At 71.3% G+C, this 55,939-nt stretch carries 56 protein-coding genes, 3 tRNA genes and 1 riboswitch (2 of these 60 only partly in view); of the genes, 18 read left to right on the top strand and 41 right to left on the bottom strand.

The features are described 5' to 3' along the window. A protein-coding gene (locus HHX30_RS23610; RefSeq protein WP_169984163.1) for a hypothetical protein crosses the window boundary here: on the bottom strand, window positions 1-260 show its beginning. It extends 637 nt beyond the left edge of the window; 260 of the gene's 897 nt are visible here — the first part of the coding sequence; its start codon is at window positions 258-260; its stop codon lies off the left edge, out of view. A 243-nt stretch (window positions 261-503) separates the two neighbouring features. On the opposite strand from HHX30_RS23610, the gene HHX30_RS23615 reads away from it, so the two are divergent. After that, complete coding sequence (locus HHX30_RS23615) at window positions 504-1,940, top strand: aldehyde dehydrogenase (protein ID WP_169984164.1); 1,437 nt, start codon at window positions 504-506, stop codon at window positions 1,938-1,940. Window positions 1,941-2,137: 197 nt separating this feature from the next. On the opposite strand, the gene HHX30_RS23620 is transcribed toward HHX30_RS23615, so the two are convergent. The 4 genes from HHX30_RS23620 to HHX30_RS23635 are packed head-to-tail and all read right to left on the bottom strand — an operon-like array spanning window position 2,138 to window position 5,441. After that, window positions 2,138-2,893, bottom strand: coding sequence for an alpha/beta hydrolase (locus HHX30_RS23620; protein WP_249350367.1), 756 nt, complete (start codon window positions 2,891-2,893; stop codon window positions 2,138-2,140). Between the two features lie 49 nt (window positions 2,894-2,942). Further along, on the bottom strand, window positions 2,943-3,749 hold the full coding sequence (locus HHX30_RS40840; RefSeq protein ID WP_211592426.1) for a hypothetical protein: 807 nt from the start codon (window positions 3,747-3,749) through the stop codon (window positions 2,943-2,945). A gap of 28 nt (window positions 3,750-3,777) precedes the next feature. Further along, entirely contained in the window at window positions 3,778-5,001 is a 1,224-nt protein-coding gene (locus HHX30_RS23630) for an NRAMP family divalent metal transporter (RefSeq protein WP_169984165.1), read from the bottom strand. Then, the gene (locus tag HHX30_RS23635) at window positions 4,998-5,441 is read right to left on the bottom strand and encodes a hypothetical protein (protein ID WP_169984166.1); all 444 of its coding nucleotides are present in this window, start codon (window positions 5,439-5,441) and stop codon (window positions 4,998-5,000) included. Before HHX30_RS23635 ends, HHX30_RS23630 begins: the two co-directional genes overlap by 4 nt. Window positions 5,442-5,757: 316 nt before the next feature. On the opposite strand from HHX30_RS23635, the gene typA reads away from it, so the two are divergent. Both typA and HHX30_RS23645 read left to right on the top strand, forming a co-directional pair. Then, entirely contained in the window at window positions 5,758-7,608 is a 1,851-nt protein-coding gene (gene typA, locus HHX30_RS23640) for a translational GTPase TypA (protein ID WP_169984167.1), read from the top strand. 211 nt (window positions 7,609-7,819) lie between these two features. Continuing rightward, on the top strand, window positions 7,820-8,467 hold the full coding sequence (locus HHX30_RS23645) for a superoxide dismutase family protein (RefSeq protein ID WP_169984168.1): 648 nt from the start codon (window positions 7,820-7,822) through the stop codon (window positions 8,465-8,467). 14 nt (window positions 8,468-8,481) lie between these two features. On the opposite strand, the gene HHX30_RS23650 is transcribed toward HHX30_RS23645, so the two are convergent. The 4 genes from HHX30_RS23650 to HHX30_RS23665 form a co-directional block, all read right to left on the bottom strand. Further along, complete coding sequence (locus HHX30_RS23650; RefSeq protein ID WP_169984169.1) at window positions 8,482-9,108, bottom strand: DUF2461 domain-containing protein; 627 nt, start codon at window positions 9,106-9,108, stop codon at window positions 8,482-8,484. 64 nt (window positions 9,109-9,172) lie between these two features. Further along, a complete protein-coding gene (locus HHX30_RS23655) occupies window positions 9,173-9,991 on the bottom strand; it encodes a polysaccharide deacetylase family protein (RefSeq protein WP_169984170.1) in 819 nt (272 codons plus the stop codon). 34 nt (window positions 9,992-10,025) lie between these two features. Next, on the bottom strand, window positions 10,026-10,310 hold the full coding sequence (locus HHX30_RS23660) for a hypothetical protein (RefSeq protein WP_311922820.1): 285 nt from the start codon (window positions 10,308-10,310) through the stop codon (window positions 10,026-10,028). 142 nt (window positions 10,311-10,452) lie between these two features. Then, entirely contained in the window at window positions 10,453-11,103 is a 651-nt protein-coding gene (locus HHX30_RS23665) for a helix-turn-helix domain-containing protein (protein ID WP_169984172.1), read from the bottom strand. Between the two features lie 44 nt (window positions 11,104-11,147). On the opposite strand from HHX30_RS23665, the gene HHX30_RS23670 reads away from it, so the two are divergent. Continuing rightward, window positions 11,148-12,005 carry a DMT family transporter gene (locus HHX30_RS23670; protein WP_211592427.1) on the top strand — a complete coding sequence of 286 codons (858 nt, stop codon included), beginning with the start codon at window positions 11,148-11,150 and terminating at the stop codon, window positions 12,003-12,005. Between the two features lie 96 nt (window positions 12,006-12,101). On the opposite strand, the gene HHX30_RS23675 is transcribed toward HHX30_RS23670, so the two are convergent. Then, on the bottom strand, window positions 12,102-12,695 hold the full coding sequence (locus HHX30_RS23675; RefSeq protein ID WP_169984173.1) for a sigma-70 family RNA polymerase sigma factor: 594 nt from the start codon (window positions 12,693-12,695) through the stop codon (window positions 12,102-12,104). Between the two features lie 307 nt (window positions 12,696-13,002). Here HHX30_RS23675 and HHX30_RS23680 point away from each other — a divergent pair, with 307 nt between their 5' ends. Next, window positions 13,003-14,073, top strand: a complete 1,071-nt coding sequence (locus HHX30_RS23680) for a PLP-dependent cysteine synthase family protein (protein ID WP_169984174.1) — start codon at window positions 13,003-13,005, stop codon at window positions 14,071-14,073. 46 nt (window positions 14,074-14,119) lie between these two features. Here HHX30_RS23680 and ftsY read toward each other — a convergent pair whose 3' ends face one another. From ftsY to HHX30_RS23740, 12 genes are all read right to left on the bottom strand, one after another. After that, a complete protein-coding gene (gene ftsY, locus HHX30_RS23685; RefSeq protein WP_169984175.1) occupies window positions 14,120-15,301 on the bottom strand; it encodes a signal recognition particle-docking protein FtsY in 1,182 nt (393 codons plus the stop codon). 254 nt (window positions 15,302-15,555) lie between these two features. Then, window positions 15,556-19,269, bottom strand: a complete 3,714-nt coding sequence (locus HHX30_RS23690; RefSeq protein WP_169984176.1) for an AAA family ATPase — start codon at window positions 19,267-19,269, stop codon at window positions 15,556-15,558. A 243-nt stretch (window positions 19,270-19,512) separates the two neighbouring features. Further along, on the bottom strand, window positions 19,513-19,707 hold the full coding sequence (locus HHX30_RS23695) for a hypothetical protein (RefSeq protein WP_142571989.1): 195 nt from the start codon (window positions 19,705-19,707) through the stop codon (window positions 19,513-19,515). 188 nt (window positions 19,708-19,895) lie between these two features. After that, a complete protein-coding gene (locus HHX30_RS23700; protein WP_169984177.1) occupies window positions 19,896-20,165 on the bottom strand; it encodes an acylphosphatase in 270 nt (89 codons plus the stop codon). Between the two features lie 46 nt (window positions 20,166-20,211). After that, window positions 20,212-21,087 (bottom strand): bifunctional DNA-formamidopyrimidine glycosylase/DNA-(apurinic or apyrimidinic site) lyase, encoded by an 876-nt coding sequence (mutM, locus tag HHX30_RS23705; protein WP_169984178.1) that lies wholly within the window; start codon window positions 21,085-21,087, stop codon window positions 20,212-20,214. A 16-nt stretch (window positions 21,088-21,103) separates the two neighbouring features. Beyond that, entirely contained in the window at window positions 21,104-21,853 is a 750-nt protein-coding gene (rnc, locus tag HHX30_RS23710; RefSeq protein WP_169984179.1) for a ribonuclease III, read from the bottom strand. Between the two features lie 247 nt (window positions 21,854-22,100). After that, window positions 22,101-22,280: a 50S ribosomal protein L32 gene (rpmF, locus tag HHX30_RS23715; RefSeq protein WP_030506036.1), complete on the bottom strand. Its 180-nt coding sequence runs from the start codon at window positions 22,278-22,280 to the stop codon at window positions 22,101-22,103. A 1-nt stretch (window position 22,281) separates the two neighbouring features. Then, a complete protein-coding gene (locus HHX30_RS23720) occupies window positions 22,282-22,836 on the bottom strand; it encodes a DUF177 domain-containing protein (protein WP_169984180.1) in 555 nt (184 codons plus the stop codon). A 70-nt stretch (window positions 22,837-22,906) separates the two neighbouring features. Beyond that, a complete protein-coding gene (gene coaD, locus HHX30_RS23725) occupies window positions 22,907-23,383 on the bottom strand; it encodes a pantetheine-phosphate adenylyltransferase (protein ID WP_169984181.1) in 477 nt (158 codons plus the stop codon). Window positions 23,384-23,399: 16 nt separating this feature from the next. Then, complete coding sequence (rsmD, locus tag HHX30_RS23730; RefSeq protein ID WP_169984182.1) at window positions 23,400-23,969, bottom strand: 16S rRNA (guanine(966)-N(2))-methyltransferase RsmD; 570 nt, start codon at window positions 23,967-23,969, stop codon at window positions 23,400-23,402. Window positions 23,970-24,376: 407 nt separating this feature from the next. Further along, window positions 24,377-26,539, bottom strand: a complete 2,163-nt coding sequence (gene recG, locus HHX30_RS23735; RefSeq protein WP_169984183.1) for an ATP-dependent DNA helicase RecG — start codon at window positions 26,537-26,539, stop codon at window positions 24,377-24,379. A gap of 36 nt (window positions 26,540-26,575) precedes the next feature. After that, window positions 26,576-28,144, bottom strand: a complete 1,569-nt coding sequence (locus HHX30_RS23740) for a DAK2 domain-containing protein (RefSeq protein ID WP_169984184.1) — start codon at window positions 28,142-28,144, stop codon at window positions 26,576-26,578. Window positions 28,145-28,348: 204 nt separating this feature from the next. On the opposite strand from HHX30_RS23740, the gene rpmB reads away from it, so the two are divergent. Beyond that, window positions 28,349-28,534, top strand: coding sequence for a 50S ribosomal protein L28 (rpmB, locus tag HHX30_RS23745; RefSeq protein ID WP_030506042.1), 186 nt, complete (start codon window positions 28,349-28,351; stop codon window positions 28,532-28,534). Window positions 28,535-28,778: 244 nt separating this feature from the next. Beyond that, the gene (gene tsaA, locus HHX30_RS41915) at window positions 28,779-29,183 is read left to right on the top strand and encodes a tRNA (N6-threonylcarbamoyladenosine(37)-N6)-methyltransferase TrmO (protein WP_249350368.1); all 405 of its coding nucleotides are present in this window, start codon (window positions 28,779-28,781) and stop codon (window positions 29,181-29,183) included. Window positions 29,184-29,386: 203 nt separating this feature from the next. Here tsaA and thiD read toward each other — a convergent pair whose 3' ends face one another. From thiD to HHX30_RS23765, 3 genes are all read right to left on the bottom strand, one after another. After that, the gene (thiD, locus tag HHX30_RS23755; protein WP_169984186.1) at window positions 29,387-30,184 is read right to left on the bottom strand and encodes a bifunctional hydroxymethylpyrimidine kinase/phosphomethylpyrimidine kinase; all 798 of its coding nucleotides are present in this window, start codon (window positions 30,182-30,184) and stop codon (window positions 29,387-29,389) included. Between the two features lie 229 nt (window positions 30,185-30,413). After that, window positions 30,414-31,805, bottom strand: a complete 1,392-nt coding sequence (locus tag HHX30_RS23760) for a hypothetical protein (protein WP_169984187.1) — start codon at window positions 31,803-31,805, stop codon at window positions 30,414-30,416. Between the two features lie 70 nt (window positions 31,806-31,875). Then, window positions 31,876-32,826, bottom strand: coding sequence for a thiamine-phosphate kinase (locus tag HHX30_RS23765; protein WP_169984325.1), 951 nt, complete (start codon window positions 32,824-32,826; stop codon window positions 31,876-31,878). A 65-nt stretch (window positions 32,827-32,891) separates the two neighbouring features. Here HHX30_RS23765 and HHX30_RS23770 point away from each other — a divergent pair, with 65 nt between their 5' ends. Then, on the top strand, window positions 32,892-33,125 hold the full coding sequence (locus tag HHX30_RS23770) for an Lrp/AsnC family transcriptional regulator (protein WP_169984188.1): 234 nt from the start codon (window positions 32,892-32,894) through the stop codon (window positions 33,123-33,125). 23 nt (window positions 33,126-33,148) lie between these two features. Further along, window positions 33,149-33,604 carry a DUF3515 domain-containing protein gene (locus HHX30_RS23775; protein WP_169984189.1) on the top strand — a complete coding sequence of 152 codons (456 nt, stop codon included), beginning with the start codon at window positions 33,149-33,151 and terminating at the stop codon, window positions 33,602-33,604. On the opposite strand, the gene HHX30_RS23780 is transcribed toward HHX30_RS23775, so the two are convergent. The 3 genes from HHX30_RS23780 to HHX30_RS23790 all read right to left on the bottom strand — a co-directional run bounded on the left by HHX30_RS23780 (window position 33,605) and on the right by HHX30_RS23790 (window position 36,652). Further along, on the bottom strand, window positions 33,605-34,720 hold the full coding sequence (locus HHX30_RS23780) for a D-alanine--D-alanine ligase family protein (RefSeq protein ID WP_169984190.1): 1,116 nt from the start codon (window positions 34,718-34,720) through the stop codon (window positions 33,605-33,607). It abuts the gene before it with no gap. 85 nt (window positions 34,721-34,805) lie between these two features. Next, entirely contained in the window at window positions 34,806-35,813 is a 1,008-nt protein-coding gene (locus HHX30_RS23785; protein WP_169984191.1) for an NAD(P)H-dependent glycerol-3-phosphate dehydrogenase, read from the bottom strand. 53 nt (window positions 35,814-35,866) lie between these two features. Further along, the gene (locus tag HHX30_RS23790) at window positions 35,867-36,652 is read right to left on the bottom strand and encodes a lysophospholipid acyltransferase family protein (protein WP_311922838.1); all 786 of its coding nucleotides are present in this window, start codon (window positions 36,650-36,652) and stop codon (window positions 35,867-35,869) included. A gap of 78 nt (window positions 36,653-36,730) precedes the next feature. Here HHX30_RS23790 and cofC point away from each other — a divergent pair, with 78 nt between their 5' ends. Further along, on the top strand, window positions 36,731-37,372 hold the full coding sequence (gene cofC / locus HHX30_RS23795) for a 2-phospho-L-lactate guanylyltransferase (RefSeq protein ID WP_169984192.1): 642 nt from the start codon (window positions 36,731-36,733) through the stop codon (window positions 37,370-37,372). 62 nt (window positions 37,373-37,434) lie between these two features. Here the strand turns inward: cofC and HHX30_RS23800 are convergent, their stop codons facing one another. After that, window positions 37,435-38,898: an MFS transporter gene (locus tag HHX30_RS23800; protein WP_169984193.1), complete on the bottom strand. Its 1,464-nt coding sequence runs from the start codon at window positions 38,896-38,898 to the stop codon at window positions 37,435-37,437. Window positions 38,899-39,097: 199 nt separating this feature from the next. On the opposite strand from HHX30_RS23800, the gene HHX30_RS23805 reads away from it, so the two are divergent. The 3 genes from HHX30_RS23805 to HHX30_RS23815 all read left to right on the top strand — a co-directional run bounded on the left by HHX30_RS23805 (window position 39,098) and on the right by HHX30_RS23815 (window position 40,897). After that, window positions 39,098-39,835, top strand: a complete 738-nt coding sequence (locus HHX30_RS23805) for a TetR/AcrR family transcriptional regulator (RefSeq protein ID WP_169984194.1) — start codon at window positions 39,098-39,100, stop codon at window positions 39,833-39,835. Between the two features lie 230 nt (window positions 39,836-40,065). Then, the gene (locus HHX30_RS23810; protein ID WP_169984195.1) at window positions 40,066-40,281 is read left to right on the top strand and encodes a hypothetical protein; all 216 of its coding nucleotides are present in this window, start codon (window positions 40,066-40,068) and stop codon (window positions 40,279-40,281) included. Window positions 40,282-40,314: 33 nt separating this feature from the next. Next, window positions 40,315-40,484: riboswitch (M-box (ykoK) riboswitch) on the top strand. 230 nt (window positions 40,485-40,714) lie between these two features. After that, entirely contained in the window at window positions 40,715-40,897 is a 183-nt protein-coding gene (locus tag HHX30_RS23815; protein WP_169984196.1) for a hypothetical protein, read from the top strand. 75 nt (window positions 40,898-40,972) lie between these two features. On the opposite strand, the gene HHX30_RS23820 is transcribed toward HHX30_RS23815, so the two are convergent. The 5 genes from HHX30_RS23820 to leuC all read right to left on the bottom strand — a co-directional run bounded on the left by HHX30_RS23820 (window position 40,973) and on the right by leuC (window position 45,832). Then, complete coding sequence (locus HHX30_RS23820) at window positions 40,973-42,988, bottom strand: SpoIIE family protein phosphatase (protein WP_169984197.1); 2,016 nt, start codon at window positions 42,986-42,988, stop codon at window positions 40,973-40,975. A gap of 248 nt (window positions 42,989-43,236) precedes the next feature. After that, complete coding sequence (locus HHX30_RS23825; RefSeq protein ID WP_142562214.1) at window positions 43,237-43,533, bottom strand: HU family DNA-binding protein; 297 nt, start codon at window positions 43,531-43,533, stop codon at window positions 43,237-43,239. Window positions 43,534-43,586: 53 nt separating this feature from the next. After that, on the bottom strand, window positions 43,587-43,847 hold the full coding sequence (locus HHX30_RS23830; RefSeq protein ID WP_169984198.1) for a hypothetical protein: 261 nt from the start codon (window positions 43,845-43,847) through the stop codon (window positions 43,587-43,589). Next, window positions 43,826-44,413: a 3-isopropylmalate dehydratase small subunit gene (gene leuD, locus HHX30_RS23835; RefSeq protein ID WP_169984199.1), complete on the bottom strand. Its 588-nt coding sequence runs from the start codon at window positions 44,411-44,413 to the stop codon at window positions 43,826-43,828. Before leuD ends, HHX30_RS23830 begins: the two co-directional genes overlap by 22 nt. 33 nt (window positions 44,414-44,446) lie before the next feature. Continuing rightward, entirely contained in the window at window positions 44,447-45,832 is a 1,386-nt protein-coding gene (leuC, locus tag HHX30_RS23840; protein ID WP_169984200.1) for a 3-isopropylmalate dehydratase large subunit, read from the bottom strand. A 136-nt stretch (window positions 45,833-45,968) separates the two neighbouring features. Here leuC and HHX30_RS23845 point away from each other — a divergent pair, with 136 nt between their 5' ends. The 3 genes from HHX30_RS23845 to HHX30_RS23855 all read left to right on the top strand — a co-directional run bounded on the left by HHX30_RS23845 (window position 45,969) and on the right by HHX30_RS23855 (window position 49,251). Next, window positions 45,969-46,685, top strand: coding sequence for an IclR family transcriptional regulator (locus tag HHX30_RS23845; RefSeq protein WP_030506070.1), 717 nt, complete (start codon window positions 45,969-45,971; stop codon window positions 46,683-46,685). A 37-nt stretch (window positions 46,686-46,722) separates the two neighbouring features. After that, window positions 46,723-48,426 (top strand): hypothetical protein, encoded by a 1,704-nt coding sequence (locus tag HHX30_RS23850; protein ID WP_169984201.1) that lies wholly within the window; start codon window positions 46,723-46,725, stop codon window positions 48,424-48,426. A gap of 102 nt (window positions 48,427-48,528) precedes the next feature. Beyond that, the gene (locus HHX30_RS23855) at window positions 48,529-49,251 is read left to right on the top strand and encodes an MgtC/SapB family protein (RefSeq protein ID WP_396705040.1); all 723 of its coding nucleotides are present in this window, start codon (window positions 48,529-48,531) and stop codon (window positions 49,249-49,251) included. Between the two features lie 24 nt (window positions 49,252-49,275). On the opposite strand, the gene HHX30_RS23860 is transcribed toward HHX30_RS23855, so the two are convergent. The 5 genes from HHX30_RS23860 to HHX30_RS23880 form a co-directional block, all read right to left on the bottom strand. Next, window positions 49,276-49,920 (bottom strand): TetR/AcrR family transcriptional regulator C-terminal domain-containing protein, encoded by a 645-nt coding sequence (locus HHX30_RS23860; protein ID WP_169984202.1) that lies wholly within the window; start codon window positions 49,918-49,920, stop codon window positions 49,276-49,278. Next, entirely contained in the window at window positions 49,917-50,801 is an 885-nt protein-coding gene (locus HHX30_RS23865; RefSeq protein ID WP_169984203.1) for an alpha/beta fold hydrolase, read from the bottom strand. The genes HHX30_RS23860 and HHX30_RS23865 overlap by 4 nt, the downstream gene beginning before the upstream one ends. A 273-nt stretch (window positions 50,802-51,074) precedes the next feature. Next, window positions 51,075-51,147, bottom strand: a tRNA-Glu gene (locus tag HHX30_RS23870). A gap of 13 nt (window positions 51,148-51,160) precedes the next feature. Continuing rightward, window positions 51,161-51,233 (bottom strand) — tRNA-Glu (locus HHX30_RS23875). A gap of 50 nt (window positions 51,234-51,283) precedes the next feature. Then, window positions 51,284-51,355 (bottom strand) — tRNA-Gln (locus HHX30_RS23880). Window positions 51,356-51,584: 229 nt separating this feature from the next. Here HHX30_RS23880 and HHX30_RS23885 point away from each other — a divergent pair. After that, a complete protein-coding gene (locus HHX30_RS23885; RefSeq protein WP_169984204.1) occupies window positions 51,585-53,567 on the top strand; it encodes a M3 family metallopeptidase in 1,983 nt (660 codons plus the stop codon). A gap of 94 nt (window positions 53,568-53,661) precedes the next feature. Here HHX30_RS23885 and gltX read toward each other — a convergent pair whose 3' ends face one another. Both gltX and HHX30_RS23895 read right to left on the bottom strand, forming a co-directional pair. After that, entirely contained in the window at window positions 53,662-55,035 is a 1,374-nt protein-coding gene (gene gltX / locus HHX30_RS23890) for a glutamate--tRNA ligase (RefSeq protein ID WP_169984205.1), read from the bottom strand. Next, complete coding sequence (locus HHX30_RS23895; RefSeq protein WP_169984206.1) at window positions 55,028-55,798, bottom strand: fumarylacetoacetate hydrolase family protein; 771 nt, start codon at window positions 55,796-55,798, stop codon at window positions 55,028-55,030. The genes gltX and HHX30_RS23895 overlap by 8 nt, the downstream gene beginning before the upstream one ends. Window positions 55,799-55,880: 82 nt before the next feature. Here HHX30_RS23895 and HHX30_RS23900 point away from each other — a divergent pair, with 82 nt between their 5' ends. Next, window positions 55,881-55,939: the 5' portion of an antibiotic biosynthesis monooxygenase gene (locus HHX30_RS23900; protein ID WP_311922840.1), read on the top strand. It continues 328 nt past the right edge of the window; 59 of the gene's 387 nt are visible here — the first part of the coding sequence; the start codon lies at window positions 55,881-55,883; the stop codon falls past the right edge of the window.

The raw sequence follows: 55,939 nt of genomic DNA on the forward strand, positions 1-55,939 counted from the left end.
ACCTGCCGCTGGGCCAGACGCAGGTCGGCCTGCAGTTTCTTGCTCCTGCTGGAAGCCTTCTGCGCGGCTCTCTTCGCGTCCTCCAGGCTGAGGATCTCGCCGCGGTACTCCTTCTGGAGCGCGGCGGCCTCCTGGGTGAGCTTGCGGAGCTTGGCCTGCTGGTCCGGTTCCGCCTCGGCGGTGAGGGCGCCCGAGACAGATGGTGCGACAAGCAGCGCGGTGGTGACCACCGCCAGCCTGGCCCAGCGTCCCGACCGCACGCGACCTCCACTCGGATTCGGTCCGAAACTATAGAAGACGATCTTTACGGTCTGCTACCGGAACAGGAGAAACTCTTGGGTTCAAAGCGGACAGCGGCCGGATTTCCGCCCGCGTGCCCCGTTCGCCGTCGGCGCGTCTACCTGGGTCGATCCCGTTTCGCGGGTCCACTCTTGCCAAGGCCGAGCAGAACATGATTCGGTCTCTCTGTATGCGCGATGGCGCGCCCGATCAGGAGGCAGGCAATGCTGCAGCACGACACGCTGTTCATCGGGGGCGACTGGGTGGCCCCCGCGGGCACGGGCACGATCGAGGTGATCTCCCCCCACAGTGAGGAGGTCGTCGGCCGGGTGCCGGACGGCACCGCCGCCGACATGGACCGGGCCGTCGCGGCCGCCAGGGACGCCTTCGACAACGGGCCCTGGCCGCGGATGACGATGGCCGAGCGCGCGGCGGTCGTGGGACGGCTGGCGGAGATCTACGAGGCCCGCCAGGCCGAGATGGCTGAGATCATCACGGTGGAGATGGGGTCTCCGATCACGTTCTCCCAGCTCGCCCAGGCTCCGCAGCCACTGGGGATGCTCAAGTATTTCGCCGGTCTCGGCGCGACGTTCCCCGTCGAGGAGGAGCGGCCCGGCCTGTTCGGCCCGATGATCGTCCGCCGCGAGCCGGTCGGCGTCGTGGCGGCCGTCGTCCCCTGGAACGTCCCCCAGTTCGTCACCATGACCAAGCTGGCCCCGGCGCTCGTCGCGGGCTGCACGGTGGTGCTCAAGCCCGCTCCCGAGACGCCGCTCGACTCCTACCCGCTCGCCGAGATGATCAAGGAGGCCGGCATCCCGGCCGGGGTGGTCAACATCGTCGCGGCCGGCCGCGAGGCGGGCGAGCACCTGGTCTCCCATCCCGGTGTCGACAAGGTGGCCTTCACCGGCTCGACCGCCGCCGGGCGCAGGATCGCGGCGATCTGCGGCGAACAGCTCAAGCGCTGCACGCTCGAACTCGGCGGCAAGTCGGCGGCGATCATCCTCGACGACTGCGACCTGCCCTCCGCCATGGGCTTCCTGTCGATGGCCTCGCTGATGAACAACGGCCAGGCGTGCGTGGCGCAGACCCGCATCCTCGCCTCCCGCAACCGCTACGACGAGGTCGTCCAGGCCGTCGCCGAGATGGTGACGAGCCAGCAGGTGGGCGACCCCGCCGACCCGGCCACCGCGATCGGGCCGCTGGTGGCCAGGCGGCAGCAGGAACGGGTCGAGGGCTACATCAGGTCGGGCATCGAGGAGGGCGCCAAGCCGGTCGTCGGCGGCCTCGACCGGCCGTACGACCGTGGCTGGTACGTCGCGCCAACCGTCTTCGCCGGGGCCACCAACGACATGCGCATCGCCCGTGAGGAGATCTTCGGCCCGGTGCTGGCGGTGATCCCGTACGAGGACGAGGAGGACGCGGTGCGGATCGCCAACGACAGCGACTACGGCCTGTCGGGCTCGGTCTGGACCGCCGACACCGATCACGGGGTGGACGTCGCCCGCCGGGTGCGCACCGGCACGTACGGCGTCAACGTGATGCACACGCTCGACCCGAACACGCCGTTCGGCGGCTTCAAGGCCAGCGGCCTGGGCCGGGAGCTCGGCCCCGAGGGCCTGTCGGCCTACCTGGAGACCAAGTCGATCGCCCGGCTGGGCTGAACGCGTGAGCTGAAACGCGTGAGCTGAAACAACGCGTCCCTGCGGCCCGGTACGGCATGCGTGCCGTACCGGGCCGGTGAAACCGCCCAGCGCGCCCCCGCGACGCTGGGCCACACCCGGTGAGGGTGTGCGCCGATCCCCCAATCGGCGGTATGGATCGGGGAGTTCCGGATCCACACAACCCTCATAGACGACCCTTATGGGGATTTGGTTCGCGAGATCCACTGACCGATTTTGCGGACCAGGTCAGGGGTGGCCGCCGCCTCCGCGTGGCCGTATCCCGGCTCCACCCACAGCTCCTTCGGCTCGGCCGCGCACTCGTACAGCTGGTGGGCGTGCTCGAGGGGGAAGAACGGGTCGTGGTCACCGTGCACGATCAGCAGCGGCGTGGGCGCGACCAGCGCCGCCGCCTCGTACGGCGGGAGCGGGACGGGGTTCCATCCGCCGCCCGCGATCCGGGTCCGCTTGACCAGCCGGGCCGCCAGCCGCCCGTGCCAGCGTTCGATCGCCCAGTGGACCTGCCGCATGGGTTTGGTGCCGCGGTAGTACCAGCGGGCCGGGCCGCTCACCGACACCACCCCGTCCACCCCCCGCTGCAGCGCGGCGTGCCGCACGACCACGGCGGCGCCCATCGAGAAGCCGACGGTGGCGATGCGCCGGTAGCCGATCGAGCGGGCGTGCTTGACCGCCGCGTCCACGTCGAGGACCTCCAGGTCGCCCACCGTGGACCGACCGCCGGAGCGTCCGTGGCCCCGGAAGTCGAAGGACACCACGCCGCCGAACCGCGACAGGACGTGCACGATGCGCCGGGTGTCCGGCCCCCTCCACGTTCCGGTGAAGCCGTGCGCGACCACGATGCCGAGATCGAGTGAGCCGTTGGGCGTGTGCGCCGCGTCGATGCGGACACCGTCCGCCGTGCGCAGCATCGCCCCGAAAGCAGCAGCGAGAGTCATGCCCTCGACCTTATTTCCCGCCATTTCACCCCCCACGCGACGGGATCAATCAGAGATCGGCCGTCGACCGCAGCCGTTCCCAGGGGACCCCAAGCCTGACCTCCTCGTCGTCGAGCGACTCGATCTGGTCCCATTCGGCGTAGCGGATCTCGCCGTGCATGCGGCGCACGAGGGCGCCCAGCAGCGACGGCCCCCACAGCCCGGGGCCGCGCTCGTACCCGAAGAGCCGCCCGGCCCGCCGCCGGGCGATCAGCAGCCCGGCCGCCCGGAACGCGTGATGGACCCCGGCCAGCAGCGGCCCGTCCTGGACGAGGCGGACGTCCACGGTGTCACCGGCGGCCTCCCCCGACGGGCCGCGGACCGTACGGCCGAGCAGCCCGCCGAGCCGCATGGCGTCCGGCCTGTCCTCCCCCCGCTCCCGCACCCGGAGCGCCTTCTCCGGCGCATCCCGTGCGCCGCTTTCGGGATCATCCTGTTCCTCCGTCCCTGCCGCTCCCGGGATCCGGCCGACCACGTTCCTGGTCAGCCAGCGCTCCAGCGCCAGGTCCTGCCGGTGGCCGGCCACCCGTACGGCACTGCCGATCTCGGTCACCAGGCTCATCTCGATGCGGTACGGCCCCGGCCGCTCCTCCCGCCGGAAGAGCCGGTCGGTCTCCGTCATCAGCCATCCCGGCAGGCCGCCGAGCCGCGGGCCGAGCGCGAGCGGGCCCGACAGGATCGCGGTGACGTACGGCCGGTCACCGGGCCGCATCTCCAGGTCGTCCACCTTGCACAGCAGGCGGTCGTCGCTCTCCCTGACGACCTGCCGGTCGAGCAGGTGCAGGCGGGCGTGCAGCACCCGCGCGGGTTCGGTCAACGAGTCCTCACCTCCTCCGGCCGGGTCGTCACTGCCCCGCCTTCGTCGCGATCATCAGGGGGATGGCCGCGACCGCCACGACGAGCAGCAGCACCATGTAGAAACTTCCCAGCACGTTGCTGAATCTGCCGTTGACCTTCTCCCCCATGTAGTCGGGATCGTTGGCGATCATGAGGACCGGCAGGTAGGTGAGCGGCAGGGCCGCGGCCGAGAAGACCAGCGAATACTCGGTCACCTTGATCGGGTCGATGGTGGTGAGGATCAGCGCGGTCGCGACGATCACCGAGGCCAGCACGGTCACGTGGAACCGGGCGGCGCGGCCCGGCACCACGTATTTGCCCCACTGCCAGCCGAAGTACTGGCTCAGGGAGTAGCCCGACGACAGGGCGGTCTCCAGCGTCGCGCCGAACGTGGCCGCGAACACCCCGAGGATCACCACACCGAGGCCGACTTTGCCCAGCCCCTGGGCGACCGGGAGCACCATCTGCCCGAGCGAGTCGGGCTCGGCCGCGACCGGCATGAACACGGTCGCCGCGCACGCCGCGATCGTCAGCGACAGCACGCCGCCGAGGGGGAAGCCGACGAACACGTTGGCCCGCGCCGTGACCAGATCCCTGCGGGTCCACCGCTCCTCGACGCCGCCCGAGGAGAAGAAGAACACCTCGTACGGCGTCATCGCCCCGCCGAGCAGCGCGATCGCGTAGTAGAGGTAGGTCGGCACGCCCTCGTCCTGCGGCGGCCGGACGAGCTGCGTGGTCAGCTCGCCCCAGTCGGGCCCGAGCTGCCACAGCGCGACGATGAACACGACGAGCGCGAGCCCGGCCAGCCCGAAGACGCGCTCCATGGTCTCGAACTTCACCCGCCACATGACCAGCCAGGCGACCAGGGCCACCGGCGGCACCCACAGCAGGTAGTTGAGGCCGGTCACCAGCTCCAGCGCGAGCGCGGCGCCGCCGATCTCGGCCGCCAGCGTGAGCACGTTGATGAAGAACGACGCGCCGAGGTTGACCAGCCCGGCGCGGGGGCCCATGCGCTCGCGGACGAGGTCGAAGACCGGCCGCTGCGACACCGCCGCGATCCTGCCGGACATCTCCGCGAAGACGCAGATGCCGATGATGCCGACGACCACCACCCACGCGAGGGACATGCCGAACCTCGACCCCACGACGGCGTTGGCGACCAGGTCGCCGATGTCCACGAACCCGCCGAAGGCCGTCAGGATGCCGAGCGTGACCGCGAGGAACCTCTTCACTTGTGCCTCTCCGCGAAGTCGCTCAGCTCGCTCGCGAGCCTGCCCAGGTCCCGTACGGCCGCCGCCGGGTCCTTCACCCCGTCCCGGCGCGTCTGGATGAGCAGGTCCTCGATCTCGCTCTCGGCCTTCTCGGTGAGGCGCAGCACCTCGTCCCTGATCCGGTCGGAGGCGTCCGAGGGCGGCTGCACACCGCCGAACTGGTCGTTGACGCTGCCCAGGTCGTGCACCGCCTCGGTCAGCACCACCTCGGCGTACGGCCCGGTCATGCGGTCCCGGTACGCCACGACGGAACGGGCGAACCGCACGGCCGAGGCGGCCGACTCGGCCGTCTTTCCGGCCTTGAGCGCGTAGTCGTGGTCGTCCCACGCGGGGCTGACGCACCCGGACAACAGGAGTGCCGTCAGCAGGGCGGGCGGCACCAGGCGAGCCGGCGGAATCATGTGCGCCGCCGCAGCAGGAGGTAGGCGAGGACGAGGATCGGCACGAGGAACTCCGCCCAGGCGATCAGCAGCACGAGACCTTCATCCGTCACAGCCGGTCCACCTGCCCTGACGGAGAGCCTTTAGACGGAGCGTTTCGACGGCAAGGAATGCCGATCGCCGCGCGGGCGTTTCCACCGAGGGTTCCGTAGCCGTCGGCGCGTGGCGGCGATCGGGATCAACTAAAATGGCTTGGCCGTGTCATGCGGCGGATGTGCGTCTCGCTTCAGTCCCGGGACGCGGACGACACCCCGACGAACCAGAGCGAGACTTCACTATGCCTATGAACACCCGCGACGACCTGCGGAACATCGCGATCATCGCGCACGTCGACCACGGCAAGACCACGCTGGTCGACGCCATGCTATGGCAGTCCGGAGCGTTCCGGGCCAACCAGGACGTGGACGAGCGGGTCATGGACTCCAACGACCTCGAGCGCGAGAAGGGGATCACCATTCTCGCCAAGAACACGGCGGTCAGGCACGGCGGCATGACCCTCAACATCATCGACACCCCGGGCCACGCCGACTTCGGCGGCGAGGTCGAGCGCGGCCTGTCCATGGTGGACGGCGTCGTGCTGCTGGTGGACGCCTCCGAGGGCCCGCTGCCGCAGACCCGCTTCGTGCTGCGCAAGGCGCTGTCCGCGAAGATGCCGGTGATCCTGTGCATCAACAAGGTGGACCGGCCGGACGCCCGCATCGCCGAGGTCGTCGACGAGGTGTACGAGCTGTTCATCGACCTCGACGCGACCGAGGACCAGATCGACTTCCCGATCGTGTACGCCTCGGCCAAGGCCGGACGGGCCTCGCTGGAGCGCCCCGCCGACGGCGGCATGCCGGACTCCCCCGATCTGGAGCCGCTGTTCGACACGATCAAGACCACGATCCCGGCGCCGGTCTACGACCCGTCCGCGCCGCTCCAGGCCCACGTCACCAACCTCGACGCGTCCAGCTATCTCGGCCGTATCGCGCTGTGCCGCGTCCACCAGGGCACGATCCGCAAGGGCCAGCAGGTCGCGTGGTGCCGCACTGACGGCAGCGTCCAGCGCGTCAAGATCTCCGAGCTGCTGATGACCGAGGCGCTGGAGCGCAAGCCCGCCGAGGAGGCCGGGCCCGGCGACATCATCGCGATCGCCGGCATCCCGGACATCATGATCGGTGAGACGCTGGCCGACCCCGAAGACCCGCGCCCGCTGCCGCTGATCACGGTCGACGAGCCGGCGATCTCCATGACGATCGGCACCAACACCAGCCCGCTGGTCGGCAAGGTCAAGGGCGCCAAGGTCACCGCCCGCCTCGTGAAGGACCGCCTCGACAAGGAGCTGGTCGGCAACGTCTCGCTGCGCGTGCTGCCCACCGAGAGCCCGGACGCCTGGGAGGTGCAGGGCCGTGGCGAGCTGGCCCTGGCCATCCTCGTGGAGCAGATGCGCCGCGAGGGCTACGAGCTGACGGTCGGCAAGCCGCAGGTCGTGACCAAGGTCGTCGATGGCAAGGTGCACGAGCCGGTCGAGCGCCTCACGGTCGACTGCCCGGAGGAGTACCTGGGCGCCGTCACCCAGCTCCTGGCCGTGCGCAAGGGCCGCATGGAGCACATGACCAACCACGGCACCGGCTGGATCCGCATGGAGTTCCTGGTGCCGGCGCGCGGCCTGATCGGCTTCCGCACCGAGTTCCTCACCGAGACCCGCGGCACCGGCCTCGTGCACCACGTGTTCGAGACGTACGAGCCGTGGTTCGGCGAGCTGCGCACCCGTAACAACGGCTCGCTGGTCGCCGACCGCGCGGGCCAGGTCACCGCGTTCGCCATGATCAACCTGCAGGAGCGCGGCACGCTGTTCGTCTCCCCCGGCACCGAGGTGTACGAGGGCATGATCATCGGGGAGAACTCCCGCTCCGACGACATGGACGTGAACATCACCAAGGAGAAGAAGCTCACCAACATGCGCTCCTCCACCAGCGAGGAGACCGAGAAGGTGATCCCGCCGCGCGTCCTGTCCCTGGAGCAGGCCCTGGAGTTCATCCGCGACGACGAGTGCGTGGAGATCACCTCGCAGACCGTGCGCATCCGCAAGACAGTCCTCGACTCGGCCAGCCGGGGGCGCGCGGCCGCCCGCGCCAAGCGCAGCTGAGCTCCTTCACCCGAAAGGCTCCTTCACCCGAAGCCCTCGCCGACTCGATCGGTCGGGGCTTCGGCTTTTCGCTTCGGCGGCGACGCCGACGAGGGGATGCAGACGGCAAGAGCAGGTAAACGGCGGGCACAGATGACGCCGTTCGCGCTCCCCCGCACACCCGGCCGTGCTCTGCTGGCGCAGGCAGTGCAGCGTCTGAGGAGGAGCGATCATGCCCCGCACAACCCGTCTCGCCATGGCCGCCGGGCTCGCCCTGGGACTGGCCGCCGCGGCCGCGCCGGCCGTCCCGGTGCTGTCCGCCACGACCACAGCGGCCACCACAGCGGCCACCACCACGCAGACCCGGCCCGGCGAGCCGGTCACCGCGGTCATCCGGAACACCGCGGGGCGCGTCCTCGGCACCGTGCACGTCGAGCGGTACGACGCGAAGAAGTCGCGGGTCAGCGTCGGCATGCGGGGACTCGCCCCCGGCTTCCACGGCTTCCACGTCCACGCCGCCGGCGTGTGCGATCCCCGCTCCGTGGACCGGGCGACGGGCAGCGCGTTCTCCAGTGCCGGAAGCCACCTCGGCTCGGGAGCGCACGGCGACACGGCCGGAGACATGCCACCGCTGCTGGCGGCCGCGGACGGCACCGCCTCCGCGTCCTTCGTGACCGACAGGTTCACCCCGGAGCAACTGGCCGACGCCAACGGGAGCGCGTTCGTGGTGCACGCCGGACCGGACAACTTCGCGCACATCCCGGACCGGTACTTCCACCGCCCCGACGACACCGGCGCCGTGGGCCCGGACGCCGCCACGCGCAAGACCGGGGACGCCGGCGCCCGGATCGGCTGCGGCCTCGTCAAAGGCCGCGGCTGACCGGGCGGGGGCGGTCAGGACAGGTGGCGCCTCAGCCAGTCGACCAGCGGGACGAGCGCCCGCCAGGTCGAGCGGACCCGGTCGAGGCTCTCGGGGGTGTGCAGCCATGGCTCCGGCTCGAACCGCCGCCCGGCGTGCAGCGTCTTGTGCCGCAGGAGGTCGAGCCGGGGGTGGTCCTCCGGCGTGCCGCGGGGGCGGGTCTTGAGCCGCTCGCCGCCGACCGTGAGATCGCCGGGCAGGGCCGCGAGGATCTTCTCCAGCAGGGGCCCGGCGGTGTCGTCGTCCAGGGCCTCACGGTAGCGCGGCACCTGGTCGCCCGGCATCCACCAGCCCGCCGCCACGTAGAGGCCGTCGGCGTCCACCTGGACGTAGTAGCCGACGCCCTCCACGCCCACCCCGCAGTAGGCCCCCTGGTGCGTCTTGTACGGCGACTTGTCCTTGGCGAACCGCACGTCCCGGTGCGGCCGGAACAGGTGGGCGGGCCCGAAGTCCGGCTCCAGCTCGTCCATGAGCGCGAGCATCGGCGCCCGGACCCCGGTCTCGTACAACTCCTTGTGGGCCGTCCAGTACGCCTTCGAATTGTCGGCGACGAGGCCCTCGTAGAAGATGAGCGCCTCGTCAGGGAACCCGCTGAAACCCATGCCACCCACCTTCGCACGCCCCACCGACAGTCCCGGGACCGGGACCGCGCAGGCCGTGGCCCGTCTACCGGTTGGTGTACTTCTTGCCGGGCGTGGTGGAGCCGAGCAGCTCCGAGACGGTCACGTACGTGAAGCCCTTGCGGTCGAGTTCGTCGAGCAGGTGGGGCAGCGCCTGCACGGTGGTGGCGTGGATGTCATGCATGAGCACGATGTCGCCCGGTTTCGCCGCGGCGCTGCGCTGGGCGATCACGGTGGGGTTGCGGTTGAGCCAGTCGAGGGTGTCGACCGCCCACATGATCTGCGCCAGGCCCGCCTGTCTGGTCTCGTTGTCGACCGACTGGTTCGTCGCGCCGTACGGCGGGCGCATGAGCCGCATCCGCATGCCGGTCACCTTCCGCACAACCTCCTGGGTCCGGTCGAGCTCGCGGCGCAGGCCGTCGGACGACAGCCCGGGCAGCGAGGCGTGGTCCCAGGAGTGGTTGCCGATCTCGTGGCCCTCGGAGGCCATCCGCCGCACGAAGTCCCGTGTCTCGTCCGTGACCATCTGCCCGAGCAGGAAGAACGTGGCCCGGGCGTGGTGGGCGGCGAGCAGGTCGAGGACGTGCCCGGTGTATTCGGCCGGCCCGTCGTCGAACGTCAGCGCCACGCATTTGTGCTTCCTGCAGTCGACGTGCCGGGGCGGCGGGATCGCGGGCAGGCGCGGCCCGGGCGCTCCCCGCTGTGTCCCCGCCAGCCGGAAGCGCAGCAGGTCGGCGTCGAAATGCCCCGGTGTGCCGAAGCGCGGATGCGGCGCCACGGGACGCTCCCCCGCGGCCGGTACGGTCCTGGCCTGGGCACATCCGCCGAGCAGCAGCAACGACAGCAGCACGGATCCGATCCGCATACGACCCCCCGGAGCAGGCGGGGGGCCACGAACGCTACGGATAGCCTCCGGCCGATCCCCCCCGCAGAACCTTTTCCAGCTCCTCCCACCAGGGCGGCACGTCCGCCTTGAGTTCGGCGTACCTGCGGGCCACCCGGATGGCGCATCCTGCGGGGTCCGTACCCAGGTGCCGGCACTTCACGGCACCCTCGCGCCAACGGTAAAAGCCCTCACGGAAGGTCACGACCAGGCCTATCCAGACGGAGAGAGTAGCCTCGTCACCGATCTCGTAGGCGTCGGCCACCCCGAGCGCGGCGAGTTCCGCGCGAAGTTTTTCCACCGCGACTCGCGATTCACTCACCGGCCACCGCCCCCTGCACAGCAGACACGCACAAAAAGGGATGTACCCAACCTTGGAGCGGCGCTTGCGGATTCATTCTGTAATCATCAACTACTGAGCGTCACCACGCAGCCCTTACTCGTCAGTCATCTGCAGGTTCTCTGCCATCGGCGGGCTCCCGGACTTCGGGCCGCACCGTGACATCGGGCGGCGCCGCGACATCCGGTGGTTCCGGGGGCTCGGTGACCACCATCACGAAGCGCAGCGGTTCGTCGTGCTCGTTGGCGTATCGGTGCGGCCGGTCGGCGCTGAACACGACGGCGTCACCGCACCCCACAGCGTGGCTCCTGCCGTACACGGTCAGCGTGAGCCGTCCCTCCAGGACGGTGAGCATCTCCCGGGTCCCGGCGGGGTGCGCGTCGCCGTCGTGGTGCTCGCCCGGCCCGAGCCGCCAGTCCCACAGCTCCAGGATCGCGGGCGCGTCGGTCCCCACGAGCAGGCGGGCCGATCCTCCCCCGGGGTGCCGGAACGTCACCACCTCGGACTCGTGCACGACCCGGACGACCGGGGTGTCGGCGACCTCCACCAGCCGGGCGAGGGTGACGCCCAGCGCGTCGGCGATGCGGGTGAGCGTGTTGACGCTCGGGTTGGTGCGGCCCTGCTCGATCTGGATGAGCATGCCGCGGCTCACGTTCGACCGCGCCGCGAGCTCGTCGAGGGTCATCCCCCGGTGGGCCCGCTGGCCCCGTACGTTGGCGGCGATGGCCGCGGTGATCGTCGCAGGATCAGCCATGGATCCACAATAGTGATCTCCAAGTACAATCCATTGCACTATTGATGCAATCTCTTGGGGGACCTGTGACGGCGGCGGCGCTCGCGACGGCATGCGCGGTGATCTTCGGCACGGCCGACTTCTTCGGCGGGCTCGCCACCAGGCGTTCGAAGGTGCTGGCCGTCGTCGTGCTCTCCCAGCTCGGCGGCCTGCTGCTGATCGCCGTCCTGCTCCCGATCCTGCCGGGCCACGCGAGCACGGCCGCGCTCGCCTGGGGGATGGCCTCCGGGGTCGCCGGCGCCTTCGGCATCGTGCTGTTCTACCGCGGCCTGGCCACCGGCATGATGTCCGTGATCGCCCCGACCACGGCGACGACCGCGATGGCCGTCCCCGTGGTCTTCGGCCTGCTCACCGGCGACCGGCCGTCCGCCCTGGCCCTGGTTGGCGTCGCGCTCGGCCTGCTCGCCGTCCTGCTGGTCAGCCGCGAGCCGAACGGCGGCGCGAGCGGCCCGAAGGCGGGACCGATCATCGCCGCCCTGGTGTCGGGAGCGGGTTTCGGCGGGTTCTTCGTGCTGCTCAAGCTGGCCCCGGCCGAATCCGGCACGTGGCCCCTGCTGGGGGCGAGGATCGCGTCGATCACGCTGGTCGCGCTGCTGGCTCTCGCCACGCGCAGGAGCCTGCGCCCGGTGCCCGGCAGCCTGACGGTGACGATCACGGCCGGGGTGCTCGACATGAGCGCCAACGTGCTCTATCTCTTCGCGGCGCAGCGGGGGATGCTCACCCTGGTCGCCGTCCTGGTGTCGCTCTACCCGGCGAGCACGCTACTGCTCGCGCGGTACGTACTGGGCGAGCGGCTGAGCCCCGTGCAGATCACCGGCGTGGGGTTCGCGCTCGGCGCGATCGCCCTCATCGCCGCCGCCTGAGCGCCCCAGAGCGCCCCAGAGCGCCCCAGAGCGCCCCAGAGCACCGCATGGGCACGCATGGGCCGCCGCATGGGCCGCCCAGCCCGAGGCCTGCCGTCAGGCCGCGCAGGCCTGCTCGGGGACGCGTACGACGCCCTCCTCGCGGGCGTAGCCCTCCAGCATCCCCCGGAGCTGCCGGCGGCCCCGGTGCAGCCGGGACATGACGGTGCCGATCGGCGTGCCCATCCGGTCGGCGATCTCCTTGTACGCGAAGCCCTCCACGTCGGCCAGGTAGACGGCCACCCGGAAGTCCTCCGGCAGGGCGCGCAGGGCGTTCATCACGACGCTGTCGGGGATCTGGTCGAGCGCCTCGGTCTCGGCCGAGCGCAGCCCGGTCGACATGTGCGACTCGGCCGCGGCCAGCTGCCAGTCCTCGATCTCCTCGGCGGCCGACAGCTTGGGCGAGCGCTGCTTCTTCCGGTAGTCGTTGATGAAGTTGTTGGTGAGGATGCGGTGCAGCCATGCCTTGAGGTTCGTGCCCTCACGGAACTGGTGGTACGACGTGTACGCCTTGGCGACGGTCTCCTGAACCAGGTCCTCGGCGTCGGCGGGGTTGCGCGTCAGACGCATGGCGGACGCGTAGAGCTGGCTCGTCACCGGCACGACCTCACGCTCGAACCATGCCTGCCGCTGCTCGTCGGTCGAGATCATCTCTTCCCCCTACGGAACTTCTCCCCCGTTACCCGTCCGGCCGGAACACATGCGAGGTCGCTCGTTCATCGTTGTGCCAAGGACATCGTGCCGATCGGGGCCTAAGCACGCTGTTAATTCGTCCGGCCTGGTCAGCACCGTCGATGTAAGGACCAGGCCCGCGCGGCCAGGTCACGCGCAAGCCGAACAAGTCTCATTAGCGTAACACCGCAGCCTCAATCGAAAGTAAAATGTGGCAAGTTTCACTGTCTGTCGGCTCAGTTGGGGCCTTTGGTGTTCATGCCGGACAACGTGCCAGAGTGGCGCCATGAACCACCTGGATCGGCATGATCCGGTCACGAGGGCCTGGGTGGCCGACGCCATCCAGGCCGTCGAGGCCGACGCCAACCGAAGCTGCGACACTCATCTGCACGCATTCCCGCTCCCCTCGCACTGGGGTGTCGACCTCTATCTGAAAGACGAGTCGGTGCACCCGACCGGTTCACTCAAGCACCGGCTCGCCCGCTCCCTTTTCCTGTACGGCCTGGCCAACGGCTGGATCGGGCCCAGCACCACGATCATCGAAGCGTCCAGCGGGTCCACCGCCGTAAGCGAGGCGTACTTCGCCCGCCTGCTCGGGCTGCCGTTCATCGCGGTGATCCCGGCGAGCACCTCGCCGGAGAAGCGGGAGATCATCGAGTTCTACGGCGGCAAGTGCCACCTGGTGGACGACCCGAGGGCGATCTACGACGAGTCGCACCGGCTCGCCGTCGAGACCGGCGGGCACTACATGGACCAGTTCACCTACGCCGAGCGGGCGACGGACTGGCGGGGCAACAACAACATCGCCGAGAGCATCTTCCAGCAGATGACCCTCGAACGGCACCCGGAGCCCGCGTGGATCGTGGTCGGCGCGGGCACCGGCGGCACCTCCGCGACGATCGGCCGCTACATCCGCTACCGCCGGCACCAGACGCGGCTGTGCGTGGCCGATCCCGAGGGTTCGGCGTTCTTCCCGTCCTGGGTCTCCGGTGAGGAGCACGGCGGCGCCGGTTCGCGGATCGAGGGCATCGGCCGGCCGCGGGTCGAGCCGTCGTTCCTGCCGACGGTCATCGACCGGATGACGCAGGTCCCGGACGCCCTGTCGATCGCGGCCATGCACTGGGTCAGAGAGGTCACCCGCCGGGAGGTCGGCGGCTCGACCGGCACCAACATCGCCGCGGCGGTGCAGATCATCCGGGAGATGCGGCAGCGAGGCGAGCACGGCAGCGTGGTCACGCTGATCTGCGACGGCGCCGAGCGCTACCGCGACACCTACGGCGACCCGCGCTGGCTGTCCGGGCAGGACATCGACATCGCCCCGCACCTGGAGGAGCTGCGCGCCTTCCTGCGCGACTGACGGCGGGCGGGCCGGGGGATCCCCGGCCCGCGGCCTTTCCCGTGCGTCAGTCGCCGAGCAGGGCGTCGACGAAGACCTCGGGGTCGAACGGCGCGAGGTCGTCCGGCCCCTCCCCGAGGCCCACCAGCTTCACGGGCACGCCCAGCTCGCGCTGGACCGAGATCACGATGCCGCCCTTGGCCGTGCCGTCCAGCTTGGTCAGGGCGATGCCGGTGACGTTGACCACCTCGGCGAAGACCTGCGCCTGACGCATGCCGTTCTGCCCCGTGGTCGCGTCGAGGACGAGCAGCACCTCGTCCACGGCGGCCTTCTTCTCGATGACCCGCTTCACCTTGCCCAGCTCGTCCATGAGACCGGTCTTGGTGTGCAGGCGGCCCGCCGTGTCGATGATGACGGTGTCGGCCTTGTCCTCGATGCCCTTGGCCACGGCGTCGAACGCCACGGACGCCGGGTCGCCGCCCTCCGGGCCGCGCACCACGCCCGCCCCGACGCGGTCGCCCCACGTCTGCAGCTGGTCGGTGGCCGCCGCGCGGAAGGTGTCGGCGGCGCCGAGGACGACCTTCCCTCCGTCGCCGACCAGGACGCGGGCGAGCTTGCCCGAGGTCGTGGTCTTGCCGGTGCCGTTGACGCCCACGACGAGGACGACTGCGGGCCGCTCGCCGTGCGGCTTGGTGTGAAGGGTCCGGTCGAGGTCGGGGGCGATCTGCGTGAGCAGTTCATCCCTGAGCAGCTTGCGCACCTCGTTCGGGGTGCGGGTGCCGAGGACCTTCACCTTCGTCCGCAGTTCCTCCACCATCGCCCTGGTCGGCGCGACGCCGACGTCGGCGGTGATCAGGGTCTCCTCGATCTCGTCCCAGACGTCGTCGTCGAGGCGGTCGCGGGACAGCAGTTCGAGCAGGCCGCGTCCGAGGACGTTCTGCGAACGGGCCAGCCTGCTGCGCAGCCGCACCATCCGGCCGGCCGAGGGCGGCGGGACCTCGATCTCGGGAGCCTTGATCAGCTCTTCGATCGGAGGGGCGGGCGGCGGCAGGGTGGTCGTCGTGCCGCCGTCCTCCTCACCGAGTCCCGTCTTCGCGGGCTCCTCGATCACGGGAGCCTTCGGCTCGGGCGGGGCCGGCGGCGCGGGCGGCAGGTCCTTCGCCTTCGGCCGGAACAGCAGCCAGAGGCCACCCACCGCCAATATGGCGACGATGGCCACGATCACGATGATGCCGAGGTAACCGTCCACACCATGCAGTTTCCCAGATCACCCGCATTACTCCCGCCAGTGCACAGCTCGTTCGAGCGATCCGGAGGGGCGCGCCGCCGATCTGGACTGAGGAGCGCGCGGGAGCGAAGCGACCAAGCGCGACGAGGGAAGCGCTTATGGCGCGCCTCCGGCACGACCAGGCGGAAATGAGCGCCCGAGGGTGAGCGGGAAACACGAGCGATCCGGAGGGGCGGAAATGAGCGCCCCGAGGGTGAGCGGGAAACACGCTCTTCCTAGACCTTCTCCCGGAGGCGCTGGCTGACGACCTGGGTGACGCCGTCGCCGCGCATGGACACGCCGTACAGCGCGTCGGCGATCTCCATCGTGCGCTTCTGATGTGTGATCACGATGAGCTGTGAAGTCTGTCTCAGTTCTTCGAACAGCGTGAGCAACCGCTGGGTGTTGGTGTCGTCGAGGGCCGCCTCGACCTCGTCCATCACGTAGAACGGCGACGGGCGGGCCTTGAAGATCGAGATGAGGAACGCGACCGCCGTCAGCGACCGCTCGCCGCCGGACAGCAGCGACAGGCGCTTGACCTTCTTGCCGGGCGGCCGGGCCTCGACCTCGACACCGGTCGTCAGCATGTCCTCCGGGTCGGTCAGCAGCAGGCGCCCCTCCCCGCCGGGGAAGACCCGCTGGAAGATCCCCTGGAACTCGCGCGCCACGTCCTCGTACGCCGCCGCGAAGACCTGCTCGACCCGGTCGTCGACCTCCTTGACCACGAGCAGCAGGTCGCGCCGGGTCTTCTTGAGGTCTTCGAGCTGGGAGGTGAGGAAGGCGTGCCGCTCCTCCAGCGCGGCGAACTCCTCCAGCGCCAGCGGGTTGACCTTGCCGAGCTGGGTCATCTGCCGCTCGGCCGTCCTGGCCCGCTTCTGCTGCTCCTCCCGGACGTACGGCACCGGCGGATCGCCCGGCACCGGCACGCCCGGCCCGTACTCGGCGATGAGTGGTTCGAGCTCGATGCCGTACTCCTCCAGTGCGCGCTGCTCCATCTGCTCCAGGCGCAGCCGGCGTTCGGTCCTGGCCATCTCGCTGCCGTGGACCCGGTTGACCAGGGCGTCCAGCTCGGAGCCGAGCTCTCGTACGCGCAGGCGCACCTGCTTGAGCTCGGCGTCGATCTGCCCGCGCGCCCGATCGGCCTCGTCGCGCTCCTCGGCGGCCCGCGCGAGCGAGCCCTCCAGTGCGCCCAGGGCCGCGCGTGCTCCGTCGGCCACCGCGGCGGCGATCTCCGCCTGCCTGCGGCGGCGTTCCCGGTCGGCCGCGGCCCGGGCGCGGTCCTGCCGCTCGCGCTGCGCCGCGCGCAGCAGGGCGTCGGCGCGGCCCGCGATGCCCCGCGCCCGCTCCTCGGCCGTACGGACGGTCAGCCGGGCCTCCATCTCGGCCTGCCGGGTGACGCCACAGGCGGCGGCCAGCTCGTCCCGGGTGTCGGTGGTCGGCTCCGCCTCCAGCTCGGCGGCGTACTCGGCCTCGGCGAGCTGCTCCTCCAGCTCCACTACCGCGGCCTGCGCCTGTTCACGCGACTCCTGGGCGTCCAGCACGGACCGGCCGAGCCGGGCCGCCTCGTCCTGCGCGGCCTTGACCGCGGCCTCCAGCCGGGCGAGCTGCTTGGCCGCCGCCGCGGCCCGCTGGTCGGCCTCCCGCTGCCTGCCGCGCAGGCGGTCGAGCCCGGCCTGCGCCGCGTTCAGCCCGTTCTGCGCGGCGTTGACGCCGCCCTGGGCGGCGCTCACGCCGCTCTGCGCCTCCGTGACCCGCGCCTGCGCCGCCTCCAGCGCGAGCTGGCACTCCCGCTCGACGGCCACGGCCTCGGTCAGCGCCTCCGCGTGCCGTTCGGCCCCGGCCCGGGCGGTGGCGAGATCGGCGGCGGCCTCGTCCAGGGCCGTACGCATCTGCAGCAGCGAGGCGCCGCCACCGGAGCCGCCGTGCGCGGCGTGGACCCCGAGCAGGTCGCCGGACGTGGTCACGGCCCGCAGCTCCGGGTGGGCGTCCACGACCTTGCGCGCGGTGAGCAGGTCGGGCACCACGACCACGCCCGACAGCAGCGCGTCCACGGAGGGGCGCAGCTCGTCCGGCACGGTGACCAGGTCGGCGGCCCATTCGGCGCCCGCGACGGGCGCCTCCGGCCGCCCGCCGTCCCCGTTCCTGTCGCCGGCGATCAGCAGGGCGGCGCGGCCGGCGTCGGCCTCGCGCAGGTGCTCGACGGCCGCGACGGCGGCGGTGAGCGAGGCGACGGCCACCCCGTCGACCGCCAGCACGGCCGCGACGGCCGCCTCCGCCCCCGGGCGTACGGCCAGCAGCGTGGCGATCGGGCCGAGCACCCCGGGCAGACCGGCGCCGAGCAGCGCGGCGGCCCCGTCCGCTCCCCCGGCCAGGCTCATCTCCAAAGCCTCGCACCGCGCCTGGAGAGCGGCGACGGCGCGCTGCGATTCGGCGTCGGCGGCGCGGGCCGTGCCCACGGCGGCCTTGGCGGCGGCCAGCGCGTCCCTGGGCGCGGCCAGCTCGGCCCGCGCCCGCTCCACGACGGCCTCGGCCTGCTCGGCCACGGCCCTGGCCTCCTCCACCGCGGCGCGGGCGAGGTCCACACCCTCCTGCGCGGCCTCCAGCTCGGCCGCGAGCTCGGGGTCGGCCGGCGACTCGTCGAGCGCCTGCGCGTCGAGCTCGTCCTGGGCCTGTTCTGCGCGCCGGGTGGCGTCCTCGACGGCCTTGGTGAGCCTGCCGATCTCGTCCCCGGCGGCCCTGGCCCTGCTCCTGGCCGACTCGACCTGGCCGCGCAGACGGGCGAGGGCCTCGCGGCGGTCGGCCGCGGCACGGGCGGCGGCGGCCAGGCGCCGCTCCTCGGCGGCCAGCGCCTCCTCGGCCTCGGCACGGACCTCGACGGCGGCCGCGAGCCGCTCGCGCGCCTCGTCGAGCTCCTCCGCCAGCACCCGCTCCTGCTCCCGCACCTCGGCGGCCTCACGCTCCAGGTCCTCCGGGTCGCGCCCGCGCCGTTCGATGGACGCGGCGTCGGCGGCGTGACGCCGCCGTTCGGCCGCGAGGCTCTCCACGCCGCGCAGCCGCTCCCGCAGGGCCGAAAGGCGGTAGAAGGTCTCCTGGGCGGCCTTGAGGCGCGGCTGGGCCTCGTTCTCGGCCGCCTCCAGCTCCGCCTCCCGCCGCTGGCCCTCGGCCAGCTCGGCCTCCACCTGGGCACGCCGCGCCTGTACGGCCGCCTCGTCGGCCTCCTCCCGCTGCAGGGTGTCGCGCAGGGTGATCACGTCGTCGGCGAGCAGGCGCAGCCGCGCGTCACGCAGGTCGGCCTGGATGACGGCCGCCTTGCGGGCGATCTCGGCCTGGCGGCCCAGCGGTTTGAGCTGACGGCGCAGTTCGGCCACGAGGTCCTGGACGCGGGTCAGGTTGGCCTGCATCGCGTCGAGCTTGCGGAGCGCCTTCTCCTTGCGCTTGCGGTGCTTGAGTACGCCCGCGGCCTCCTCGATGAACGCCCGACGCTCCTCCGGCCCCGCGTGCAGCACCTGGTCGAGCTGGCCCTGGCCGACGATGACGTGCATCTCCCGGCCGATGCCCGAGTCGGACAGCAGCTCCTGGATGTCGAGCAGGCGGCAGGTGTCGCCGTTGATGGCGTACTCGCTCTGACCGGAGCGGAACATCAGCCGGCTGATCGTCACCTCGGTGTAGTCGATCGGGAGCGCGCCGTCGGTGTTGTCGATCGTCAGGGTGACCTCGGCCCGGCCGAGCGGCGGGCGGCTGGAGGTGCCCGCGAAGATGACGTCCTCCATCTTGCCGCCGCGCAGCGACTTCGCGCTGTGCTCCCCCATCACCCACGCGAGGGCGTCCACGACGTTGGACTTGCCGGAGCCGTTCGGACCCACCACGGCGGTGATGCCGGGCTCGAAGCGGAGGGTGGTGGCCGAGGCGAAGGACTTGAAGCCGCGTAAGGTGAGCGTCTTCAGGTACATGTCCGCCCCCCTCGGTGCCGCCCGGCGTTTGGGGGGAAAGACTACAGCTCCCGGCGGCCGGGCACCTGGGATAGGCACCGGCGGCACGCTCGTGAAGGGAAGGCCGTAAACGACAAGCGGGGCGGTTCGCCCAACTCTCTATGATCGATAAGCCGCCGAATCAATTGCCGGGGAACGGCGGCGGAAATGGCAAGGGACGCCTTTGCGGGGCGTCCCTACAATCCTTCCCGTTCCTGCCGGACCTCAGGTGAGAGCCGGCTCGCGATCCTGCAGCCGGACCAGGGCCTCATCACGAGTTTGCGCCTCGAGCGCGTCGTTCTGGGCCTGGAGCCGGTTGAGTTCTGCCTCGAGGTCGCGGATGCGCTGCTGGAGGCGGCGCATTTCCGAGATCATTCGAGGGTCAGGACCGCCGACGTGGCCGAGTAGAGCCTTCGCCATAGTAAAGGGTCCTCCACGCTGAGTGACCAGACTGGTTCGCGCACTTCATGCCGCGGGAGGGGTGCGCGTGGTTCCTCTCAAGAGTCGCACCGGCATTGGAGACGGTCAAGTTGAACGCTCCGCGATGACTTGCCGGTGGACACTCTCGCTAGATAAATATACCGGATTTGAGGGGTTTGAGGGAAGCCCTACCTCTCGACAAACCCGGCGATACCTCTCTTCGCGTCGCTCCAGCGCTCGACCACCCCCTCAACGTGGCCGGGCGTGTCACCGGTGCGTAACAACGCCAGGAGCCTCTCGCAGGACTCCCTCGGGCCCTCGGCGACGACCTCGACCCTCCCGTCGGCCAGGTTCGAGGCCCACCCGACGAGTCCGAGCTCCAGCGCGCGGGCCCGGGTCCACCACCGGAATCCCACGCCCTGCACCCGTCCCCGGATCCACGCCGTCAACCGAACCACGCCTACCAGTATCCAGATCGACTCCGGCCGCCACAGGCGGGGGTCCCTACGGGCGGGCGTTCCTCGGACGGGGCTGGCACTTCGGGCAGCTGTAGGAGGACCGGTTCATGAACGCCTCCCGCCGGATCGGCGTCCCGCAGCGGCGGCAGGGCTCGTCCCGCCTGCCGTACACCGCGAGCGAGCGGTCGAAGTAGCCGCTTTCGCCGTTCACGTTCACGTACAGGCTGTCGAAGGAGGTGCCGCCCTGCCCGAGCGCCTCGGTCATGACCGCGCGGACCGCCGCGAGCAGTTCGGCGATCTTCGGCCGGGTCAGCGTCTCGGTCGGCCGGGCCCAGTGCAGGCGCGCCCGCCACAGCGCCTCGTCCGCGTAGATGTTGCCCACCCCGCTGATCAGCGACTGGTCGAGCAGCGCCCGCTTGATCCCCGTACGGCGAAGCCGCAGCCGCACGGCGAACTCCTCGTCGTCGAAGGCGTCCTCCAGCGGGTCGGCGGCGATGTGCGCGATCGGCTCGGGCACCGGCCGGCCCCGCCCGGCGGCCATGGGCGCCACCAGGAGGTGCCCGAAGGTCCTCTGGTCGACGAACCGTAACTCCAGGCCGCCGTCGGTGAAGCCCATGCGCACGCGCAGGTGCTTCTCCACCGGCGACAGCGGGTCGACGACGAGCAGCTGGCCGCTCATGCCGAGGTGGGCGATCAGTGCCTCTTCCGCCTCCTCCTGGTCGCCGTCCCGCAGGGGCAGCCACAGGTACTTGCCGCGCCGCTCGGCCGACGCCAGCGTGCGGCCCTTGAGCTGGGCGGGCAGGTCGCCCACGTTGCGGCGGACCGCCCGGGGGTGCAGGACCTCGGCCGCGGCCACGGTCCGGCCGGCGACCCAGCTCTCCAGGCCCCTGCGGACGACCTCGACCTCGGGCAGTTCGGGCATGCGCCGTCCCCCGGGCTCAGGCGCGTACGGGGCCGGCGCCCTCGCGGGCGTCGCGCAGCGCGCGGATCGCGGTCCAGGCCGCCTCGGCCGCCTGCTGCTCGGCCTCCTTCTTGCTGCGCCCGGAACCCTTGCCGTACTCCTTGCCGCCCACGCGCACCGTGGCGGAGAACGACTTGGCGTGGTCGGGCCCGCTCTCGTCCACGTGATACTCGGGCACGCCGAGCATCTCGGCGGCGGTGAGCTCCTGCAGGGACGTCTTCCAGTCGAGCCCGGCGCCGAGCGACGCCGACCGCGTGATGAGCGGGTCGAACAGCAGGTGGACGACGCGGAACGCCTCGTCGAGGCCCTTGTCGACGTACACCGTGCCGATCAGGGCCTCCAGCGTGTCGGCCAGGATCGACGACTTGTCGCGCCCGCCCGTGCCTTCCTCGCCGCGGCCCAGCCGCAGGTACTTGCCGAGGTCCAGCGTCCTGGCGACGTCCGCGAGGGCCCGCATGTTGACCACGGCGGCGCGCAGCTTGGCGAGCTGGCCCTCCGGCAGGTCCGGGTGGTTGCGGAACAGCGTGTCCGTCACCACGAGACCCAGCACCGAGTCGCCCAGGAACTCCAGGCGCTCGTTCGTCGGCAGCCCGCCGTTCTCGTACGCGTACGAGCGGTGCGTCAGCGCCCGTTCCAGGATGCCGGTGCTGAGCCTGACGTTCAGCACCTGGAAAAGCTCGTCCCTGGCGACCTCGACGGGGACGGGTTTTACAGACGGCGCGGCCATGAAATCCTCCCAACTCCTATGTGCAGGCAGGGCCGTGCACGGGAGGCAGGTGGACCGGCCGAAGGCCCGAAGGCGTGGTGGACGCCGGTCCGCCGGGAGCCGATGGCCCCGGCGTCCACCACGGCCGCGGGCGTGCATGTGGGTGCGTACCGTCCAACCGCCACCGCACGTTCCTGTGAAGCACGGTAACGCCGACCGGATCGCCCTGACGATCCGGCCGGCGTCCCGATGTCCGCCTAACGCGCGATCAGGCCGACGGCTCGACGACCTGACGGCGGTTGTAGGTGCCGCAGGTCGGGCACGCCACGTGCGGGCGCTTGGGCGAGCGGCACTGCGGGCAGCTCACGAGTGCGACCGCCGCCGCCTTCCACTGGGACCTGCGGGCGCGGGTGTTGCTCCGCGACATCTTCCGCTTGGGGACGGCCACGTCAACCCTCCTGATCGTCTTCCTGTTCCACAACCAAACCCTGCAGCGCCGCCCAGCGGGCGTCGATCGCTTCGTGCCGGTGGTCCGGGCCGGCTTCCGCCAGCCTGATCCCGCACTCCGCACAGAGACCGGGGCAGTCCTCACCGCACACCGGGCTCAGCGGCAGTGCGAGCACCACCGCGTCACGGAAAACCGGCTCGAGATCGAGCAGTTCGCCGTCGAGGAGCAGATCGTCCTCTCCGGCGTCCTCCGCCGAGTAGAAGTAGAGCTCCTGGAAGTCGACCTCGATCTCCGAGGTCAACGGGTCCAGGCAGCGCGAGCACTCCCCCGTCAGGGGAGCATGCGCCGTGCCCGTCACGAGCACGCCCTCCATCACCGCTTCGAGCCGGATGTCCAGCTCGACGTCGGCGTCCTTGGGAACGCCGATCATTCCGACCGCGAGGTCCGCCGGTGCCGGGAGGACCGGGCTGAGCGTGCGCATCGATCCCGGTCGACGTCCCAGGTCGTGGGTGGAGATCACCCATGGGGCTCGGGGATCGAGGCTGTGCAGACTCATCCTGCTCTCGTTAGGCATGGCGAATCACCGCCGTCGTGCAAGGCTGAAAGGCAAGAATACCAGCCCTCGTTCAGCCTCTGAGCCGCTCCACGAGCAGCTGGTGGACAAGGTCCGGGACCAGGCCGGAGACGTCCCCGCCGTAGCGCGCGATCTCCTTGAGCCTGCTGGACGACAGGAACGAGTACTCCGGATTGGTGGACATGAACAAGGTCTCCACACCCGACATCCGATAGTTGAGCTGGGCCATCTGCAACTCGTAGTCGAAGTCGCTCACCGCGCGCAGGCCCTTCACGATGGACGGGATGCCCTGCTGCCGGCAGAAGTCGACCAGCAGACCGTGGAACTTCTCCACGCGGACGTTGCCGTACTCCTTCGTCACCGCCTGGAGCATCTCGATGCGTTCGTCGACGGTGAAAAGGCTGTGCTTCTCGATGTTGATGAGCACGGCCACGACGACCTCGTCGTACAACCGTGATGTCCGGCCGATGATGTCCAGATGTCCGTTGGTCACGGGATCGAACGATCCCGGGCAGACGACGCGACGCAAGGCGCACCCCCAAGATTTACGGGTTCCCGGCTGCGCGACCGTACCAAACGGCCGCTTCGCCGTACCGACGGACCCTGTCTTCCGTGAAGCCCTCGGGCCACACCAGGTCCTTACCCCTCGACTCCCGCTCCACGGCCACGAGTGCGCCCTCCGCCAGCCAGCCGTTGTCGCGCAGCGCCGTCAGGACCCGGGAGACCGCCTCGTCGGAGACCGCGTAGGGCGGGTCGGCGAAGACGAAGTCGTACGGCTCCTCGCACGGACGGCCCACCACCCGCTCGGCCTTCTCGGCCCGCAGGGACGCCCCCGGCAGCCCGAGCGACGCGATGTTCTCCCTGATCGTGCGCGCGGCCCTGGCGTCCGACTCGACCAGCAGCGCGTGGGCCGCCCCTCTGCTCAGCGCCTCCAGCCCCACGGCGCCCGACCCGGCGTACAGGTCGAGGACCCGGGCCCCGTCGAGCGTGCCGAGCGTGGAGCCCACGGTGGCGAACAGGCCCTCCCGGGTGCGGTCGCTCGTCGGCCTGGTCGATCTCCCCGGCGGCACGGCGAGCCTGCGTCCCCCCGCCGTCCCTGCGATCACCCGCGTCACGTCACCATTGTCCCGCCCGCGACGGCCTTCCCGGCACGGCGGGCGAGGAGGCGGAAAGATCGACCAGGTCAAGAGTGGGCAAGCAGCGGCGACGAATGAGTAAGAGCCGTATCCCGCGCTCCGTCACATGAGCATCATGAGTTCTGCGGCCTTCACGGTGACCCAGGGGAAGGCCGGCCGGCGTGGTCGTGAGCCCTTCCGCACGCCGGCGCCCTCGGCACCTGACCCGAGGGTGGGCCCGGCCAGGGACGGCATTCGGGGGGAGGCCGTCCCAAGGCTGGGCCCTGGGTCCTTAACGGGCGTCGTGTTCACACGGCGCCCGTTTCACTTTCCCGCCCCCGTCGTATGTCGCGGCGCCCGCCCGCACCCGCGGGGTGCGCGGCGGGGATGGCGGTCGGGGATGGCGGTCACGCCTTTTCGAGGAACTCGGCGCGTTCGTCGGCGACCATGGTGTCGATCTCGGCACGCAGGGCCTCGTGCGCCGACAGCCCGGGATCGGCGGACAACAGGGAGGTCGCCTCGGTCCGGGCCGTCTCGATCACGTCCTCGTCACGCAGGAGCTGCAACAGCTTGAGCGACGACCTGCGCCCCGACTGGGCGGCGCCGAGCACGTCGCCCTCCCGGCGCTGCTCCAGGTCGACACGGGACAGCTCGAAGCCGTCGAGGGTCGCCGCCACCGCCTCCAGCCTGCGGCGCGCCTGGGTGCCCTCCTGCGCCTCGCTCACGAGCAGGCACAGCCCGGGCAGGCCGCCCCGGCCCACCCGGCCGCGCAACTGGTGGAGCTGGGAGACGCCGAAGCGGTCGGCGTCCATGATGACCATCACCGACGAGTTGGGGACGTCGACGCCGACCTCGATGACCGTGGTCGCGACCAGGACGTCGATCTCGCCCCGGCCGAAGGCGCGCATCACCGCGTCCTTGTCCTCGGGCGCGAGCTTGCCGTGCAGCGCCTCCACCCGCAGGCCGGCCAGCGGCCCCTCCGCGAGCATGCGCGCGACGTCGAGCACCGCCAGGGGCGGCCTGCGCTCGTCGTCGTCCTTCGCCAGGTCGCCCTCGTCGCCCTCCTGGTCGCCGATGCGCGGGCACACCACGTACGCCTGGCGGCCCAGGCCGACCTCCTCGCGGACCCGCTGCCAGGCGCGGTCGAGGAAGTGGGGCTTGTCCGCGGCGGGCACCACGTGGGTGGTGATCGGGGCCCGGCCCGAAGGGAGCTGCGACAGCGTGGAAACCTCCAGGTCGCCGAACACGGTCATCGCGACCGTGCGCGGGATCGGCGTCGCCGTCATGACGAGCACGTGGGGACGGCCGCCGCCGCCCTTCTCACGCAGGGCGTCGCGCTGCTCGACGCCGAACCTGTGCTGCTCGTCCACGACGACCAGCCCGAGGTCGGCGAACTGGACGTGCTCCTGCAGCACGGCGTGGGTGCCGATCACGATGCCGGCCGCGCCGGAGGCCGCGTCGAGCAGCGCGCCGCGCCGTGCGGCGGCCCCCATCGAGCCGGTGAGCAGCGCGACCGCCGTCCCGCCGAACATCCCGCCGGTCGCGAGATCGCCGAGCATGTTCACGATCGACCGGTGGTGCTGCTGGGCGAGGACCTCGGTGGGCGCGAGCAGCACGGCCTGGCCGCCGGAGTCGACCACCTGGAGCATCGCGCGCAGCGCGACCACGGTCTTGCCCGCGCCGACCTCGCCCTGCAGGAGCCGGTGCATGGGATGCTCGCGGGCGAGGTCCGCGGCGATCTCCTCGCCGACCTGCCGCTGCCCCTCGGTGAGCTGGAACGGCAGCCGCTCGTCGAACTCGTGCAGCAGCCCGTCGTCGCGCCCGGGGCGGGCCCTGGCGAGCCAGGCGGACGCGGCCATGCGCCGCCGCACCAGGACGGCCTGCAGGACGAACGCCTCATCGAACTTCAGCCGGTCGTGCGACCGCGTGACGTCGGCCTGGCCGCGGGGCCGGTGGACGCGCCGCAGCGCCTCCTCGATCGGCAGCAGCCCCAGGCGCTCCCGTATCTCGGGGGGCACCGGGTCGTCCAGGCTGAGCACGTCGAGCACCGTGCGCACGGCACGGCGGATCTTCCAGCTCGGCAGCCCCTGGGCCGAAGGGTAGATCGGCACCAGCGTGGAGGCGAACTCCTCGGCCGTCTCCTCCGTCTCGTCGAACGACTCGTACTCGGGATGGGTGAGCGAGACGCGCCTGGTCCTCCCGCCGACGAAGACGCCGACCTTGCCGGAGAACATCGCCTCGGTGCCGGGAGTGAGCCGCTGCTCGGCGACGTAGGCGCCCTTGCCGAAGAAGGCCAGGTGCAGCTTCTCCTTGCCGTCGGTCACCTCGATGTCGAGCCAGGTGCCCTGCCGGTTCTTCATCGGCCTGCGCACGGCGGACGACACCTTCGCGACCACGGTGACGTGCTCGTCGTGCTCCAGCGACGCGATGGGCGTCAGCTCCCCGCGCTGCGCGTACCGCCGCGGGTAGTGGCGCAGCAGTTCACCGACCGTGCTGATGCCCAGCGCGCTCTCCAGCGGGGCGGCCGACCTGCCGACCACCTTCTTGAGCGGCTCGTCGAAGCTCGTCACGTCACCAATTTCTACCCGTACCGGCTGACAATCCGGCTACTCGACGCCGATCAGGAGGGGATAGCCGCCCTGCCCGCCCTCGTACACGACGATCTCCAGGTCCGGGCGGACGCGCTCCAGATGGTCGCGTACGGCGTGGAGGAGCGCCTCGGGCGCGCCGGCGCCGGTGACGAGCGTGACCATCTCGCTGCCGCCGGAGACCAGGCGCCGGACGACCTCGACCGCGGTCGCGGCCAGGTCCGCGCCGATCAGCGCGACCTCGCCGTCCACCACTCCGAGCACGTCGCCGATCCGGCACAGTCCGACACTGGTCATCGCCGCGCGGTCGGCGACCCACACGTGGCCGTGGCGGGTGTGCCCGGCGGCGTCGGTCATCGCCACGATGTCGTCGTCGAAGCGGCGCAGCGGGTCGTGCACGGCCAGCGCGGCCAGGCCCTGCACCGACGCCCGGGTGGGCAGGACGCTCACCGTCACGCCCTCCTCCCTGGCGATCTCCGCGGCGGCCACGGCGACGTCGTACACGGCGGCGTCGTTGGGCAGCACCGCCACCTCTGTCCCGGCCTCACGGACGGCCCGCAGCAGGGCCGCCGCCGTCGGGGCCGAGCCCGGCTCACGCCGCACGACCACCGCTCCCGCCTCCCGGAACAGCGCCGTCAGGCCGTCCCCGGCGGCGACCGCGACCACGCCTCTCACCGGGCGCGGCTCGTGCGGCCGTCCCCCGAGGTAGGTCACCTTGATCCGGTACGGGCGACCGGCCCGCAGCCCGGCCTCGATCGCCGCGCCCGCGTCGTCCACGTGGACGTGGACGTTCCACAGGCCCTCCCCGCCGACGATCACCAGGCTGTCCCCGAGCGCGTCGAGCTCGTCCCTCAGCCGGTCCACCTCGCCCGCGTCCAGGAGGTACATGACCTCGTATCCGGGGCCGCCCGCGTCCTGCCGTCCGAGTTCCTCCGGCGTGATCCGCGCGGCCGGCGCGGGCACCTCGTGCCGCTCGCTGTACGCCTCGGCCACCACCTCGGACAGGCTCTCCAGCATGATCACCAGGCCGGCAGCGCCCGCGTCCACCACGCCGTTGCGGGACAGCGCGTCCAACTGCTCCGTCGTGCGGCGCAGGGCCCGCCGCGCCTCGTCCGCCGCCCGGCGGGCCACCTCGGCCAGGTCGTCGGGCGTGTCGCGTACGGCGTGCGCCGCGGCGGACAGCACGCTCAGCACCGTGCCCTCCACGGGCCGGACCACCGCCGCCCTGGCCATCTCGGCCGCCCTCGTCAGGCCGTCACGCAGGTCGGCGCCGCCTCCCGGCGCGTGCCCGAGCACCTCGCCCATGCCTCTCAGCGCCTGGCTGACGATCACACCGGAGTTGCCCCGCGCGCCGAGCAGGGCGCCGCGTGTCAGGGCCTCCCACGTGGCGCCCGCGTCCGCGTCGCCGGGCAGCGCGTCCACCGCCTCGGCCGCCGACAGGATCGTGAGGTGCAGGTTCGTTCCGGTGTCCCCGTCCGGCACGGGGAACACGTTGAGCGCGTCGATCTCCGCCCTGGCCCTGCCGAGGGCCGCCGCGCAGTGGCGTGACCAGCGGCGCACCGCGGGGGGATCGAGCTCCTTGAGCATCCGGCCGCCCTTCCTTCCGCGCTCCAGCCCCTCGATGCGCTACCGTTGGCGGGTACGAGACTATCCCCGTCCGCCGGAGTCCCGTTTGGCGTGCACCGGTGAACATCGGATATCCTCGTGTGGCCAGCCGGTTGTCCCGGCATTGCTCGGACGAGCCGCTGCACCGGCGCCGGGCCGATCGACTGATTCAAAGGAGCGATTACCGTGGCTTCCGTCTGCGACGTCTGCGCCAAGAAGCCGATTTTCGGCAACAACATCTCCCACTCGCACCGCCGCACCCGCCGCCGCTGGAACCCCAACATCCAGACCGTGCGCGCGGTGGTCAACGGGACGCCGAAGCGGATGAATGTCTGCACCTCCTGCATCAAGGCGGGCAAGGTCACGCGCTGACCGTCTGACTCTCGCGAGAGCCCGTCACCGGTTCCGGTGGCGGGCTCTCGCGTTTCCGCGACCGATTACGGCGAGGACGCGTCCGCCGGGTGACGACCTTCACGAGGTACGGGCGTCGCCGTGGCCGCCGGCATGGCCGGCGCGCCGAAACGATCCGGCCGGCCCGCGCACGCCGGATAGGGTTCGGATCCGGCACGGCGCCGCCGTTCCGGACATCGGCGGAACCAGAGAAGGATCAACACTGTTGACCGAATTCACACTGCGCGTGATCGGGCGAGTCGAATCGTCCCTCACCGATCGAGCCGCGGCACCCCTGCAAGCCGACGAAGGCGCCCCCGACGCCTGGCTGATCTTCGATGAGCAGTACGCACCCGCCCTGGAGGGCCTGTCCCCGGGCACCGACGTGCTCCTGCTCACCTGGCTCGACCGGGCCTACCGCGACACGCTCACCGTCCACCCGCGCGGCGACACCACGCGGCCGCGCGCCGGCGTCTTCACCACCCGCAGTCCCGACCGGCCCAACCCGATCGGCCTGCATGAAGTGCGCATCCTCGCCATCAGCGGAACGCGCGTCCACGTCGGTAACCTCGAAGCTCTCGACGCGACCCCGATCCTCGACGTCAAACCTCTCCTCACACCGGACCGATGACGCGATGGACCGCCGCCGGCCGCGCCACGGGTATGGGCGCGGCCGGCATGATCTACGTCCGGCGCCACCCACAGCCTCCCGGAGGGTCTGCCTTCCCGCGCGCTGGCCGGGCAGTGCCGACCTCGACGGCGCGGGCCGGCTGAGCGACGCCCGACGCCGTGACGTCGCCGTCCGCGTTCACAGGACACGGTGAGCCGGCTCGCTCAGGCGTCCGCCCGCATCCGCCAGCCGTGGTCCACGGGACCGATGCCCGCGCCCAGCGGGAAGCCGTGCGCGATCGCGCCCGTCACGTACTCCTTGGCCCGCCGTACGGCGCCGGGCACGTCCTCGCCGAGGGCGAGGTACGACGCGATCGCGGAGGCGAGCGTGCAGCCGGTGCCGTGGGTGTGCCGGTTGTCGTGCCGCTCGGCGGTGAAGCGGTGCTCGCTCGACCCGTCGGTGAGCAGGTCCACGGGCGCACCGGGGAGGTGGCCGCCCTTGATCAGCGCCCACTTCGGGCCGAGCGCCAGCACGGCCTCGGCGGCGCGGGGCAGGTCGTCCTCGTCCTCGACCTTGACTCCCGTGAGCTGCTCGACCTCCCACAGGTTGGGCGTGACCACGGTCGCGACCGGCAGCAGCGCACGCTTGACGGTCTCCACGGCGTCCGGCGCGAGCAGGCTGTCGCCGTGCTTGGAGACGCCGACCGGGTCCACCACGACGGGCGCGGTCACGCCCGCGAGCGCCTCCGCGACGGTCTCCACCAGCACGGACGACGCGAGCATGCCCGTCTTGATCGCCTGGGCTCCGATGTCGCCGAGGACCGAGTCGAGCTGCGCCCGCACCGCCTCAGGGGGCAGTTCCCAGTAGCCCTGCACGCCCAGTGAGTTCTGCGCCGTCACGGCCGCGATGACGCTCATGCCGTGCACGCCGAGAGCCAGCATGGTCTTCAAATCGGCCTGGATGCCGGCGCCGCCGCCGGAGTCCGAGCCCGCGATGGTCAGGACACGTGGTGGGGTGGTCATGGGCCAATCCAACCAAAACACCCGCCCCTCCCCCGAAAACGCCCCCATCGTGGACGGGCCGCGTGGACCGTCCGGCGCCGCCCCCGCACGGCCGAACGGCCCGGAGACCGGCAGGTCAGCCGCACGCCGCGCCGCCCCATGCCGCACCCAGCCGGAGAGGCGGATGACGGCAGGCCAGCAGCCCGCCCAGCGCCACGCCCCCCGGCCGGGCGGACCCGGTCGGGACGGCTCAGCCGCGGCGCCGGGAGGAACCGGGCCCGGTCACCTCGCACCGGCCCTCGGAGAGCACGCAGTCGGCGGGTGCGGCGGACGCGCCGTCGGCGTAGATGGTCAGCGTCAGCGCGCCGCTCTCACCCAGCGCGGTCTGCGAGCTCAGGGTCAGGGTGTCTCCCCGCTGCTCCCAGTCAGCCCCTTCGACCGCCGTCACCTGCCCGCCCACGGCCAGCCGGATGGTCCAGGCGGGCAGGGCAGGCCCCTCGTTGCGTACAGCGAGCCGCGCCGTGTATCCGCTCTCATCACGGTCTGTCACCGTGAAGCGCACCCGCACCGCCGCACCGTCGCCGTCGAGGGCGGACTCGGTCTGCGCCGTGTCCGTGCCCGCCGTGTCCTCGCCGGTCCCGCTGTCGCCGGGCCCGGTCCCGCCGTACGCGGCCTCGGCACCGGGCACGGTGGCCGCCCCGTCGCCCGCGGCCGTGACGGCGGCGGGAGCACCGCCCACCCGTGGAGACGCCTGGGACGAGGCGCGTGGAGCGGCGGTGGACGGGGTGCGCGTACGGGCGGACGCGTGGTCGCGATCCGGGCCTGCGGAGGTCGCCGTGGAGACCGGTGTGGCCTGCGGATCCGCCGAACCGCCCTGCGCTGTGTCCTCCCCTGTGTCCTTACCTGTGTCCTTGCCGGTGTCGTTCTTCCCGGTGTTCCGGCCCTCGTCCTGTCCGGCACCGGTGCTGCCGGGGTCATCCTGGCCGTTCTGGACGGGGTCGCCGGTCGGCTCGCCCGGGGCCGGCGTCTCGCCGAGGGCCTGGCCGGAGCCGGGCGCCGCGTACGGCCCGCCCGCCGCGGCGCAGTTCTCCGAAATCGGGCAGGCCGTCGTCGGCTGCTCCATGGTGAGGGAGGTCCGCCCGGCGATCAGCCGTGCGCCGCCGGCTGTGACGCCCACGGCCAGCAGCACGGACAGCCCCGATACGAGCGCCAGCCTCCGCATACGTCTCGGCTGCTTCGCGAGGTCGTCCCGGCCCTGCCCGGGACGGCTCCGGTCCCCGGCGCCCCCGGAGGTCACCGAACGCTCGGACGTCACCAGACGCTCAGGCGACGCCAGGCTCTCGGACTCCAGCCTCTCGGGCGACAGGGCGGCGAACATCCGGGTCGTCGCCTCCGAGGGCGGCGCGGGCCACGGCACACCAGCCGACGACGTGTCCGAGGGCGGCACCGGCCACGGCGCGTCCCCGCCGCTCGGCCGCGGCCCGGGGTAGCCGGCCCCGGGAGAGGTCGGCGGGGCGCCGGTCGGCGTCGCCGGAGGACGGAAGGCCACGTGGTCCGGGCCGGCGGCCCTCTCCGGAGGGTCGTCCTGAGCCGGGGAGGGCTGTCCCTCTCGCGCCTTACGTCCTGCCGTGTGACGGCCCATGACGGTCCTTCCTGTTGCCGACCGCCATACTTAATAACAGATCTAATACGCCTATGTCACAAATTTCACATCATCCACGGAAGTGGTCCCAGCCCCCTCGAGCCCGGGTCTGTCCGTCGACCCGCACCCCGCGGCCCTCGGTGACCACGCCCACAGGCGTCCACTCGGGCGGCAGCCGTACCTCGGGAGGGAACGTCGCGGCCAGCGCGTGATCGTCGCCGCCGGTCAGCACCCACTCCAGCGGGTCCGCGCCCAGGTGGCGCGCCGCCGCGGTCAGCGTCTCCGGCACGGGCAGGGCGGCGGCGTCCAGCGCGACGGACACGCCGCTCGCGTCGGCGACGTGCCCGAGGTCCTGCAGCAGGCCGTCGCTGACGTCGAGCATCGCCGTCGCGCCGAGCAGCGCGGCCCGCGGACCGCAGGGGTACGGCGGCAGGGGACGGCGGTGCGCCTCCAGCAGAGCCGCGAACTCCGGGGGGCCGCCGGTCACGCCCGCCCCGAGCAGGGCCAGTCCGGCCGCGGCGTATCCGAGGCGGCCCGCCAGCGCGACCACGTCACCGGGACGCGCGCCCGACCGCGTCACCGGCGACCTGCCGCCGAGGTCGCCGAGCGCGGTCACCCCGAGCACGACGGTCTCCGACCGGGCGATGTCGCCCCCCGCCACGGTCGCCCCCACCAGGTCGCACTCGTCGCGGAAGCCGTCGGTCAGCGCGTCCAGCCAGTCGGCGGGGACGTCCGCGGGCAGCCCCAGACCGACCACGAGGGCGGTGGGATCGGCCCCCATGGCAACGATGTCGGAAAGGTTCTGTGCGGCGGCCTTACGGCCGATGTCGTACCCGCTCGACCAGTCGCGGCGGAAGTGCCTGCCCTCGATCAGTAGATCCGTGCTCACGACAACCCGCCCGTCGGGCGCCTTGAGGACCGCGGCGTCGTCGCCGGGGCCCAGCAGTACGGCCGCAGTCCGCGGAAGGCGTCCCGATATCCGCTGAATTACTCCGAATTCGCCGAGATCTCCGACTGTGATGGCACACCCCTAGTGCATTCGAGGTACGGTTACGCTCCGGCACTGATCTCTACCCGGAGGGCGTCATGGTGCAGGCCTACATCCTTATCCAGACCGAGGTCGGCAGGGCCGCCAACGTGGCCGAGGAGATCTCCTCCATCCCCGGGGTCACACAGGCCGAGGATGTCACCGGCCCCTACGACGTCATCGTCCGCGCCCAGGCCAACAACGTGGACGAGCTCGGCAAGCTCGTGGTGGCCCAGATCCAGGCCGTGCAGGGCATCACTCGTACACTGACGTGTCCGATCGTCCACATCTGAGCGGGACACGAGCCGGGGAGACGATGCGAAAGGCGAAGGGGCCCGTGGGCACGACGCCGGGAGTCGCGATCGTGGCGGCGCTCGCCCTGCTCGCGGGCTGCTCGTCCACCGTCCACGTGGAGCCGCCCACGCCGACCGGCGAGGCGGCCGCGGCCTGCCGCGCGCTCGACGCGGCGCTGCCGAAGACGCTCGACGGCCTCGGCCGGACCGCCTCCGAACCCCCCTCGCCGTACGTCGCGGTCTGGGGCGACGGCCAGATCGCCCTGCGCTGCGGTGTGCCCCGGCCTGCCGCGATGGAGCCGACGGCGGAGGTCGGCGACATCAACGGCGTCGGCTGGTTCCAGGACCCGCGCCGGCCGACGCTGTTCACGTCCACCAACCGCGTGGCGTACGTCGAGGTGACGATCGGGAAGGGCCACCAGCCCGGGGCCGTGCTGGTCGACCTCGCCGGGCCGGTCAAGTCGAGCATCCCCGAGTGACTACCGCAGGCCCGCGGGCCGGCGCAGCGCGAGCTGGATCAGCCGGTCGACCAGGCCGGCGTACGGCAGGCCGGTGGCGGCCCACAACTGCGGCGCGACCGACGTCGACGTGAAACCGGGCATGGTGTTGATCTCGTTGACGAGCAGCTCGCCGGACGGCGTGTAGAAGAAGTCGACCCGCGACAGGCCCTCGCAGCCGAGCGCCTCGAACGCGCGCACGGCCATGGCGCGCAGCGTCTCGGCCACCTCGGCCGGAATGTCGGCCGGCGCCTGGAGCGCCATCTGCCCGGGGTGATACTTGGCCTCGAAGTCGTAGAACTCCTGGCCGCCCTCCACGAGCACCTCACCGGGGACGCTCGCCTCGGGGGCGGCGTCGTCCAGCGACTCCAGCACCGCGCACTCGACCTCGCGGCCGACGATGGCGGCCTCCACCAGCACCTTCGGGTCGTGCTCGCGGGCGAGCTCGATGGCCGCCTCCAGCGACTCGGGATCGTGCGCCTTGGAGATGCCCTGCGACGAGCCGGCCCGGGACGGCTTGACGAACACCGGCCAGCCCAGTTCCTCGATCTCCTTGAGCACCCGGCCGCGATCCAGGCGCCAGTCACGGTCGCGTACGACCACGAACGGGCCGACCGGCAGCCCGGCCGCGTGCAGCACGAGCTTCATGTAGGCCTTGTCCATGCCGACCGCGCTGGCCAGCACGCCGGAGCCCACGTAGCGGACACCGGCCAACTCCAGCAGACCCTGGATCGTGCCGTCCTCGCCGTACGGGCCGTGCAGCAGGGGGAACACGACGTCGACCCGCCCCAGCGCGTGCGGGATCTCACCGGGTTCCAGGGCCACGAGGGTGCCGGAGTCCCCCGGCAGCGCGAGCGCGGTGCCGGAGTCGTCCACGACGGGCAGGCGGCCGGACTCGATCGCGTAGGACTGGGTGCTGGACGCCAGCACCCAGCGCCCGTCCTGGGCGATGCCGATGGGGATGACCTCGTACTTCGACCGGTCGATGACCTCCAGCACACTGCCCGCGCCCATCAGGGATACGGCGTGCTCGGAGTTGCGGCCGCCGAAGACGACTGCCACGCGCACGCGTGACGGGGACTCGCGATCCTCATTCATGATGCCCGAATCTACCGTGTTCGAGACGCAAAACGGCTTGTCAGCCGCGCGCGTCGCGGAGGCCCGAATCCCCGATCAGACCTGATCAGACGCCGTAGCGCTCCGGTTTGGGGGTGCGCGACATCAGCAGCACTGCTGCCTCACCGGGGGTCATGCCGTCGTGGACGACGCCGACGACGACCTCGGTGATCGGCATCTCCACGTCGTGCTTCCTGGCCAGTTCGAGCACCGACTCGCACGTCTTGACGCCCTCGGCCGTCTGTTTCGTGGCCGCGACGACCTCGGCCAGCGTCATGCCCCGGCCCAGGTTCTCGCCGAAGGTGCGGTTGCGCGACAGCGGGGAGGTGCAGGTGGCGACGAGGTCGCCCATGCCGGCGAGGCCGGCGAAGGTGTGCTGGTCCGCGCCGAGCACCGCGCCCAGCCGGGCGATCTCGGCCAGTCCGCGCGTCATGAGCGTCGCCCGCACGTTGTCGCCCAGGCCCATGCCGGCCGCGACGCCGACGGCCAGCGCGATGACGTTCTTGACCGCGCCGCCGAGTTCGACGCCCACGACGTCCGGATTCGTGTAGGTCCGGAACCACGGCAGGTGGCACGCCTCCTGGAGCCGAACGGCCACCTCCTCGTCGCGGCAGGCGACGACGGCCGCGGCGGGCTGCCGCTGGGCCAGCTCGGGGACCAGGTTGGGCCCGGAGACCACGGCCACCCGCTGCTCCGGCACCTCGGCCACCTCGCAGACGACCTCGCTCATCCGCTTGCAGGTGCCGAGCTCGACCCCCTTCATGAGGCTGACCAGCACCGCCTCGGAGGGGATGTGGGGCTTCCACACCTGGAGGTTGCCGCGCAGCGTCTGGGACGGCACCGCGAGGACCACGAAGTCCGCGCCGTCCATGGCCTCGGCGGGGTCGGTCGTCGCGCGGATCGTGTCGGGCAGCCGGGTGCCGGGCAGGTATTCGGGGTTCTCCCGGGTCTCGTTGATCGCGTCGACGATCTCCGCCCGCCTGCCCCACAGGGTCGCGGGGGTGCCGGCCTCGGCGAGGATCATCCCGAACGTGGTGCCCCACGAGCCCGTTCCGAAAACAGCCGCCCTGCTCACTGGCCGCACCACTCCTCTTGCTCCGCGCGCTCCTCCCTCACCGTACGCCCCGCTCAGCCGTTGGCCGCGTTCTTCGGGTCATAGGGGACCTCTGGCGCCTTCTCGTCCCGAATCTCAGCGAGCAGGCCGGTGATGGCGGCCGTGATGTCGGCGGTCGCCTCGCGCAGGACCGAGCCGCGCATGGGCAGCCCGGCGTACTTCGACAGGTCGACCGGCGGTCCGGCGAGCACGTGGAAGCTCTTGCGGGGCAGCAGGCGAGGCTTCTTCGCTCCGTACGGCAGCAGGTCCTGGGCGCCCCAGTGGGCGATCGGGACGACCGGCACGCCGGTCGCGAGGGCCAGCCGGGCGACACCGGTCTTGCCGGCCATGGGCCACAGGTCAGGATCGCGGGTGATGGTGCCCTCGGGATAGAACAGGATGCAGGCGCCGCTCCGCAGCCGCTCTTCGGCGATCTTGAGCGACTGGGTGGCCTCGGTGCTGTTGCGCTCGACCGGGATGGCCTGGAGCTGCGCGATAGCGTGACCGAGTCCGCGGATCCGGAAGAGACCCGCCTTGGCCAGGATCGTCGGCCACCGCCCGTTGTTGTACAGGTAGTGCGAGAGCAGCACGGGGTCCGACCACGACAGGTGGTTGACCGCGATGATCAGTCCGCCGGTGCGGGGGATGTTCTCCCCGCCGCGCCACCGCCGCTTCACGAACAGGCGTGAGAGCGGCTTGACGACGACGACCGCGAGCGCCTCCCAGAAGCGCGGCGGCCGGCCGGCGCGGCGGCTCACCACGGCGGGGGTGGGCACTGCGGGGGCGTTCGGGTCGGACGAGGGCTCGCTAGGGTGGCTCACAGAGTCTCCAAAATCACCGGGATCCGGCACAAGTCTCCCGGTTGGCCATGGGCGATGTCGAGGCGGGATGCTACAGGCATGCACCTCGCGCGATGGTCAATAGTGGTCCCGGTGAAGACCTTGATCCGGGCCAAGACGCGGCTCGCCGCGGCGGCGGGGCCGTACCGGACCGACCTGGCGGTCGCGGTGGCCTCCGACACAGTGACGGCGGCGCTGCGGTGCCCGCTGGTGGCGCGCGTGGTGGTCGTGACGGCCGACCCGCTGCCCGCGCGGCGGCTGGCCGCGCTCGGCGCCCACGTGGTCGCCGATCCGGACCGGGGGCTCAACACCGCCCTGCGGGCGGGCGCGGAGGAGGCCGTACGGCTCGCGCCGTACGACGCCGTCGGCGCCCTGCAGGCCGACCTGCCCGCGCTGCGGCCCGCGGAGCTGGAGACGGTGCTCGCGGCGGCGCTGGAGTTCGACCAGGCGTTCGTCCCCGACGCGGCCGAGGTGGGCACGACGTTCTACGGCGTACGGCCGGGCGTGTCCTTCCGGCCGGGGTTCGGCGGCGAGTCGAGGGCCAGGCACCTGTCCCGGGGGGCCAAGGAGCTGGCCCTGCCCGACATCGCCTCGGTGCGCAGGGACGTGGACACGGTGGAGGACCTGCGTGCCGCCCTGGCCCTGGGCGTCGGCCCCGCCACCGCGGAGGTCGCCGCCCGTCTGTCCCTGACGCCCGGCTGAGCCGGGGGAACGCGAAGATCACGCCGGCCCCCGTGCCGGCGTGATCGTGTCCGCTGTCGTGGTCAGTGGGCCGCCTCCGCGTTCTCACGGGCCTGCCGGGGCAGGAGGAAGGCCACCGCGAACGTCACCACAAGCATCCCGGCGACCACCCAGAGGGTCACCTTGATCGCCTGGTCGAAGCTTCCGGCGCTCGGCACATCGCCGAGCAGGTCGAAGAAGACCGTGCCGAGCAGGGCGTAGCCGAACGCGCTGCCCAGCTGCTGCACCGCCGTCAGGGTGCCGGAGGCGGAGCCCGTCTCGTGCTCCTCCACGCCGGCCAGCACGATGTCGAAGAACGGCGACATCAGCAGGCCCATGCCGATCCCCGCCACCACGAGGGCCGGGGCGAGCTGCCACGGGCCGGGGTGCGTGCCCGCGAGGTTCAGTGTGAGCAGGACGCCGGCCACGCCCAGCGCCATGACGAGGGTGCCGCCCTGGAGGAGCCTGCGCCCGAACTTCTGCAACGGCTGCGCGAGCCCGAATCCGACGATCATGCCGGCCGACCACGGGGCCATCGCCAGGCCGGCCTTGAGCGCCGAGTAGCCGAGCCCCATCTGGGTGTAGAGGTTGAAGACCAGCATGAATCCGGCCATGCCGGAGAAGAACACGATGCCGGTCAACAGGCCGCCGGTGAACGCGCGCTTGCGGAACAGGCTCGGCACGATCAGCGGGTCGCCGCCGGAACGGCTGCGACGCGACTGGAACAGGCCGAAGACGGCGAAGACGACGACCGACGCGACGAGCATGGCGAACGCCCAGAGGGGCCAGTCGTGCTCGCGGCCCTGCACCAGCGGGAAGATCACCAGGAAGCCGCCCAGGGACGCGAGCGCCACCCCGCCCATGTCGAGGCGCAGCGGGTGCGGCGACCGCGACTCCGGCAGGAAGCGCATTCCGGCGGCCAGCGCGGCGAGGCCCAGCGGCAGGTTGATGAGGAAGATCATCCTCCAGCCGGTGCCCCAGAAGTCGGCCTCGACCAGCCAGCCCGCGAGGATCGGGCCGCCGACCGCGGACAGGCCCATGACCGGCCCGAACATGCCGAACGCCTTGCCCGTCTCCGCGGGCGGGAACATCTCCTTGATCATGCCGAGTCCCTGCGGCAGCATGACCGAGCCGAACAGGCCCTGGATCACCCGGGCGCCGATGAGCACCTCGGGCGACTGGGCGACGGCGCAGAGCAGCGACCCGGCGGTGAAGCCCGCGGCGCCGATCAGGAACATCCGCTTGCGGCCGAAGATGTCCCCCAGCCTGCCTCCGGTGATCAGGCCGACGGCCATGGCCAGGGTGTAGGCGGCGCCCATCCACTGGATGGTCCCCTCCGAGCCGCCGAGATCGGCGCGCATGCTCGGCGCCGCGATGTTGGTGACCGTCGCGTCGAGGAGGTCCATGACCTCCCCGGCGAGGATCACGAAGAGAGCCGCCCAGCGCCAGCGGTACGGCGCTCCGGTCACCGGCGCCGCCGGCGCCGTCGCGGTGATTGGTTCCGACATCACCCCTCCTTGGGAACTGAACAGTGTTCAGGGTAAACTGAGCGCTGTTCTACCACTGATCAGTGTTCACCGACAAGTTCGATGTTCACCACGATATATCGCGTTTGTCAGGCGCACAAGATATATCTCGTCTTTGAGAGCAGTGTTCGTGAACACGGAGCGGTGTTCACTAACATGGGCGGAACAGCGGGAGGTCCTCATGACGCAGCCGGACATGCCCACACCGCCGTGGGAGCGTCCGCCCAGGCGACGCACGCCGGCCAGGGTGCCCCTCACCCGCGAGCGGATCGTCGGCGCCGCCTACACCGTCCTCGACCGTGAGGGCTACGACCGGCTGAGCATGCGGCAGGTCGCCGGCGAGCTCGGCGTCGCCGTCTCGGCGCTGTACGTCCACGTGCGCGACAAGGACGAGCTGCTGCAGCTCATGTACAATCGCATGTTCGAGGGCTACGAGCTGCCCGAGCCCGACCCCGGGCGCTGGCGGGAGCAGATCAGGGACTTCGCCCGCCAGGGCCGCCGCAGACTCCTCAGTCACCGCGACGCGGTCAAGATCTCCCTTGGCCGCGTGCCCTTCTCCCCCGAACTGCTCCCCCACGTGGAGAAACTGCTGGCCGTCTTCGCGGCGGCCGGCCTGCCGAGAGAGGTCATGGCCATCGCGGGCGACCTCCTGTCGACCTACCTGGACGGGTTCGTGCTGGAGGAGGTCCTCTGGCAGGACCGCTACCCCGAGAGCGGCGGCAAGGCGCCGCAGGACATGCGGGAGGAGATCCAGGGCTACTTCGCCTCGCTGCCGCCCGACCGGTTCCCGAACCTGGTGGCGCTCGCCGACATCATGGTGGACGAGTCGAACGACTACCGGTTCGAGCTCGGCCTGGAGATCATCCTGCGCGGCCTCGCCTCCTACATCGCCGGACCGGACCCCGACGAGGAGAGCTAGAAGAACGCAGCGTGCCGTACGCGCCGGGGCTCGTGCCGACCTCGCGGATCAGGTAGAGCGGCACCGTGGCCGACCACAGGCCGAACGACGGCATGGTCAGCGCCCCCGCGTAGCGCCGAAGTCGCGTACGCGCCACAGGCTCCTCGGCACCCCGGTCATGGCGGGCCATGCCGGCAGCCGGAAGATGCACGGTCAAAAGGATTTTCCGCAGGCGGCGGTAGGCTGGCGGCGTGCAGGCGACGGTGCAGAGCTTCGATCCCGCGACCCGCTCGGGCTGGGTCTTCCTCGACGACGGCACCCGGATTCCCTTCGACGGCGAGGCGTTCGACGCCGGCCCGCTGCGGCACCTGCGCCCCGGCCAGCGGGTCGCCCTCGTCATGACGGACGGCCGCGTCGGTTACGTCACGCTCTCCACGTTCCCGGTCCCTGGACCGGGGCGGGTTTGACCCGCTGACCTGGGCGGAGGTGTACTGGAGGCGTGGGCACCTCGTTCGGTGAGGCGTCTGCGCGGATACAGGCCACTGACCCTCCTCGTCGAGAGACGTCACGGGTCAGGACAGGTCTCCCCGGCTTAAGGGGTGACTCCAGGTGGCTTCCCTCCGTGGGATCACGCCGCGCAGTGCCAAAGCTCTTACGTGAGAGGTGCGAAACGAGGGGGTTGATCGGCGATCGGCCGTGCCACGGGCGTCGCCGCATGACCGTGAGGAGGTGGTCGGGATGACTCTCGGCAGCAGTCCGCGACAATTCCGTCCCGTCACCCTTCCCGGGCGTGGCGCGACGCGCGCCTCCGACGCCGTCGAGGCGGTCGCCGTCCGCTGTCACGGTGGGTGACGGGTTCTCATCCGTGCCGGACGTCCGGCACGAGACAGGAGGTCCGTCATGACGATCACGATTTCCGTTCCGTTCGCGCTGCCGCACGTCCTGGTCCGGGCGGCCCGTGTCCTGTTTCCCGTCGTGGTGCCTCTGGCCCTCGCGATGATGGGTTCCGCCGAGGCGGGGATCGGCATGCAAATGGGCCTCGAAGTGGTGCTGGTGGTCCTCCGGCACCTGCTGCGGGTGTGAGCGAGGTGAGGCGGCGGCGCTCAGGTGGAGATCCACGCCGGCCGCCGGGAAATCACGAGGAGACGTCGCCGGGGATCACGAGACATCGCCCGGCGACGGCACCCGCAGCGCGATCACGGCGACGTCGTCCTCGCCCGTCACGGGCATCCCGGTGAGCAGTTCGTCGCAGAACCGGCCCAGGGGTTCGCGGGCGAGCGCCTCCGCGCACCGCCGCAGCCGTTCGAGCCCGTCGCCGAGATCCTCTCCCCGCCGCTCGACGAGGCCGTCGGTGTAGAGCAGCAGGGTGCTGCGCGGCGGCAACGGCTCCACGGCGCTGATCCACGGCCGCCCGTGGTACAGGCCGAGGAGGGGATTACCCGCGTCCCTGAGGAAGCGGCCCTGTCCGTCGCCGGTCACCAGCAACGGCGGCGGGTGCCCGGCCGCCGAGTACACCAGCCGCCACCTGCCGTCGCCGGCTCTTTCGAGGCGGGTCAGGACGCAGGTCGCCGTGCTCTCGCCGTCAAGGGTCTCCAGGGCGCCGTTCAGCCGCCGCAGGACGTCCGCCGGGGACTCGAGTTCGCGGTCGACGGCGAGCGCCCGCAGCAGGTTGCGCACCTGGCTCATCGACACGGCCGCGGCGAGGTCGTGCCCGGCCACGTCTCCGATGACCAGATTGACGGCGCCGCACGACAGCACGAACGCGTCGTACCAGTCCCCGCCGATCTCGGCGGCGGTCGGGCTCGCCTGGTAGCGGGCGGCGAGCTCCAGACCGGGGACGTGGGGCGGCTCGGCCAGCAGGCTGTGCTGCAGGGCCAGCGCCACCCGCTGGGTACGGCGGAAGCGCAGAGCGTTGCTGATCGCGTCGTGCGCGTGGTCGACCATCTCCCGCATCAGTTCGACGTCGTCCGGCGCGATCGGCGGGCGATCCCCGCAGGCAGTGGCCACGACCACGGCCGCCACCTCGCCTTGGACGACGATCGGCAGAAGGGCCAGGTTGTGCGCCCCGCTCTCGGCCATCCACGTTCTGACGGCCTCGGGGCAGGGGAACGGAGGGCAGCCCGGGGGGAACGACATGTGGACCGGGCGGCGCCGCCGTACCGCGCGCACGAGCGCGCCGGTGGGGAGGTGATACTCCTTGCGCCGCGTCGGCAGCCTCCGCAAGCCCGCACGGACGGCGGCGGCGATGCGCTCGGTGACGACCGGCGCGTGCGGGAACCCACCGCTCGACTCGGGACGCAGGTACACGTCGCACGAGTCGGCGAGCTCAGGCACGATCACGTCGGCGAGCGCCTGGCACATCTCCTCCAGGTTGGTGATGTCGGTCGCCGCGGCCGCGACCCGGTCCAGCAGCCGGCGGCGCCGTTCCTCCTGCCACTCCTGCTCGACGTCGGCGGAGGCGCCCACCCACTCCACCACCCCGCCGTTCTCGTACACGGGCACGGCCCGGAAGCGGATGTGCCGGTAGACGCCGTCCGGGCTCGCGACGCGGAAGACCTGCTCCCAGATCGGGGTCGCCAGTTCGGCGGCCCGGACCCAGGCGTCCAGGGCCCTCTCGCGGTCCTCGGGATGCAGGGCCCGCAGCCAGCCGTACCCGCGGCTCTCCTCCAGCGTCTGACCCGACAGGCGCTGCCAGCCCTGGCTCACCTCCCTGACCTCGCCCTCCGGGCCGGTCACCCACACCATGTGCGCGTCCACCCACAACATGCTCTGGTAGCGGCGCTGGAGGCGGCACAGCTCCTTCTCCATCACGCGGATCCGCTCCGGGGCGAGGACCTGCGCCGTGACCTCCTGGACCACGGCCAGCAGCCCGCCCTCGCCGCCCTCAAGGGCGATCCCGGAGAGGCTCACCCGGAAGAGGCGCTCGCATGGGCCGCCGCTCCGGTCCACGGTCACGGAGACCTCGTCGAGGCGCACGGTCTTCCCCGTGCTCCTGACCTCGTCGAGCACGGCGAGGGTCTCCTGCCCGAGGACGTCGCGAAGGCCCTCCCGGACCGGCACACCGATCGGCCGGTCCCCGAGCATCGCCTGGAAGGCGTCGTTCGTGTAGAGCAGCCGATGGTCTTCCCCATGGGTCACCAGGACTCCGGCCGGCGCCTGGTCGAACACGTCCATCGGGACGCGACTGATCTCATGGTTGTGGCCGACTTGCACCGCATCTTCCCCCGGTCGAACCGTATGCACGCGATCGGTGGGTCCCCCGCATTCGCCCCCCTTGACTCGCTCACCTGAAAGAGTACACACGTTTGCGCAGGTCAAAGGCAGGGTCCGCGGGCTCTCACACGGCAGGCGGCAGCGGGCCGGGAAACGACGAACGGCGCCCGGGGGCTCCGAGCGCCGTCCACTGGTACCGGTGGGGCCGGCTACTTCTTCTTGGCAGCCTTGCCACCAGCGTTGACCTGCTCCTTGAAATCCGCGCCGGGGCGGAACCTCGGCGCCCAGCTCTCCTCCACCTTGATCGGATCGCCGGTGGAAGGGTTGCGGGCCGTACGGGCCGGCTTGTGCACCATCTCGAAGGCGCCGAAGCCGGTGATCGAGACCTTGTCACCGCTCGCGACAGCGCTCTGGATGGCGTCGAGGACGGCGTTGACGGCCTCGGTAGCCGTCTTCTTGTCACCGACGCGATCTGTGATCGCGTCGACGAGCTCTTTCTTGTTCATTTCGGTTTCCTCCCCCTTACGCGCTTGAAATTAGGGGACGAGGTCGCGGGACTTCAATCACCGGGGGGCATGTTTCGCCTGCTCGGCGTGTCGAATGTGCCGTCCAGATAGGCGATGAAGGCGTCCAGCCGGGCGGCCGCATGGGCTATGTCCCGCTTTGCCACGTCACAGATAGCAAGCAGCCGTCGCGCCAGGCGGGCCTGCTCCTCCTGTGGTAAGGCTAACGCTCTGACGCGGCGATGCGCATCACGCAGTCGCCGCGCCAGCAGCTCATCTCCGGTCTGAGGTTCGTTCAGACGGTCGTCGGCAGCCATGGCTGCCGTCCATTCTCGTACTCCTCGACGGCGTCCGCGTGACGCAGGGTCAGCCCGATGTCGTCGAGACCCTCGATCAGCCGCCAGCGGGTGTAGTCGTCGATCTCGAACGGGACGACCAGGTCGCCCGCGCGCACCTGGCGTTCCACCAGGTCCACGGTGATCTCGCTCTTCGGATCCGCCTCGGCCGCGTCCTGCAGGCGCTTGACGACGTCCTCGGGCAGGATGACCGGCAGCAGGCCCATCTTCGTGGAGTTGTTGCGGAAGATGTCGCCGAAGCGCGAGGCGATCACGACGCGGAAGCCGTACTGCTGCAGGGCCCAGACGGCGTGCTCACGCGAGGAGCCGGTGCCGAAGTCCGGGCCGGACACCAGGATCGTGGCGCCCTCGTACGCGGGGTCGTTGAGCACGAACGACGGGTCCTCGCGCCAGGCGGCGAACAGGCCCTTCTCGAAGCCCGTACGGCTGACCTGCTTGAGCCAGACCGCCGGGATGATCTGGTCGGTGTCCACGTTGCTGCGGCGCAGCGGCACGGCCCGGCCTGTGTGAGTGGTGAACGCTTCCATGATGGTCTCTTCCTGGGACTGAGGCGGGCGGGGTCAGAGCTCGGCGGGGGCGGTCAGCCGGCCGGTCACCGCGGTCGCGGCCGCCACCTGCGGCGACACGAGATGGGTGCGCCCGCCCTTGCCCTGGCGGCCCTCGAAGTTGCGGTTGGAGGTCGAGGCGCTGCGCTCGCCCGGCTTCAGCGTGTCGGGGTTCATGCCCAGGCACATCGAGCAGCCGGCCTCGCGCCACTCGGCCCCGGCCGCCTTGAAGACCTCGTGCAGGCCCTCCTCCTCGGCCGCCTTCTTGACCCCCATGGAGCCCGGGACGATCAGCGTACGGGTGACGACCGTGCGGCCCCGCAGGATCTCGGCGGCGGCGCGCAGGTCCTCGATGCGGCCGTTGGTGCAGGAGCCGACGAAGACGGTGTCCACCTGGATGTCACGCAGCGGCGTGCCCGCGGCCAGGCCCATGTACTCCAGCGCCCGCTCGGCGGCGGCCCGCTCGACCGGGTCGGCGAACTGCTCGGGCGACGGCACGGCGGAGCCGAGCGGCGCGCCCTGACCCGGGTTGGTGCCCCAGGTGACGAACGGCGTGAGGGTCGAGGCGTCGATCTCCACGACCTTGTCGAACTCGGCGTCGTCGTCGGTGCGCAGCGTCTTCCAGTACTCCACGGCACGGTCCCAGGCCTCCCCGGTGGGCGCGTGGGGACGGCCGCGCAGGTACTCGAACGTGGTCTCGTCCGGGGCGATCATGCCCGCCCGGGCGCCGGCCTCGATCGACATGTTGCAGACGGTCATGCGGCCCTCCATGGAGAGCTTGCGCACGGCCTCGCCGCGGTACTCGACGATGTAGCCCTGGCCGCCGCCGGTGCCGATCTTCGCGATGATCGCCAGAATCAGGTCCTTGGCGGTCACGCCGACCGGCAGCTCGCCCTTGACCTCGATGGCCATCGTCTTGGGGCGGTAGGCGGGCAGCGTCTGGGTGGCCAGCACGTGCTCGACCTCGGAGGTCCCGATGCCGAACGCGATGGCGCCGAACGCCCCGTGGGTCGAGGTGTGCGAGTCGCCGCAGACGATCGTCATGCCGGGCTGGGTCAGCCCGAACTGCGGGCCGATGATGTGCACCACGCCCTGGCCGGCGTCGCCCATCGGGTGCAGGCGGATGCCGAACTCCGCGGCGTTCTTGCGCAGCGTCTCGACCTGCGTGCGGGACACCGGGTCGGAGATCGGCCCGAGCACGGTCGGGACGTTGTGGTCCTCGGTCGCGATCGTGAGGTCGGGGCGGCGCACGGTGCGGCCGGCCATGCGCAGGCCGTCGAAGGCCTGCGGGCTGGTCACCTCGTGGATGAGGTGCAGGTCGATGTAGAGCAGGTCGGGCTCGCCGTCGGCACGGCGTACGACGTGCTGCTCCCAGACTTTCTCAGCCAGTGTGCGACCCATGGTGTGACGCCTCCTCGCGTTCAGCCCCCGGTCGTGTCTCTCATGATGAGACGGAGATATCGGGATATGGACACTGTATATGGTGAATCCCAACATTGCGTTTGCATCTCGTATGCCGAGACGGCAGTATCGGGGTATGGACAACTCTAGCGGGGTCGGAGTACTCGACAAGGCGGTTCTCGTACTCAACGCCCTGGAGGCGGGCCCCGCTTCCCTGGCACAGCTCGTCCAGGCGACCGGCCTGGCCAGGCCGACGGCCCACCGGCTGGCCGTCGCGCTGGAGCACCACCGCATCGTCTCCCGCGACACTCAGGGCCGGTTCATCCTCGGGCCCCGCCTGTCGGAACTGTCCACGGCGGCGGGCGAGGACCGGCTGCTGGCCGTCGCCGGCCCGGTGCTCACCCATCTTCGCGACCTCACCGGAGAGAGCGCTCAACTTTACCGGCGCCAGGGAGACGAGCGGGTCTGCGTGGCCGCCGCCGAGCGCGCCAGCGGGCTGCGCGACACCGTGCCCGTCGGCTCCGCGCTGCCCATGACCGCGGGGTCCGCCGCGCAGATTCTGCTCGCCTGGGAGGAGCCGGACCGGCTGCACCGCGGCCTGCGCGGCGCCAAGTTCACCGCCGCCACGCTCGCGAGCGTACGCAGGAGGGGCTGGGCCCACAGCGTGGGAGAGCGCGAGCAGGGCGTGGCGAGCGTCTCCGCGCCCATCCGAGGCGCCGGCGGCAAGGTGATCGCCGCGGTCTCCGTGTCGGGCCCCATAGAGCGGCTCACCCGTACGCCCGGCCGGATGCACGCCGCCCCCGTCGTCGCCGCCGCCGAGCGGATAACCGAAGCGATGCGACGCGCGAACTGATTGGAGTGCGGTGTCCCGAAAGCCCTAGGCTGGCGGGGTGACAGACCGCATCGAGGCAGCCGCCGCTGAACTGCGTCCCCTGCTCCAAGAATTCATCCTCTGGGCGCCGGACAACGCACCCGGCAGCGACCCCGATCTCGTGGGCCCCGTCGCCCTGTGGCATCGCCTGATCGCCCGCACCGACGTCGGACTGTGGAAACACGGCGACCTGCGCACGGTCCTGCTGGAGCGCATGCCCCAGGTGGTCGAGGACCCCGACGCCGCGGCCGACGGCATGATCCCCGCAGTCCGGGCGTACCTGACGTTCCTGTCGTCCACCGGCCGGCTCTCGCCGGGCTCGGACTCCCTGGAGACCCTGCTCGCCGAGCTGGACGAGGTCGAGGACGACTTCGTGGACGCGATGGAGGACACCATCGCCGAACGCGACTGGGACGAGGAGGAGGACGAGCTCGACGAGGACGAGTCCGACGAGGGCCTCGGCGACTTCGAGCCGTTCGCCGACGAGATCGCCGCCCTGCCCACGATCCGGCTGCGGCCCGACACCGAGCTGGCCGAGGCGGCCCGCCGGGTGACGCTCATCGCGCAGGCCCGCGACCTGGCGCTGTGGGTCGGCACCGGCCGCAAGGTGGGCGAGGAGACCCTGCTCACCGACAGCGAGGTGGACGAGGCGGTGCGCGCGGTCGGCCTGCCCGACGCGCGCAACATCTGGAACCTGTGGAACCTCGCGATCGACCTGGAGTTCCTCGCCCCCGACGGCGACGACACGGTCAGCGTGGACTCCGACACCGAGGCCTGGCCCTTCGAGGACGACGACGACGTCCTGGACGCCTGGATGCTCGGCCTCCACTCGCTCGACTACGGCGACCCGGAGCTCGACGACGACGACCTCACGCTGGCCCTGTCCGGCCTCACCCGCGCGCTGCTGATCCGCGTGCTGCTGGCCGGCGGCACGCGGGGGGTGCCGGAACTGCGCGAGGAGCTGGCCGAGGCCGCGGCGGAGTACGACGACCTGGGCGCCGACGCCTGGGCCGCGGCCGGCGACCCGCTCGCCTCCGTGCTCGCCTGGCTGACCGGGTACGGCATGGCCACCGTCGAGGCAGACGCGGTGACCCTGACGCCGCTCGGCATGGAGGGCCTCGTCCACCTGCTCGACGACGAGGACATCGAGATCGACGCCCGGCCCGCGATCGACGCCATGACCGCGCTCGACCTGCTGTCGTTCAGCGCCGACATGTCCGAGGAGGAGGCCGACGAGGAGTTCGCCGCCTGGCTCGCGCTGCGCGACCCGGCGCGAGCCGCCTCCGAGCTGCTCGAAGCCGCCGCCGAGGAGGAGTCCGACGCCCTCGTGCGGGTGCAGGCCGCCAGCCTGGTGGGCTCGCTGGGCGAGGCCGCCGTCCCGGCCTGGCAGGAGGCGCTGAAGGAGCCCTCGCTGCGGCCGTACGCCGCGACGCACCTGACCCAGATGGACGTCGAGGACGCTCCGGAGCCGACCCAGGCGGACACCCACTGGCTGATCCTCGACATGTGGACGATCTCCGCCGGGCTCGGCCGGCCGGAGTTCGTGTCCAGCCTGCACGACATCGGCCCGGCGCAGACGCTCATCGGGCTGCTCGACGTGATCTGGAAGGTCCACCACCCCCACATCGAGGAACTGCTGGACCTCATCGGCGAGACCCATCCGGACAAGCAGGTGGTCAAGGCCGCCAAGCGGGCGCTGTTCAAGGCGCGGTCGGGACGCTAGCGGTCCCCGCTCGGGCCGGGACGGCGGCGTCCGTCCCGGCCTCGCCGCCGTTGAGGTCGCGACAGGATGACCGGCTCGGGCACGCGGACTTAGTCTGGTCGCGTGACGCCGATCTCACTGGTGGTCAGCCCCGGGGCGGGATGGCAGCAGATCGCGGACCTCGCCATCGCGCTCGTGCTGTCGGCGGCCATCGGGCTGGAGCGGGAGATCCGGCAGAAGAGCGCCGGGTTGCGTACGCACACGCTCGTGGGGTTCGGCGCCGCGCTGTTCATGCTCGTGTCCAAGTACGGCTTCGCGGACGTCCTCGGCGAGAACGTGCAGCTCGATCCGTCGCGAGTGGCGGCACAGATCGTGTCCGGCATCGGGTTCATCGGCGGCGGGCTGATCTTCGTGCGCCGGGACGCGGTCAAGGGTCTGACCACCGCGGCCGCCGTCTGGCTGACGGCGGGCGTCGGAATGGCCGCCGGGGCCGGCCTGTGGCTCCTGGCGCTCATGGCCACTGTGGGGAACTTCCTCGTGATGTTCGGCCTCACCCCGCTCGCCACCCGGCTCCCCCGCTCGAAGTACGCGCAGTCACGGCTGCGCCTGGCGTACGTGGACGGCCGGGGCGTCCTGCGGCAGGTGCTGGCCGAGTGCACCGGCCGCCGTTTCGTGGTCGACGAGCTTTCGCTGGAGCAGCCCGGCGGGGGACAGGAGACCCGTACGGTGTCGGTGACCCTGGTGATCCACGGCCCCGGCTCGGTCGTGGACCTCACGAGCAGGCTGGCCGAGATGGAGGGCGTGCTCACCATCTCCTGCGACGATGCCGACGTCCAGCACTTCTAGGCGGCAGGCGCCGTCCGCGGCAGGTCAGCGGACAAGACGCTCGAAGCCGTCCAGCAGGGCCGTCAGCCCCATTTCGAAGTGGTCGCCGCGCCCGGCCCCGTCCGCGCCCAGCGCGAGGAGGTTGTAGCCGGGAGAGCCCGGAGCGGGCTTCCTGCTGCGCCGCAGCCCGCCCAGCTGTGCGGCGGTGAGGGCGAGCACGTGCCCCACGGTGAACTCCTGGACGCACCGGACCGCCTGGACCGCCAGCACCGGTGTGAAGCCGGCGTCGCACAGGACGGCGATGGCCCGGTCGCCGCAGGAGATCGCCGCCGCCGACCGCACGGGACGGGTCGCGAAGATCGTCACGGCGTGCGGGTGCCGCAGTAGGGCGTGCCGCATCCGGCGGGCCGTCTCCGCCGCCAGTTCGCGCCACGACGCCTCCCACGGCAGGGAGTCCACGCCGAGCTCGTCGAACAGCGCCTCGGCGATGCCGTCGAACAGCGCCTCCTGGTCGGAGAAGTAGCGGTAGACGGCCATGGCGTCGACGCCGAGCTCGGCGCCGAGCTTGCGCATCGAGAACTTGTCCAGTCCCGCCCGGTCGATGAGGGCGAGCGCGACGGCGACGATGTAGGCGTGGCTCAGGGTCGGCCGCACCGGCCTGCCCTCCACCGTGCCGCCCGTGTCGGTCATGGGGAAAACCCGTCCAGGATCTCGGTCAACGTGCGGACGAACTCGTCGGGCGTCTCCTGGTAGGGGACGTGCCCTCCCGGGAACTCCTCGCATCGTACGCCGACCAGCTCGCCGAGGACGTGCGCGGGCCGATGGTAGGGGCGTCCCACGCTGTCCCTTCCGGTGGCCGGGCACCAGGGCACCGCAGCCCGGCGCAACGCGGCCAGGTCGGGTTCGTACTCGTCGACGAAGGCGGGCAGCTCCACCCGCAGCATCCGCCGGGTGTTGCCGAGGAGACGCTCCATGCCGCCGGGCTCCCCGCCCCGCACCCGCCGTACGACCGGCAGGACGGCCATGCCCGCCCGAAGGGCCCCGGCGGCGGCGAACCGCCCCGCCGGGGACAGGAGGAACGCGGGCGTCCGGGGCATGGTCATGGCCGCGAAGGCCACCCAGCCGCGCATCAGGCCCCTTACGGCGACGCGCTGGAGCCGGCGGATGCTCTCGCCCTCCGGGCCGCCCGGGATGATCTGTACGAGCGGCGGCTCGTGGGCGACGGCCCCGAGCAGCCGGTCCGCGTGCCTCGCCACCATGTCCACCGTGATGATCGCCCCGGCGCTGCTGCCGAAGACGTACGCGCGCTCGACGCCGTAGTGGCCGAGCACGGCGACGGCGTCGTCCGCGTGCTCGGCCACCGAGGTGGGCGTGGCCGGATCGGCGAGCCGGCTGCGCGAGTTGCCCCGCCGGTCGTAGCTGATGACGGTGAAACGGCGGGACAGCGGCGCGACGACCGCCTCGTACATGCCGGCGTCGCCTCCCCCTCCCGGGACGAGGAGGAGAGCCGGCCCCTCCCCCGCGCTTTCGGTGTACAGCCTGGCACCCGGCACGGACACGAACTCCCGCATCTTGCCCTCTCTTGTCTACATCGTAGATTTTGTCTACATCGTAGACAGACGCGAAACGGCCGTCCAGGGAGGCGAATGCGAGAGAGGAGTTGCCCATGAGCAGGGCGCGGCGTCCCCGTAACGGCGAAAACCCCCGGCACGGGGAGTACCGAGGGTTCTCGATGATGTAGCCCCGACCGGATTCGCGCCCGCGCCGCGGGCCATGAGCAGGGCGCGGCGTCCCGTAACGGCGAAAACCCCCGGCACGGGGAGTACCGAGGGTTTTCGATGATGTAGCCCCGACCGGATTCGAACCGGCGCTACCGCCTTGAGAGGGCGGCGTCCTAGGCCACTAGACGACGGAGCCGTGTGCAGTGAAGTAGTCCCGAGCGGATTCGAACCGCCGTTACCGCCTTGAGAGGGCGGCGTCCTAGGCCACTAGACGACGGGACCTTGCACTGTGCACTGCGCTGTTTCCAGCAGAATCCCTTGGGGGGATCCAGCTGGGGTACCAGGACTCGAACCTAGACTAACGGAGCCAGAATCCGTCGGGCTGCCAATTACCCCATACCCCATCTGCTTGCGGGGGCCTCGCGGCTCCCGCTTGCGACTCCGAAAGGATAGCCCAGCTTGCGACCCACTACCAAAACGATTGCGGCGCGCCCCCCGATCTCGTGATCCGATCCTCCGCTCGAAGGGGTCCGAGCCCCCTGTCCGAGGGGTCCGGTCCTCCTGTGCGGAAGGGCATGGCCCTTCTGTGCGAGGCTGGGACAAACGCCAGCACCACGTGAGGAGTCGCCAGAGATGACCTCGGCCGCGAACCCCTTCCTCAGTCCGAGCACCCTGCCCTACGGGCTGCCTCCCTTCCAGGAGATCGAGGAGGAGCACTACGCGCCGGCGTTCGAGCAGGGCATGGCCGAGCACCTCGCGGAGGTCGAGGCGATCGCGGAGAACCCCGACCCTCCGACGTTCGAGAACACGATCGAGGCGCTGGAGAAGTCCGGTGCTCTCCTCGACCGGGTGTCCGCGGTGTTCTTCAACCAGGCGTCCTCCGACACGACGCCCGGCGTCCAGGAGATCCAGAAGGACGTCACGCCGAAGCTCGCCAAGCACGCCGACGCGATCCACCTCAACGCGAAGCTGTTCGCCCGCATCCAGGCGGTCGAGGCGGCCGACGACGAGCAGGGGTGGCTGCTGAAGCGCTACCTCACCGACTTCACCCGCGCGGGCGCCACGCTGGGCCCGCAGGACCAGGCCCGGCTCAGGGAGATCAACGAAAGGCTGTCGGCCCTGGGAACGGCCTTCCAGCAGAACCTCCTCGCCGACACCAACGAGCGGGCCGTGGTGGTCGAGGACGTGGCCGAGCTCGACGGGCTGTCGCAGGACGCGATCCAGGCGCTCGCCGACCAGGCCAGGGAACGCGGGCTGGACGGCAGGTATCTGATCTCGCTGGTCCTGCCCACCGGGCAGCCGGCCCTGGCCGAGCTGACCAACCGGTCCCTGCGTGAGCGGATTCACCGCGCCTCGGTCGGGCGGGGCGCGGCCAACGGGGAGCTGATCAAGGAGTTGGCGGTGCTGCGCCGGGAGCGCGCGCGGCTGCTCGGCTACGAGAACCACGCGGAGTACGTCCTGGCCGACCAGACGGCGGGCACCACCCGGGCGGTCACCGAGATGCTCGACCGGCTCGTGCCGCCGGCCGTGGCGAACGCGCGCAAGGAGCAGGCGGACCTGGAGGAGATCGCCGGGCACCCGATCCAGCCGTGGGACTGGGCGTTCTACTCCGAGAAGGTGCGCAAGGCCCGCTACGACATCGACAGCCGGCGCATGCGGCCGTACTTCGAGCTGAGCACGGTGCTGGAGAAGGGCGTCTTCAACGCGGCGACGCGCCTGTACGGCGTCACCTTCCACGAGCGCCCCGACCTGTACGGCTACCACCCCGAGGTGCGGGTCTTCGAGGTGCGCGACGAGGACGGCTCCCCGCTGGGCCTGTTCCTCGGCGACTTCCACGCCAGGGCCTCCAAGCGGGGCGGGGCGTGGATGAACAGCCTCGTGAAGCAGTCGGGCCTGGAGGGCACCAGGCCGGTCGTGGTCAACAACCTCAACATCGTCAAGGGCGAGCCGACCCTGATGACGTTCGACGAGGTCAACACGATGTTCCACGAGTTCGGGCACGCGCTGCACGGGTTGTTCTCCGACGTGCGCTACCCCCGGTTCTCCGGGACGGCCGTGCCGCGCGACTTCGTCGAGTACCCCTCCCAGGTGAACGAGATGTGGGCGGTCCACCCGGAGATCCTGGCCGAGTACGCCAGGCACCACGAGACGGGCGAGCCGATGCCGCAGGACCTCGTCGACCGGATGCTGGAGACGCAGAAGTTCAACCAGGGCTTCGCCACGCTGGAGTACCTCGCCGCCACCCTGCTCGACTGGGCCTGGCACACGGCGTACGACGGCGAGGAGGACGTGGAGGAGTTCGAGAGGCGGGCGCTGCGGGAGGCGGGGGTGGACCTGCCCGCCGTCCCGCCGCGCTACCGCACCACGTATTTCGCCCACATCTGGGCGGGCGGCTACAGCGCCGGCTACTACTCCTACATCTGGAGCGAGGTCCTCGACGCCGACACCGTCGAGTGGTTCAACGAGAACGGCGGGCTGCGCCGGGAGAACGGCGACACCTTCCGCCGGGCCCTGCTGTCGCGAGGCGGCAGCGTGGACTCGATGACGGCCTTCCGGGACTTCCGGGGCCGGGACCCGGAGATCACCCCGCTGCTGGACCGCCGCGGCCTCCTGTAGAGACGCGGACGGCGCCGGGGCCCCCTTCAGGGGACTCCCGGCGCCGTCCGCCCTCACATGCCTCTGCGCGCCCGCCGTGGGGCGCCCTGACGGGTCAGGAGGCCTCGGACAGCCGGGCGAGAGCCGTACGGAGCCGGTCGAGCGAGCGCTCGCGGCCGAGCACCTCGATCGACTCGAACAGCGGCAGGCCCACGGTCCTGCCGGTGATCGCCACGCGGACGGGCGCCTGCGCCTTGCCGAGCTTGAGCCCGTGGGCGAGGCCGACCTCCTCCAGGGCGGTCTTGAGCGAGTCGGGGTCCCAGCTGACCGTCTCCAGTCGCTCGGCGTACCCGGCCAGGATCTCGGCCGCCCCCGGCTTCATCGCCTTGTCCCAGGACGCCTGGTCGAAGACGGGCTCGTCCAGGAACAGGAAGTCGACGTTGGCGGTGACCTCCGACAGCACGGCGACCCGCGTCTGCACCAGGTCGGCCACGCGGGCGAACACCGAGCGGTCCCAGGCCGGGTCGAGCCACGGCTCGCAGCGGGAGATGAACACCTCGCGGGGCAGCGCCCGGATGTACTCGCCGTTGAAGGCCCGCAGCTTCTTCTCGTCGAAGAAGGCCGGCGCCTGGTTCACGTCCTCGAGCCGGAACAGCGGCATCATCTCCGACCACGGCATGATCTCCCGGTCGTCGCCGGGCCCCCAGCCGAGCAGCATGAGGTAGTTGACCATCGCCTCGGCGAGGTAACCCTCGTCGCGGTAGGACTCCAGGGCGACCTTGTCGCGGCGCTTGGACAGCTTCTGCCGCTTCTCGTTGACGATCACAGGCACATGGGCCCAGACCGGTGGTTCGGCGCCCAGCGCCTTCCACAGGAGCTGCTGCTTGGGTGTGTTCGACAGGTGCTCCTCGGCGCGGACCACGTGGTCGATCCGCATCTCCATGTCGTCGACGACGTTGGCGAGGATGAACAGCGGCGAGCCGTCCCCGCGGACGATGACGAAGTCCTCCATCGCCGAGTTGGGGAACTCCACCCGTCCGCGGACCTTGTCGTCCACGACCGTCACACCCTCGTCGGGCGTACGGAACCGCACGGCGCCCTCGGTGATGCCGAGGTCGCGGCAGTGGCCGTCGTAGCCCTGGTGCTCGGAGCCGGTCCTGGCCTTCACGTCGTCGCGCGTGCAGGTGCAGTGGTAGGCCTTGCCGTCCTTGAGCAGCTTGGCCGCGGCCTCGCGGTGCTGCTGCTCGTAGGCGGACTGGAAGTACGGCCCCTCGAAGTGCGGCGAGCCGCCGTTGATGCCGATCCAGGCGAGGGCCGAGATGATGCCCTCGGTCCACTCGGGCCGGTTGCGTGCCGCGTCCGTGTCCTCGATGCGCAGCACGAACGTGCCGCCGGACTGCTCGGCGATCGCCCAGTTGAACAGCGCCGAACGGGCGCCGCCGACGTGGAACATGCCGGTGGGCGAAGGGGCGAAGCGCACCCTAGTCACGTGAGATCACCCGGTTAGTGAGAGTTCCGATTCCTTCGATGGAGACGCCGACCTCGTCGCCCACGGACATCGGGCCCACCCCGGCGGGCGTGCCGGTCAGGATGACGTCGCCGGGCAGCAGGGTCATGACCGCGCTCACGTACGCGACGAGCGCGGGGATGTCGTGCAGCAGGAGGGAGGTGCGGGCGCTCTGCCTGACCTCACCGTTGAGCGTGGTGGTGATCGCCAGGTCGGCCGGGTCGAGCTCGGTCTCGATCCAGGGACCGAGCGGGCAGAACGTGTCGAAGCCCTTGGCCCTGGTCCACTGGCCGTCCCTGGCCTGCAGGTCGCGTGCGGTGACGTCGTTGGCGCAGGTGTAGCCGAAGATGACGTCGCCCGCGCGTTCGGCGGGGACGTCACGGCACAGCCGGCCGATCACCACGGCCAGCTCGCCTTCGTAGTCGACCCGCTCCGACAGCTTCGCCGGGTACGCGATCGCCTCCGAGGGACCGATCACGGTCGTGTTGGGCTTGAGGAACACGACCGGCTCCGCCGGGGGCTCGCCGCCCATCTCCCTGGCGTGGTCGGCGTAGTTCTTGCCGATGGCGATGATCTTGCTGGGCAACATGGGGGCGACCAGGCGGACCTCGGCCACCGGGAACCGCTCACCGGTGAACTCCACCCCGTGGAAGGGGTGCCCGCCGATCCGGGCGATGACCTGCCCGCCGTCTTCCACCACGCCGAAGGCGACCTGGTCGCCCATCGAGAACCTCGCGATACGCACGTCACGAGCCTAGTGGGGTACGCACCCTGGGCGTACTTAAGGTGGTCTGGTAACAGGGGAAGTCGAGCGTACGGGAGTCGATGTGCCTTCGGTCGTGAAGATCAACGTGCTGACGGTGCCCGAGGAGATGCGGCGCGAACT

Source organism: Microbispora sp. H10836 (assembly GCF_012999525.1).
Classification (GTDB): domain Bacteria; phylum Actinomycetota; class Actinomycetes; order Streptosporangiales; family Streptosporangiaceae; genus Microbispora.

Coding starts and splice junctions, on each gene's coding strand:
- HHX30_RS23635 (WP_169984166.1), bottom strand. CDS start 5,441: ATGATTCCGCCGGCTCGCCTGGTGCCGCCCGCCCTGCTGACGGCACTC.
- HHX30_RS23645 (WP_169984168.1), top strand. CDS start 7,820: ATGCCCCGCACAACCCGTCTCGCCATGGCCGCCGGGCTCGCCCTGGGA.
- HHX30_RS23680 (WP_169984174.1), top strand. CDS start 13,003: ATGAACCACCTGGATCGGCATGATCCGGTCACGAGGGCCTGGGTGGCC.
- HHX30_RS23860 (WP_169984202.1), bottom strand. CDS start 49,920: ATGACCGACACGGGCGGCACGGTGGAGGGCAGGCCGGTGCGGCCGACC.
- thiD (WP_169984186.1), bottom strand. CDS start 30,184: ATGACCACCCCACCACGTGTCCTGACCATCGCGGGCTCGGACTCCGGC.
- HHX30_RS23675 (WP_169984173.1), bottom strand. CDS start 12,695: ATGATCTCGACCGACGAGCAGCGGCAGGCATGGTTCGAGCGTGAGGTC.
- HHX30_RS23670 (WP_211592427.1), top strand. CDS start 11,148: ATGCAATCTCTTGGGGGACCTGTGACGGCGGCGGCGCTCGCGACGGCA.
- HHX30_RS23720 (WP_169984180.1), bottom strand. CDS start 22,836: ATGAGTCTGCACAGCCTCGATCCCCGAGCCCCATGGGTGATCTCCACC.
- HHX30_RS23800 (WP_169984193.1), bottom strand. CDS start 38,898: ATGTCGGAACCAATCACCGCGACGGCGCCGGCGGCGCCGGTGACCGGA.
- HHX30_RS23665 (WP_169984172.1), bottom strand. CDS start 11,103: ATGGCTGATCCTGCGACGATCACCGCGGCCATCGCCGCCAACGTACGG.
- typA (WP_169984167.1), top strand. CDS start 5,758: ATGCCTATGAACACCCGCGACGACCTGCGGAACATCGCGATCATCGCG.
- HHX30_RS23740 (WP_169984184.1), bottom strand. CDS start 28,144: ATGCTCAAGGAGCTCGATCCCCCCGCGGTGCGCCGCTGGTCACGCCAC.
- HHX30_RS23770 (WP_169984188.1), top strand. CDS start 32,892: ATGGTGCAGGCCTACATCCTTATCCAGACCGAGGTCGGCAGGGCCGCC.
- HHX30_RS23655 (WP_169984170.1), bottom strand. CDS start 9,991: ATGCGGATCGGATCCGTGCTGCTGTCGTTGCTGCTGCTCGGCGGATGT.
- HHX30_RS23650 (WP_169984169.1), bottom strand. CDS start 9,108: ATGGGTTTCAGCGGGTTCCCTGACGAGGCGCTCATCTTCTACGAGGGC.
- HHX30_RS23820 (WP_169984197.1), bottom strand. CDS start 42,988: ATGGACGTGTTCGACCAGGCGCCGGCCGGAGTCCTGGTGACCCATGGG.
- HHX30_RS23885 (WP_169984204.1), top strand. CDS start 51,585: ATGACCTCGGCCGCGAACCCCTTCCTCAGTCCGAGCACCCTGCCCTAC.
- HHX30_RS23620 (WP_249350367.1), bottom strand. CDS start 2,893: ATGACTCTCGCTGCTGCTTTCGGGGCGATGCTGCGCACGGCGGACGGT.
- HHX30_RS23690 (WP_169984176.1), bottom strand. CDS start 19,269: ATGTACCTGAAGACGCTCACCTTACGCGGCTTCAAGTCCTTCGCCTCG.
- cofC (WP_169984192.1), top strand. CDS start 36,731: ATGCACCTCGCGCGATGGTCAATAGTGGTCCCGGTGAAGACCTTGATC.
- HHX30_RS23845 (WP_030506070.1), top strand. CDS start 45,969: ATGGACAACTCTAGCGGGGTCGGAGTACTCGACAAGGCGGTTCTCGTA.
- HHX30_RS23760 (WP_169984187.1), bottom strand. CDS start 31,805: ATGGGCCGTCACACGGCAGGACGTAAGGCGCGAGAGGGACAGCCCTCC.
- leuC (WP_169984200.1), bottom strand. CDS start 45,832: ATGGGTCGCACACTGGCTGAGAAAGTCTGGGAGCAGCACGTCGTACGC.
- rnc (WP_169984179.1), bottom strand. CDS start 21,853: ATGGCCGCGCCGTCTGTAAAACCCGTCCCCGTCGAGGTCGCCAGGGAC.
- HHX30_RS23615 (WP_169984164.1), top strand. CDS start 504: ATGCTGCAGCACGACACGCTGTTCATCGGGGGCGACTGGGTGGCCCCC.
- HHX30_RS23780 (WP_169984190.1), bottom strand. CDS start 34,720: ATGAATGAGGATCGCGAGTCCCCGTCACGCGTGCGCGTGGCAGTCGTC.
- HHX30_RS23775 (WP_169984189.1), top strand. CDS start 33,149: ATGCGAAAGGCGAAGGGGCCCGTGGGCACGACGCCGGGAGTCGCGATC.
- HHX30_RS23695 (WP_142571989.1), bottom strand. CDS start 19,707: ATGGCGAAGGCTCTACTCGGCCACGTCGGCGGTCCTGACCCTCGAATG.
- leuD (WP_169984199.1), bottom strand. CDS start 44,413: ATGGAAGCGTTCACCACTCACACAGGCCGGGCCGTGCCGCTGCGCCGC.
- HHX30_RS23865 (WP_169984203.1), bottom strand. CDS start 50,801: ATGCGGGAGTTCGTGTCCGTGCCGGGTGCCAGGCTGTACACCGAAAGC.
- HHX30_RS23830 (WP_169984198.1), bottom strand. CDS start 43,847: ATGGCTGCCGACGACCGTCTGAACGAACCTCAGACCGGAGATGAGCTG.
- HHX30_RS23825 (WP_142562214.1), bottom strand. CDS start 43,533: ATGAACAAGAAAGAGCTCGTCGACGCGATCACAGATCGCGTCGGTGAC.
- HHX30_RS23805 (WP_169984194.1), top strand. CDS start 39,098: ATGACGCAGCCGGACATGCCCACACCGCCGTGGGAGCGTCCGCCCAGG.
- mutM (WP_169984178.1), bottom strand. CDS start 21,087: ATGCCCGAACTGCCCGAGGTCGAGGTCGTCCGCAGGGGCCTGGAGAGC.
- HHX30_RS23815 (WP_169984196.1), top strand. CDS start 40,715: ATGACGATCACGATTTCCGTTCCGTTCGCGCTGCCGCACGTCCTGGTC.